Here is a 57,671-nt window from a genome sequence, read left to right as displayed (position 1 = left end):
GACTTTGTTAGAAGGGTCAGTTTCCGTTCGTCATGCTATAGACGGTCGTCATCCTGAACTTGTTTCAGGATCCCGGAATGGAAAGACCACCCCGGCTTCGCCACCCCTCCTTGCGAAGGAGGGGACTATCCTGAAGCCAGGTCAGCAGTCGGTTGTATCCGGGTCTAACCGGATAAATGTAAAAGATGTGGATGTGAGTGAAGCGGTGGCATGGAAGGATGGCAAGTTTATGTTTGAAAGCAGCGACATCCAGTCTATTATGAGGATGGTAGAACGCTGGTATAACGTGGAAGTAATTTATAATGGCGAAATACCAAAAGACAGGATCTACGGTACAGTGTCAAGATTTGATAAAGTTTCGAGTGTGTTGCGCATACTCGAGTCCACTGGAGGTATACACTTTAAAGTAGAAGGTCGAAAGATTTATGTAAGCAAATAAAAAAATCATCTCCCTATATACAACGAACTAACTAAATTATGAACCAAAAAACTCAGGAAAGATGAAGAAATATTTACGAAAGAATAGCTAAGGCTAGATAAGCAAACCAGAAGTGCGAACCCGCAGTAGCTGCGAAGCAAAACACCCCTGGTTTGTGTTTGGAACAATTAATTAAAAAATCAACTTACTGCAGAATGCCGACAGTTTTCGACGACAGAGGCAAACTGCTTAGAACCAAACAGGACAAATGTATAGAAATTATACCAGGATATTCGGTATACCCAAGCCGCTATATCATAAAATACTGCTGATTATGCGATTAACCACCGTATTATTACTAGCAACCTTGCTTCATGTGAGTGCAAATAGTCTCGCACAGAAAGTGAGTATGAGCCAAAAAAATGCATCACTAAAAACGATCATTAAGGATTTGCGTAAGCAGACCGGATTTGACTTTGTGATCAAAGAAAAGCTCATTAATGATTTTCAGCCAATAGATATTGACATTAAAAATATGGAATTGGAAAATGCCCTGATGCAGATTTTGGAAAATCAGAAGCTTTCTTTTACCATAGATTCTAAAACAGTTATTATAAAAGAGAAAACACCCAGTTTTCTGGATTTACCTAAGTCTGTTTTTGCTAATTTGGATGCTCGGGGTAGGATTTTGGATGAGGGGGGTAAGCCGTTGGAGGGGGCGACGGTGGTATTGAAGGGAACGAGCAGGACGGTGAAGACGGATGTGAAGGGTGAGTTTGTGCTGGCGAATGTGCCGAATGATGGGGTGTTGGTGATTCGATATGTGGGGTTTAAGACTTTGGAGATTTCGTTAAAAGATGCGGTGATGCCGTTGGAGATTAAGTTGAATGTGGCCACGGGGGAGTTGGAAGAGGTGAATGTGACATATAATACTGGCTATCAGAATATTCCGAAGGAAAGAGCAACTGGAAGTTTTGTACAGATTGATAATGAAATGATCAATCGTGGAGTATCTACGAATATTTTAGATAGGATTGCATATTTGACCAGTAGCTTGCAAAAACAGAATATTCGAAGTGACAAGTCTGATATAACAGTAAGGGGTTTCAGCACAATCGAGTCAAATACAAAGCCCTTAATTGTTATTGATGGTTTCCCTTACGAAGAAGGGGGAGGGAATATTTATTCTGGACTCCAGCTAAATAATCTAAATCCTAATGATGTGGAATCAATTACGATCTTGCGGGATGCAGCAGCTGCGAGTATTTGGGGTGCCAGATCTGCAAATGGGGTGATTGTGATTAGCACAAAGAAGGGGAAGTTCAATCAAAAAGCGAGTATCAGTATTACGGGAAATACAACCCTGACTGAGCGTCCAGATCTTTTTAAATTAAATTTGATTTCTTCGAAGGACGCAATAGATTATGAAAAGCAATTATTTGCAAGTGGCTATTATAATGATTACGATAGCTCATATCCTTCTTTTAATTATTTCCCAATCGTGTCTCCAACCGTTGAGATTTTGCTTGCTCGTAAAAGAAACGCTATTACTCAGCAGCAGTCAGATGAGCAGCTGGCTCAGCTTGCAGCACATGATACGCGAAATGATATCAGTAAATATCTATTGCGTACCGCAGTGACACAGCAATATAATTTTAACGTAATCGGAGGCGGAGATAAAATAGCCTATTACAACTCTATTGGTTACAACAAGATGGGGGCATCTGAGATAGGAAATGAAAGTAATACTTTAACCATAAATCTTAACAACACATATCGCCCTATTAAGAATTTGGAATTGAATACTTTTTTAAATTATAATCAGACGAAAAGTAAGGTAAATGGGATTGGTTATCAAAGATTTATTCCTAATGGGAGTAATACCATTGCCCCCTATACTATGCTGGCAGATATCAATGGAAACCCGATGTCAATACCAAAGGTTGGTAGTTTTAGAGAGATTTATTTAGATACGCTTAAAACCAAGGGTTTATTAGATTGGCATTACCGTCCATTGGATGAGCTTGGTAATCAAGATAATATTGTCAAACGTTTTAGCTTACGCTTTGGTGGTGGATTAAAATATTCCATTTTACAGGGGCTGGAAATAAATTTAAACGCGTCTTACAACCGCAGCGTGACAAATACAGATAATTATAAAAATTTGAGGCATTATGAGACTCGAGATCTAATAAACAGATATATGTTTTTGAATGCCTCCGGTCAACCTCAATATCCTGTACCATTGGGTGGAATATTAGATTTTTCCAGCCAAGTAGAAGTCGCTTATAATTTGCGAAGTACATTAAATTTCACAAGAATTTGGGGAATTCATGCTCTTTCACTGATTTCTGGTATAGATATCAGTGAATCTCAAAACGATAATAATCAATTCAGAAGATATGGTTATGATCCACTGACTCTATCTTATGCTAATAATATTAATTATGGAACAAATTATACCACTAGGCCGAGTGGAGCAAATATTATCACGGAAGCAGGGCGTATTAGTGGATTTTTGACCCGGAATCATAGTTATTATGGTAATGTAGGATATACACTATTAAATAAATATACTCTCACTACAAGCGGGCGGGTAGATGCGGCCAATCTTTTTGGTATGAAAGCAAATTTTAAAGCTAAACCAACTTGGTCTGTTGGTGCGATGTGGCTTATAAGTGCGGAAGATTTTTTTAAAGTTGAATCAATATCTTCATTAAAGATTAGAGCGACTTACGGTTATAATGGCAATGTAGACAATCAAGCTACTTCACTTCCTGTCATAGGATACAGGACAAACGCTCAGACTTATCAGGTGCCACAACAATATGCCGCACTTTCTAGTCCACCTAATCCAGGAATTACTTGGGAAAAAACAAGGGTAATTAACATAGCCGTTGATTTTGGGATGTTTAATAATCGGCTTACAGGTTCATTGGAGTATTATACAAAAAGATCTTCTAATTTGATTGGTGTTGGACCACTTACCGATCAAACCTCTGGGGTAGAGAGTTATCGTGGAAATTTTACAGGCTTAAAAGGAAAAGGAGTAGATGTGACTTTAAATGGACTTATTTTTGATCAAGGTGTTAAGTTAAGAACGGTGTTAAACTTAAGTCATAGTGCTGATAAAGTTACAGCTTATTATAATCTTGGTAGTTCACTAAGTAATCCATCCTTTTATATAAATCGTATTGCGCTTCCTCCAGGAAAACCAATAAATTATTTATATAGTTATCACTGGGCAGGATTGGATGGGCAAACAGGAAATCCGATGGGTGTAGTTAATGGACAAGTTGTTCCTTTCACTACAGCTTTAGGCAATTCTGGACGTGGATCTAATGATTTAATCTACCATGGTAATGCATCACCGACTGTTTCTGGGAATATCATGAATGACATTTCTTATAAGGGTTTCTCGGCGTCTTTTAATCTTACATATGCATTTGGGTATTATTTCAGGAGACCTTCAGTTGACTTTAATACCCTGCAATCCTTTTGGAGTGGACATGGGGACTACGCTTTAAGGTGGCAGAAGCCAGGGGATGAATTACTCACTAATGTGCCGTCTATGCCTTTGACGCCAGATAACAGATATGCATTTTATAGTAACTCAGAAATACTAGTAGAAAAAGGAGATCATATCCGTTTGCGTGATTTTCGATTATCCTACAGTCTGAACAAGGTATGCTATAAGAAGCTGCCTTTTAGAAATATCTCATTTTCTTTAATGGCAGACCACCTAAACGTGCTATTGTGGCGGGCTAATAAAGCAGGTATTGATCCCGACTTTAATAATGTGATACCTACATCACGCTCAATTTCTTTTGGTTTAAATTTAAATTATTAGGTTATGAAAACAAACTATAAAAGGCTATTGTGTATTCTTGGCTTACTGTGTGTGAGCGTACTGAGCTGCAAAAAGGAATGGCTTGAAGCAAAATCAGATAAGACGCAAGCTGTACCAGCCACAGTAAAAGATTTTCAAGCTATGTTGGACGACTTCAATTCAATAAATAGAACCAACCTTATCCTGAATGAAGTCGCAGCGGATGGACATTACTATACCCAGGCCGGTTTTAATGCGATGCTCCCCAGTCTTCCTGAGTTTCAAAATGTTTATGCATGGACACCCATTACCCAATATGAAGTAATTTTGGGTAATAATGTGCCTGGATATACAAATCCATATACTGATATTCTAACGATGAATATTATTTTGGACGAGCTAAAGAAATCTAAAGATCAGGATCGGAATGGTCTTGAGCAAGTTAAAGCGCAGGCTTTATTTAATCGGGGTCGCCTATATTACGAACTTGCACAGAGCTTTGCCCCGCCCTTTAAGGTAGCAACTGCGAATACTGATCTTGGCTTAGCATTGCGCTTGTCATCTGACATCACAGAAAAATCAGTAAGATCAACCGTAATGCAAACCTATAACCAAATTGTCTCAGATTTGATCGCTGCAAAGGATGTTTTACCTAATTTCCCTGATTTTTTATCCAGAGGTTCTAAATCAGCTGCCTTAGGCATGCTAGCAAAAGTCTACTTGAGTATGGGGGACTACGTTAATGCTTTTAATTATGCGAATGAATACCTGAAAATTAAGAATACCTTGATAAATTATAGCACTCTTTCTACTTCTGCTAATTTTATTGGTGTGAATCAGGAAGTCGCATTTATCAATCGATTATTAGGATACCCTCAAATCACAACAGAATATTTAATCGACCAATCATTATACGATAGTTATGAGACAAATGATTTAAGAAGGCAGATTTTTTTTAAAACCGTGCCAGCGGGGATAACCTTTAAAGGTACCTACGGAAAATCGATAGTAGATCTTTTTTGTGGGGTAGCAACTGATGAAATGTATTTGATTAGGGCAGAAGGCTATGCCAGGACGGGAAATTTATCTGCTGCGATGAAAGATTTAAATGATCTGCTACGAACAAGGTATGCAAAAAACCCTGATGGGTCAACGAAGTATTTAGACCAAACTGCAACGAATGAGTTTGATGCTTTGACCAAGATCTTGACAGAACGTAAAAAGCAGTTGATCTTAAGAAACGTACGTTGGACAGATCTTAGACGTCTGAACCAAGAGCCGAGATTTGCAGTCACATTAAAGCGAACTATCGGAGGGCAGACTTACACACTGGAGCCGAATAGCGACAGGTATACCTTTCCTTTCCCAATCGAAATCATTAACGCATCTGGAATGCCTCAGAATCCGGGATGGTAGGTGTCGCTTCGTCATACTGAACTGATTTCCACACGGGCTTTAGGTCAGTATCCCGAAATAGAAATACCGTTTTGCATGGTTTGAATTGCATGTGTGGGATCCTGAAACAAGTTCAGGATGACGACACTACTAGCCACCGGTATGCCAAAATATTTAATAAACTCGTTAAAATATGAGCAAGAAATGAAAAGACTATCACTAATCACAGCTTTTATTTGCCTGATTGGATTGGGTGTAGAAGCGCAATTTGGAAAACCCAATAGTAACAAAACTAAAGCAGATTCGGTATGGTCTACACGACCTGTCCCGTTTGTAGGTTCTGAATATAAACTCCCCGAGTCTTATACACCAGAAGAGTTTATACTCTACAAAGAATCTAAAATCAAGTCTAATATCAATAAAGAAATGTATGCAAGATTATTAAGAGAATGGGGAATTGAATTCTGGAAAAGATTCCCTGAAGACCGAAGAAAATTTCAATTGTTCAGTTTCTATGAGCCTGCTTATTTTGCTAATTTAAGAGAAGGGGCAACTGCTGAATTTGAAGGCCGATTTGTTGTGCCTTTGGATACTGTAGCCAAGAATGAATGGAAACGCCTATCCCCGGAATATTTTAATGAGTATACAGCTGCTATTGGGGACAGTGGAAATTATTATTCATTAAGCCGGCTTGCACTTATCCCATGGAATGTTGGAAAATGGCGAAACTCTGCAAATGAAAAATTCGACTACGAGGGACATTTAAAAGAAGTGATAGTTCATTTAAAACGATACCCTGAAGATCTGAGCAAAAGGAGTAAACAGGGTGTTTTGTCAATAACTGAATGTCTGCTGATTAACGAAAGAAGGGATTATGGGTTGGATGAACAGGATATGGAAAAATACATTGGCTTGTTAAAAGCAACTGATTTTTCCTCCTTCCATGAAATAGCCATACAACTGGAATGTACGTTAAAGTTGGAGCAGGAGCCACTACAACTAAAAGCGAAGCTAATCACAGGGGAAAAATTTGACCTGAAGCAGTTTAGGGGGAGGTTGGTACTGGTTGATTTCTGGCATCCTACCTGTGGAGGCTGTGTTGCTATGATGCCTGAAATCAAACTGGTGTATGATAAATATAAAACAAAAGGCTTTGAAGTTTTGTCAGCCAGCTTATTCTACAATCGTAAAGATGAATTCAAATCAATTCAAAACATATATGATAAAATCGGCGCAGACTGGCCTTTGGTTTTACTTGGAGGGAATAAAGGTGAGTCAGGAAGACGATTGTTTGAGCAATATGGATGGAACGGCGTACCTCAGGTTCTTCTACTTGATGAAGAAGGAAAACTTATTCATTTCAATAGCGAATTGAGAATTAAAGGTGGCTTGGAGAGCTTCGTTAAACAACATTTTGATCGTAAATCAACGGAAAACAAATCAGGTAGATAATAAAAAAATTATGAAGAAAATATTCACAATATTATCAATTGGGCTATTGTTCTTTTCTTGTAAAGATGAAAAAACAAAACCCGAATCCATAGGAACTGTAAATGTAATCAATGCAGTTACCGATGCAGGAGCAATAAAAGTAAACCCTACAGGTAAAGCGAATTCATGGAGTCGTTTGATACTACAAACCAATTATGCTGCTGGGACTTTGTACTATGCAACTACAGGTAATGCCAATTTTGTTATCGCACCAATAAGTGATACTACGAAGACGTTGTTCAATAGATCATTTAACCTGCAAGCCAAGATGTATACGCTGTATTTAAGCGGTGCGGTTGCATCGCCGGATACCATGCTGATGGAAGAAATCAATTATCCCTTTATTAATGCTTTTAGTTCAAGTATTCCGACAACTGCGGACAGTGTAGTGAATGTGCGGTTTGTAAATTTAAGTGTCGGCAGTCCAGCATTGAAAGTTAAACTTTCAACTGCGGTATCTGATGAAGTGGGCAATTTGCCGTATAAGGGGATCAGTCCTTTTAAAGCTTATCCGGCGAGATTACTTTCCACGACATATAGTTTTGAGATCAGACGAGTAGATAACGATGTTTTAGTGACCACGTTTAATTTTGGTGCCACTTCAGCAAATCGATTTAAGAATGTCGCTTTAGTAATTAGGGGAATTTTTGGAACAACAGCAGCACCGGCCCCTTTTGGGGTTAGTATGGTGAATTATTATTGAGCATCATTGAAAACCTGGACAAGAGCGAGGTGTGGCAATCTCCAAGGCTGTTGGGAGCAGCAAGATATTTGGGTCGGTCTAATTAGCATGGTGTAATGCGAGGCGGAGATCCTGAAATGAATTCAGGATGGCGAAAGATGTTAAAACTATGGCTAAACCATTCTTTTACAAAAACTGGTAATGAAAAAATATTAAACTAAAATTATATACAAATGAAAACTAAAATTATGATGTTATGTTTCGCGTTATTTTTCAATGTCGCGATAAGTTTTGCTCAAAAAAGTCAAGGGTTTGTTTTGAGTGGAAAGTTTAAAAGTCTGCCTGATGGAACTAAGGTCTACCTAGTTAATGATGATAAAGATACAGTAGGCAGGGTTATATCTAAAGGAAATGAGGTCATTTTTAAAGGCACGTTGCCTTTAAATGGGAGATTCCACTTTATTCTTTTCGATGCTCTTGTCTCAACAGTAGCAACAAAATCTATGCTTTTAGAAAACACATCTATGCAGGTAACAGGTGAACTGGGTAAAGCTGATATTGTGCTGAAGGGATCTAACAGTGATGCCAATAATAAAGAGCTTAGCATATTAATGAATCCAATTCGGCAACGAATGCTGGCAAAGAATAAGGAGCTCGTTCAATCACAAATCCAAATAAGAGCGAAACTTAGTAATTCGACAGATTCTATAGAAAAAACTGAATTAACCAAGAAATTGGAGGAATTGACAAACGACGGGTTACAATCAGGCAAGGAATTTAAGGATGTAGGTTTAAATTGGTTAATGGCCCATAACAATTCTCTATATACACCATTTGTAGTCAGTAATTATAGGACCATTCTTAGTGCGGACGAGATGCAGGCTGCTTATGATAATTTAACACCAGATGTGAAAGCAGGATACTATGCGAATAAATTGAAAAATGATATCTATAACAGGGGAGCGACTGCAAAGATTGCCGAAGGGCAGGTAATCCATGATTTTATGCTGGCTAGACCAGATGGAAAGAAAGAATCTATTCTGGAGATTGCTTCAAAAAGTAAATATACTTTGATTGACTGTTGGGCATCCTGGTGTTCGCCTTGTCGTGCTGAGGTTCCAGCTTTAAAAAAGATCTATGCTGCATTTAAAGATAAAGGTTTTGGCGTTGTTGGGATATCATCTGATAAGGATATCAGCAAATGGAAGAAAGCAGTTGTAGAAGATGCAACTCCCTGGTTTCACTTGGTTGAAAGCGATAAAAAGGAAATCAGCAATACCTATGATATTAGAGCAATCCCAGCTTATATGTTGATCGATGACAAAGGAAGGTTAGTGGCTTTTGACTGTCAAATGTCTAACGTTAAACCCTTTGGACCACTTTTGAGGGGAGAAGAATTAACTAAGACGTTGGAAGGGTTATTAGGGAAATGATTATGATGAAATATAACATTATAAAAGCCTATACTGGACTTGATTCAGTATCGCTACGCTTCCTAGCAATGACGTGGATTGGCCTGATGATGGTATACAGCCTTCCCGGTTACAGTCAACTTAAGGACGGGTTTGATATTGAAGGAGACGTAAAGGGTTTAAAAACCGGCAGTGAACTCTGCATGGTGATTAAAAGGAATGATAGGATAGATACTATTGCTAAAGCTGTAGCAACAAAGGGAATATTTAGATTCAAAAATGTAAAGCTGCCAGTTTACCCTGAGTTATATTTAGTTTGTGTGCAAACAGAGTTTGTAGAAAACCTCCAATTGTTTCTTGATCAGGCTAGGGATTTAAAAATTACAGGGGACTTAGTGAGGTGGCCAAATGTTTTGGTTAGCGGATCAAAGACGCATCAAGAGTATCTAACTGCTAAAAAAATAATGGAAAAGGTTTGGAAAGAAGGGTTTCTTGTCAAATATCCGAGTGGTATGGCTCCCCCAGATTCGGGGATGGCCTATAGTTTAAAAACCAGGCTTGCTGTTGTGAAGCAAATGCCTGATTCTTATTATATCCCGGCAATGATTGCCACGTGGAAGCATCCTGCCGAAGACAGTGGGTTCGGAAAAATTGATATTGAGGTTAAGAAATCTTTCTACGACAAATTATCTGATGCTCAGAGAAACACCTATTATGGTAAACTATTAGGTAAGCTGATTGTCGATGATGCGGAATATAAGAAGTGGAAAACTGCTTTAAGGAAGAGTTCTGAAGGATTAAGTAGTATTTCTAAAGAAGATGCCGCTGGTGAATTATTGACTAATGCGGGAAAGAACGTTGCTGTCTCCACGCTGTTAGCGGGTAGTACTTCTTTGAGTAAAGATGAATTAACAGCCAGATCCAAAGATGCGACACTTATTATAAATATGGCTTTTCTTTACCCTGGAGTTAATGGTATACAATCAAACCCGACAACTGGATATGTGATTGATGATAGTGGTATTTGTGTCACCAATTATCACGTGTTAAAGGAGTATTCAGGCAAACAAATTTACCAGTCGCTATCTGTAATGACAGCCGAAGGGAAAGTATATCCGGTAACATCGGTTCTGTCAAGTTCCGAAAGTGATGATCTTGTCATTTTCAAAGTAGATCCCAAAGGGGATAATCTGAAGTCTTTGCCATTGGGTAATGCTGCTGCTGAAAAAACAACAGTCCATGTTATGGGACACCCTGATGGCAGTTTTTACCAGTTTACTTCAGGAGTAGTAGCGGAAAATACCACATCAAACCATGGGGGGAAGCAGGTTAATATTATGGGTATTACTGCAGATTTTAAAGTAGGTAGCAGTGGCGGACCGATTGTAGATGATTGTGGTAATGTTGTGGGTACAGTGAGTAGGATTAATGGAGGGATGAAAGTGGGCGTACCGGTTAGTGAGCTGAGGAAGTTGTTGAACATACGTAAGCCTGATGGCCAGCTTGAAAGAAAAGCCAAAGCTGCGGAGAATAAAGCAGGAGGCGAGCGGTTTCTTCTGGAGAATAAAAGAAAATCGGATGTAGTATGCCTCGCGAGTGGTCTTCAATATCAGGTATTGAAAACCGGAACTGGTACCAAACCTAGGCTTGACCAAAAAGTGGTGGTTAATTGTGAGGGGACATTAATAGATGGATTAAAGTTTTTGGACAGTTCTATGAATGGAGAAAAGCCGCTTACAGTTACAGTAGGTCATGTTATAAAAGGCTGGACAGAAGCGCTATTGCTTATGCATGTAGGGTCAAAATGGAGAATTTTTATTCCTTCAGAATTGGGTTATGGAGAGAATGGAACAAAGGGTCAGATAGGTCCCAATAGTGTTTTGATATTTGAGATAGAGTTGTTAGGTATTGATGGTTAATTGAAATGACACGAGGAGAGTCAATGCCTGCAAGTGGAAGAAATCAAATCTGATGTTCAATTAGAATAAAATATTAACGCCATGATTCCTATGATCGGGAAAGGAAAACTAAGCCCTTATAAAATTAACATGTGAATACTAACTCCTTTTTGAAATCAAAAATTAATAAAATATGAAGTACGTAGCACGCTACTTATTAATAAACCAAAGGCTCCTTGCATGAATTGAAAAAATATGACGAAAATTAAAGTAATATTTATTGAGATTATAATTGCACTTTTTGTGGTGCTTTGGTTTTATACCGGGCTAAACAAGATTGTTGATTATAACAACTTCAAATCTCAATTGGGGAAGTCGCCATTTGTTGAGCACTTTGCTGCATTGATAAGTTGGATTATACCTATTGGGGAAATGCTTATTGGAGTGATGCTGGTTTATAGAAGAACCATGCTTCTTGGTTTACATCTATCTTTTGCATTAATGTTACTGTTTACAGGCTATGTATGGATGATGTTAAGTTACGCCTACGATCTGCCTTGCAGCTGTGGAGGGGTACTAGCCCAACTTTCCTGGGAAGACCACTTATGGTTTAATAGCGCTTTCGTCCTGCTTTCAGTTATTGCAATAATCTTTAAAACTAATACTTCACTAATTCCTAAAAGAAAGGAGGTTTTGTCCTGAAAAGCATGCTAAACTAATTTGTTAAATCTTTAAAAAACTTATTATGAAAAAACTAAGAAACTCATTTACATTAATAGTAGCATTGGTAACTGTCGGGTTTACCCTAATGTCAAGTAAAGCTGTTACCGGAACACAAAGTTATAGGGATTCCGTTAGATGCTTTAAAGGTCCTCTTACCGTTAAACTCTTTTGTTCGGGGCCTTCTCAAGTTCTTAACTCTACCACTAGCTGTGAAGATGCAGAGGCTTTTGAATTTTATAAAGCACATGTATTCAGTTTGAACCCCAATAATTATATTGAATTAGGCGATATATCGCAGGAATGTTGGGGTGGAAGTACTTTTTGCTGTGCCCAGGTAACACCAGATGTGAACTGGTCTGGCGGAAATTTTGAAGGGCCATGCCCGGGACAGCCGTATTATGATCTGGAAGGAACATATGCGCAGTATGAGATATGGCAGGTGTATTGCAAATTTGATTAGATAGATGAAAAACAAAGTTATCCTTCGGTTGCTATTGATTGCTGTTTTTGTTTTTTTGGTTTTGACTGGATTGTTTGTATTCACTGATATGCCCAATAAAAACAACAATGGGTTTTTAAGGAATTTGCTGGGTTCAAAATTGAGTGTTTTGAAAGAAACAGATGTCGTTGAGCCATTGAACAAGATCTGGAGTATATCAGGTAATTACATTTACCTGAGCGGCGAAACGCCTAAAACTATCCTGATGTTAAAAAAGGACCTGTCATCAAAAGATACAATCGGTATTAATTTGACAGCGCCGGAGGATAAACTTGTTCCATACAGCATCTGCGTGGATACTCCTTTTCTTTATATACATATGAATAACCTGAAATCAGTGATTTGGGGTAAGTTCCCTAATCATAAGTTAAGTATGACGGAATTGAAATCACAGGTGTTTACCAAATCGGTGCAGGTATCCCCAGCTTCGATTGTGATCAGGACTTTTGATCGTTTCGGTAAAAAACAAATATTTCAGAAGATCAGCACAGTAAGTGGCGAGGTCATCAAAGAAGCAGATATTGTAAACGGCCAAGGTGATGATCTAGGAATGGCCAGTGACGGTGCTTTGCATTATGAAAAAAGCACACGCACAATCAGCTATGTAGAATACTTCCGTAACCGTTTTTACCTGATAGATACCAACCTGAATGTAAAAGTGTTTGGCAAAACCATAGATACGGTTTCATCCATAGATGTGAAAAAACAAACGATAGATGAAGGAGGGGGCAAAGGGAAGATCATCCCGGGAAAAGCAAGGGTAAAAGTAAACAAGGATAGTTTTATGGACGGGGCTTATTTGTATATAGTATCGGCGCTCCGCGCAGATAATGAGAACCGCAGTGATTTTAACGCGTATAGTGTTATAGATAGGTACCGCTTAGCTGATGGTAAATACAGCAGCAGCTTTTATGTAGATAAGGTAAAGGAGAAGCCTTTTAAATCGGCAATGGTGAGTGGGGATACTTTGTTTACGCTATATAGTGGTAAAATGGTGTTGTATAAACTGCCGAAGTGATAAATAATCTATGAAAAATAAAAGGTTTGGGGGAGTTATAATTTAAACTTAAAAGAGCGAGATTATTGATCAAGGCTTCCCCAATACCTTTTTTAGTAAGAAATATAGCGTGAACAAGAGATCTCTCGTCGCTGCGCTTCCCTCGAGATGACGAAAAATGAGTGAAATTAACGAAGCAATAGAAAGAATGAAAATGGAAAAAATAACGCAGGTAAGTTTACTGGATTTCTTAATAAGGGATAGAGAGCTTGAGGCATTCACCAATGTTGCAGGGATCGGCTTTAGTTTATTTGAAGATGAAGGGGTTTCTCTGGATCATCTGCTGAAGGATCAAACTGATGATGATATGAGGGAAGTAAGGCTTTGGTCTGATGATATGGATATAGCCGAGTTTATGGCTGAGTTTGGGATAGCGAGTGTTCAGGATCTGGAGCAGTTTACGCCGGAATTGTTATGGAAGCTTTACCGTGCTGACCGTGGGTATATTTCTTTGTTTGATGGGGTAGATGATGTGGATATGAGGATAATTGATGGTGTGAAGACGCTGGAGGATGCGTTGGTGTATGGAGGAAAAGAAAATTAAACATTATGAGACTTAGTTATAAGAAACTCTACGAATCGGTGATGATGGAGTTGGATTTTGTAAAGGGTGAAAGGGAGAAGTTGAAGCAAGAGAATGCGTTGCTGGAAAAGATCAGGACGATACAGACCGAGCATTTATTGAGGAGAGAAAAAATGATAAAGGATATGGGAGGAAAGATATAAAAGCAGCGGGGGCGTTTTTGACATAATTTAATTTTTTTTTTTGCCCCTGCTCTTTTAAATATTATGGTTTTCGGTTGGTTCCCAGTTCGCTATGTGTTAGAGAGCGTTGACATAGCAACTGGGGCAAACCAATCAATTTTTTGAGAAATGATAACGATTTTTGAATAGCGACTGCGGGATCCTGAAATAAATTCAGGATGACGGGCGCTTTAAAAGGAAAAGAAAAACCGCATTTGGGAATGCGGTTTTTTTAGCGACAATATTTAGGTATGAAATTTTTTAAATAATAAACTAATGAATTATAGTTTGTGAATAAAATGAATAGATCTCTCGGAACTCGGGATGACAAAAGAGATAAATGAATAGAGCCGTTACAAATACATAACGGGTAAGTGAGCAGGAACAGGAAGATTGAATTGAATTTTTTGCCTGATTAGGCATTTCTGGGTTTACCACCCCGCCTTCGGCACCCCTCCTTGAAAAGGAGGGGACTAGCGACCGTACAGAAAAGAGGGGGATTGCAAAACGCCAGGAAAAATCATCAAAATAACCAATACAATGAATTAAATGATAAACAGAAAAATCTTTGAGAAACTAATTAAATTATTGAGGAGTATAAATCCTAAGGTTCCATTGCCGGAAGGCTTTGATGAATTTCTATTTTTAAGAATGAGGGGCGTGACTATGGACCACAAAAGGGAAACTTTCCTTGAGCATGAAGGTGACAAGCCCGGGAACGCGTATTATGTAGTGAGTGGTCTGGTATTGGTGTATGGTTATGTAGATGGCATCCCGTTTACAGAAAGCATTTACCGTGAGAACACCATAGTTGCCTTGCGTGAGTTTATGGAGCATGATGACGCTACGCATACGGTGGTGGCGACTAAAGGAACCTTGGTAGTGCGGATCAGTGCTGAGGCTATGGATGAAATTTATAGAGCGTGGCCGCCAATGGAGGCTTTTGCAATGCTTACTGCAATGAAGTACCTGGAAATGAAAAAGGACAGGCGTAACTCATTGCTTGCCTTATTGGAAGAGGAGCGGGTATTGGAGTTTTATACTGCTTTTGCAGGGCTGTTGCCGCCGAAGAAAAGCGCAATTAAGGATGAAGACATAGCCTCGTATCTGGCCATGAAGTTGAAAAAACTGAGAGATGTCAGGTATAAATTGAAAACAGGAGGCTTGTTGCAATATTAGGTTGAAGGTGTGGGGTGCTTTGCTTACAATAAATTGTTCATTGTTGCAAAATGTTGGTTTTTTTGATTCAGATAATTGATAATAGATTGCCGTCATGCTGAATTTATTTCAGCATCCCGCGCTTGAATGATCTCTACTCCAGAATACTGACCCTGCAGCAGCCGTGAAGTAAAAAAGTTCAGTAGAGAGGCGCTTTAGGCGCTATTAATAGAAAGATTTGTATCCCTAACAGACATAGCGAAGTATAGAAATGAGCAAGATCCATTTGCCGTAACTGGATGAGAGGTAGGACTACACTAGCATTTTTATAACTATGGGAAGTACTGAATAATCCTGCTTTTAAACCTCTCGAATTCGAAAGGTTTAAAAGTGGAATTGATAGAAAGCAATTTCAGAGAAAACCGTGATCTGAAATTCTATTGTGACACATTGGGTATTACCATAAGGAGATTGAACAAGGTGACAACGTTCTATTTTAGGAAAATGCTATACGAGCTTTTGCAAGATCGCATTCATAGGGAAGCGGTATTCCTGCTTTCGCAAACTACGCTTACTGCTAAGGAGATTTGCTATTAGCTCGGGGTGTGTGACCCCGGGCATTTTACCAGGAGCTTTAAGCTGGTGGAAGGGGTGACTCCGAAGGAGTTTAGGAGGGGGAAATTGGCTGGTGAGGTTGTGGGGTAGGATTATTGATACAGCGTGGTTAAGAATTAAAAGGTGGGTGCAATTTGTATCCACCTTTTTGCGAATAATACCCTGACTGGGACTGTGGTCAATCGGTTTTTTTTTCTAGTTTTATTCCTCATGGGTAGGATGATTTTCATGTCAGGTAATGGCTTGAAAGACTCCGACCTTAAGACAAACGCACCCTCTATGAACGAAGAATGGTTATATTTAATGAAGCGCTATTCCCTTGCCGGGGCAAGGGACAGGTTTGAATCGATATGTACAAGTCTTTTGAAGCGGCTCCATTCTGATCACTTCACCAAATCGGTCAAGGTTGAACAGGGAGATGGCGGTATTGATGTGTTTATCGGTGACATTGCGGGTGCGCCAGTAAAGGTCTTCCAATGTAAGTTTTTTATCAACGGCATTAATCTATCACAAAAGGACCAGATCAGGAAATCCTTTGCTTCCGTCATGGATCAGCAGGAATACCGCTGCTCGGCTTGGACACTTTGTCTACCCTGTCAGCTAACTCTCAAAGAGCAGTTATGGTGGAGCGAATGGCAACAGAAGATGACAAAGGCCCATCAGCTTGGGGAGGATTTTATCCAATTGATGGACGGTGAGGATCTTTTAGATGGGCTGAAAACGCACGGGCTGTATGACGAAGTTTTTGATGTCGAGATCAGAACGCTTCTACGGGAGATCAAAGAATTGCTGACGAGGCCCAGTTTCGATCTTCGCAGTGAACTGGCCAGGGCCTCTCAGCAGGTGTCCCGGCTCAAAAACTATTTTGCCGATTCGGTATTCACGCATGTGCCCCGCAAAGAGAGTAACACCATCGTCGAATGGGCAAACGGTGAGCTAGAGGGGCACGATCCGCTCGAACGGGTGCTGGTAGTTAAGGGTAAAAAGGGAATGGGCAAGTCGACGGTATTGAAGGATGTCTACAGCGAGTTAGCCTCGCAGGGGCAGTGCCTGATTTTGGCGATTAAGTGTGACCGGTGCTACGATTTGACTGTAAAAGGGCTTTATGACCAGCTTTTTCTGGGCCACGGCAGTTTCCGCGAATTCATCGCGATGTCAAAGCAGTCCAGGCAGCCCTTTGTTGTAATCCTTGATCAGCTGGATGCGCTTTCGCAAGGCCTTTCCAACGAAAGAAGATGGATGAAGACCTATCTCGACCTTATAGACGACTTACTAGACCATAGCCATGTCAGGATAGTGCTTTCCTCGCGCACGTTCGATCTTGATTATGATGCGGACCTGCATCGTTTCAGCAAGACTTCGGTAATCAAGCACATCGAGGTCGACCGACTCTCCCAAGATGAGGTGTTACGTATATGTTCCCAGCTTGGTTTTCCAGAGCCCAATGCCGTGCTGAGGGAATTGCTAAGTATTCCTTATAACCTTGAACTGTTCACCAAGATACCTGATATCGCTGGCCTGCTGGGCAACGCTAAGCCTGTGCTGCCCGAACTTTATGCCGAGCTATGGAAGCAGGTATTGTCAGCCGGAAGCCTGAAATTGGTTAGCTGCCTAGATGTGATCATAAGCCGTATGTACGAGATGTCGCCCAACCTGGCCTCGAACAAAATGCTGGAGGAATATAAAAAGGAGATCGATTTTTTGATTTCCCATGAGATACTCGTGAGTGATGGGGACAAACTATGGTTTTTCCACCAATCCTTCTATGAATATTACCTGGCCCGTTGGTTTGTGGCCACCAGACAGGACCTGATGGCTTACATCATAGAAAGTAGGCAGAGCCTGTATATCCGGCCGTTGGTCAAATCGGTTATCGAACTCCTCCGGGAAACCGATCATGGAAACTATATCGAACTTTATAAAAAAGTGGTCACGGCGGTGGAAATCAGGTACAATCTTAAGTATCTTTTTATTGTTACACTTGGCGAGGTCAGTAGTCCAACGATTAAGGAGAAACAGTTCCTGCGTGAGCACTTGGAAAACGAAATGGGCTTTCTTTTTCTGGACATGTTCACTTCCGGCGGATGGCTGGAGTTTTTGATGAACAGCAGATTACTGAACGAAAAACGTCCCGAGTACTTGGGACTGCTCTGGCGCAACCTGAACTTCTGCCCGTTACTGATGTTGGAATACGTACAACGGCAGAATCCGGAAACTGCCCCTGGTATCATTGCACGCCTGTTGCCCTCGGTTAGTGAATGGAGCCCCAAGCTACTTCCGTTTTTTGACAAATATTATCTATATAATGAGGACAACGAACTTTGGTACTTTGAAATGCTCAAAAAGATTGCCCTAGTTGACTTCGGTTTTGCCTTGGAAAAGCTCGGTCCGGTGGTGCTTGCACAGCGAAAGAACAGGGAACGGATCAAATTCGATTACCGTTATGACAGAATCATCGACGAACTGTACAAGATCTCCCCAAAACAGCTAACCGACTTCCTGCTGTCACTGCAGTTAAAGATACTAGAGGAAAGCAAATATCCCTATTACGGTTTTTATTCCGATATCCAGTCGCCGCTGTTGAGCTCGACGAGCTACGATAATGGGTTGAATTATAAAGATAGCGAGGACGAGAAGTCCATTGATTTTTACTTGGTCGACTATTACCGCAAGTGCGACCTGAACGAGCTAATGGAATTATTTGAGCTTCATGGGAAAAGTGATTTTGTAGTCCTATTGAATGTGATGGCAAAAGTGCTCCGCCATAGGGCAGATGAATTCGTACCGCAGATTGTGGATTTTGTTGAGAATATTGCGGGAAAGAACGGACTGTTGGAGACTGACGATTTTTTTCAACTGAATATCCGCAGGCTCATTGCCAAAGTGGTCGGCCAACTGGATTGTGATGGTTATACACGGATAAGGTCGGTGGTACTTACGGTTAGTCACCCCTATGAAGTATGGAAATATGAGGAAGAGGGCAAAAAGCGCTATTCACTCTCTCTTGGCAAAAAGAAGTTTCTTTTTTTGAAAGCATGGCCCAAGGATGTCCTTGACAGAGACTTGCCCCTGAAACGCATCTATCAGGAACTTTGGCGAAAGTACGGTGACCTAGATCATAACAAGGCTATGGATAGAAACAACAGCCGGAGCGGTGCAGTGCGTTCGCCGATTTCCGGTGCGGATTTTTCCAGGTTTAACGATGATGCTTGGATTAAGAGCATGGTGAAGATCAACGGGGACTTCAAATCGAGCGACTTTTTCAAGGGAGGGCTTCTCGAGCACGCTAGGGTATTTGAGGCCGAGACAGAGAAAAAGCCTTCAAGATGTTATGGGCTTATTGAAAAGCTCTTTGATTTGCCGGAAGTTTCTCCCAGCTATATTTCCCACGGGATATCCGGGCTGATTAAGGCAAATTATGATATCGAGCGAATTCAGAAGTTGATATTAAAGGAGATCAGCCTGCCGCTTGATAGCGAATATACTCTGTACGCCACTTGGCACACCCGCCATCTTATTTTCGATAAGCTATTGACGCGGGAAGTGGTCGATTTCTGGCTGAAGATAATCGATACGAAGACCTTTGGCAGAGACGTGCTGAATGAAGATAATCCAGTTTCAGATTTCATCAATACACCAAGGGGTTCTGCGGTCTATAACCTGATGCATGCCTACGGCCAGCCAGAATATGCCGAGGACATCATGGCAACGGTAGAAAAACTGGTGCATTCCAAAGCGAAATCCTCCAATACGATCCTATGTGGGATCATGGCGAATTTGGCCTATTTGAACCATCTGGATCTGAAACGATCTTTCAAGATCTTCCTGCGCCTAGCCCGTCGCGGGGATGCGAAGCTATTGAAACATTCGATAAATCCAGCCCAGTACTTCAACAACAAGTACCATTGGCATATGGGTGCGTATTTCGATAGGATGCTTGGCTATCCGGAACTCTACGGTCAGTGTTATTTCTTCGTTTCCAGCTGGATCTATTCTGATATCGACGACTTTGATCGTTATGATGATTTTATGGATAGGGGTGAGGCGGCCATCTCCTGTGCTCTGGAGGTTGGGGAGGATTTCCTGATCAGGGACGGTAGCATTGATCAAAGAGCACTCGAGGTGCTGATGCGCTGCCTGAAATCTGATGGGGATCATGCCCACAACCTTTCCACGATGGTGCTGCGTAAGTTCGAGGTTAGGTATTTCTTGCAGCTGAAAGATTTCATTGAAAGCTATATTGCCACTAAACATTTCGCGGAAGATCCAAGATACTTATTAAAATTTCTTACCGAATGTAGTGCTGCATATCCGCTGGAGTGCCTAAAGATTTTACAAAGTATGCAGGTGCCGGAGAACGTTGATATTTCCAAAAGGGGCTATTTGAATAACGAACCGCTGGTGCTGGTCCTTGCCATCTACTCGAGGCTTCGCGATGAATCTGGTACACATGAGCGTGAGCAGGATATCGCACTGGATATTTTTGATAAGATGCTTACCATGCCTAACTATCGCCAAAAGGCATTTTCGGCAATGGAAAGTATTTTGGATTAGGTTGGGTTTTGTGGTTGCAGAAGAGGGAGGAATGAAATGTGGCTTTACGTTTTAAGAGGTTTGATACTCAATAAGATTTTTTACCTAATTATTATTTTTTTGAAAGCTATATTTTTTGGTTTAATCAAATTTGCTATTTTCGTTTATTGTCGAAATAACTTTTCGAAAGCATTCAATTTGGACGAGTAGCTCAGCAGGATAGAGCGCTAGATTGCTAATCTAGGGGTCGTGGGTTCGAGCCCCATCTCGAAGATAAAAGTCATAAATCTTCGAGATGGGTATACGTCTTCATATATCTGGTTGGCAGGTCTTCTTCGATTAGTATTGAATTTGCACTGATAAATTTAATTATTTACATCAGATACCCGTAAGGTACATCGTCGCCCAATCTCCTGGAGAGTAGCACCCAAAGTATTCTCAAAACCTTTTTTAAAGAAACTTTTGTTTGCTTTTCGAATGGCAAAACTAATTGGATCGCCAGTTTTTCAAGGATTTCCAGAAACGTGTCTAGCCATGTGGCACATATTGCAGGACTATTTCCGATTGAGTGCTATTATGAGGTATATCCAGTCATACATTTAGCTTGCAAATGAAAGTTTCATTAAGATTTTCATTTTATTACTTATTTTGTTAATATCAAATCCATAAATATGTTTAATGAATCTTATAGCCAAGTTTCAGCCGATACTACAAAGCTTAACAACAAATTACGCGGACACCAAGGCGGCAAACTGAATACCTCAGCACGAGTAGTGCAGTTAACTGTTGAGAATTCGTTTAAGGATCATAATTCTTTCTGGGCTAATTTTTTCATTTGTACAGTTGTGATTACTGTGTGCGTCTTGGTTAGAGAAACGTTTGTTAGATAACCTCACCTTTTAAAATTTTACTTTAAATAACAAAAAGTTTCAGCGCTAATTCGATCATTATTAGTGGGTTAATTTTGATTTTTGCTCTAGTAGATGCTGCCAGTTATTTTTTTCAGGCAAGTCGCGTAGAAATAGGCGCAGATCGTTTTCGCTCTTGATACTCTTCCAAGTTGATCCAACCTGTTTAAATCTTCTACGTTCCAAACTGTTTATCATGGTATTTTCTTGTCTGATTTCGGTGGTAGCCATCAGCCGTCCACTACCGTATTCTTCCAATAACTGATTGAAAATAATCGACGAAAATCCTCTCCCTTGAAATTGGAGTTCGGTGAAGAAATATCCGACTTCCCATTCATAATCCTTCGCCAGTTCGGGCAGGTTCGCTTTGGCAGGTGTAAAGTCACTTGCGGTTTTCGGTTTTATGGCACCAATGGCGACGGGCTTGCCCCATGAAAAGCCTATTGCGAGATACTTACACTTCTTAATCTTGTTTTCTGTCGGATCTCGCACTTTGTTCTGTTTTTCCAAAAGCTCCACAAAGTCGCTGATTTCTTCATCAGTAAAGTCAGTAGGTTTTCCTATTTTAAAACTTTTATCATTTTCCCAAGGGACCAGAGTCCCTGTATTTCTCCAAGTGTTGCCATCTGTACGGTTTTTATATTTTCCTTTATATCCTAGGATGTAAAGTAATGCCAATTCCACATACCAAATACCCAATTGCAAAGCCTGATATTTTGCCCTGTGATTAATTTTTCTCAAATCAGCTCGTTTTGTTTCTTGGCCGTGGACTAATGCATTTCTGATTTTGACGAATGCTTCTGGACCATCCTGTACATTTGGAATATCTGCGAGATCTTTGAACGCAGATGGAATATTAGGATTGACTTTGAACTGAAAAATCAGCATGCGAATTTTATTAGCAGCTGACATGCTATCGGCGTCGCCACCAACGATTACTTTTTTATGCTCTACAATCAACCAATTATATATCAGTTCAAGCGCGGTTTGTATTAATATAATGGAACCCTCAACCATCCCCGCATTAGAATTAGCTTCTACATACCAGTGGATTGCTGTAGTTAAAAAATCCTGATCGGATTCGTTTTTCCATAGTTTGTTGTAGGATTTCCATAATTGTGGCAAATCATTGAGAAACATGATATCCGACCAACAATGAACATACTTGTACATATCGATAGTGTAGTTTGTGTAATCGGTCCAAATATTTTGTCCTTCAAAGGAACCTGTATAAAACATTGGAGCAACTCGTTGTCCATTTAGAAAGTAAAGAAAATGATGGAATCTATCATGCCAGTTATGAAGTTCGGTTAGCTTAATATTGCCCTTCTTTTTGGTGATTTTTCCAGCATAAGTTATAAGGTATCCGCCATTATCGTGCAACTTTTCTGTTCTTTCCTTATAATTACCGAGCTTGTCAATTTCAATTTTATAAGGTTTGTCGTCCAAAACAAGCCGTGACTTTTGCAAGCTAACTGTAGTAGCGCTTACTTCTTTTACTGGATTTCCAACAAACTCCCTCATGTTAGGTATACTAAAACTCACCTCATTTACTGGGATAGCACTTTCCCCCCAAATGAACCGATAACTCTCGCCTTCACACGTTGGACTATCATTAATGTGCAAACTGGTTATTTGAACGTGACCTACTACAGAATTTTCAATCAATACCTCACATTTTTCCAAGAGTTTAAGATGAGGATTCAAATCGTTGAAAAAGGAACCTTTAAATTTGACTCCCATATCTGGAAACCACTTAAAAAAAATCTCACCTTTTAGATCATAGGCTTTGTCACCACTACGGAGGCCAAAATTGCCAGAGTATATTTTTATTGGTTCATTTGGGTTCTCCATTGAAACGGGAGATACATGCCTTAGCGGTATATCTTTGAATTTATCGTGTGTTTGTTTAGACATAAGAAGCGTTTACTTTTTTACTAAAAGTAGTTAATCTTAGTAAATCTGCCAAAATGATAATTAACTCAATATCCAGTTTTTATGGGATTAAAAACCTAATTTAAAAATGCTTTCTGATAAAAGAATAAAACCATTGCGAATTGTAACGGTTTGAAAATGCTCTCAACTGATGATAAAATGCGACTTACTGATAATAAAGAATCAAAATCGCCAGAAAGAATTGGAACGAATAACTGGTAAAAAATAGTTGACCTGGATTTACCTTGGATCAGAAAACAAGAATAAACTTAAGTAGCGATGTTTGTTGGTATATATGATTAGTAATAAATTTAAATTATGATAATCACAAAATGATTGTTGCACTTCTAGAAGTCGCCTTTAGAGAATTCATTCGGTACGTCTGCTCATGGGCGTCACTTTTATACTAGTATGTTATGCAAATTTTGAGGTAAAGGGGGGACATACCAATCTAACGATACTGTTTAGCAATACCTCATGAAATAGTATCTTTTAGAAGAATCGTTGAAAGCAGGGAAGAACATTTAGTCATCCCTAAAGTAACTCATAGATTAAATTTTGTTTTTTAGCAGTATTTAATTTTATCATTAGCAAAAAAGGTGTAATTTGCAAGATAGATCTTTTAACGATATCTCTCCATAAATGATTAAAATACATAATTTTCCCGCAAGTTTTGGTGATACATTTCTGGTTTGCATAAATGAAGACGGATCGAAAGAGGTAAACATCCTTATTGATTGTGGTAGAGAGTTTTCATCCAATGCACAAAAAACGCTTGAAAAAATGGGAGAAAATAAATCCCATAAAATTGACCGCTTCATCATTACGCATTTTGATGACGACCATATAGCCGGGCTCTATAAATTTTTGCAACAAAATGGAAGTGCTGAAAATCCGAACATCATTGAAATTCAACAGATTTGGCTTAATACTTTTAGGCATTTACAGTTTTTCAAACGGGAATCGACACCAATAGGATCCGAAGAAATTGAGAGGCTAGAATTGTTCAAACTGTCATTCCCAGACCTAAAACCTATGGGAACGGAACAAGAAATAGGGGCCAAACAAGCTATGCTGGCAGGCCGCCTTATTTACACCAATGGTTATAGCTGGAATGCAGATTTCGCTGGAGAGGCTTGTACTGCGTTTCGCAGCATACAGATTTCCGAGAATGTAAGACTGCATATACTTACTCCTACCGTTGAAAATCTAAAAAACATCGAAGCGGAATTTATCAGGAAACTTAAAAGTGATTTCGGTTTGGTTCCTACTAATGAGGATTTCTTCGATGACGCATTTGAATTGTATGTAAAGAATGGAAGTTTGGAAAGGAAAAAAGAGAAGTCTGTATCGTCCGTTCATCGCGAAATTTCACTTTATAATATGCCGAATATTATAAAGAATGCCGACTATTACCCTGACACTGCTTCTGGAAATGGGAGTTCTGTGTCATTTATCTTAGAAACTTCGACAAAGCGAATGCTTTTTCTGGCTGATGCACACGCTGAGGATGTAATAGCTTCTTTGAAAGAAATGTTTCCTGATAAGCAGCAGCCCCTGATTTTTGATGCGATAAAGGTAGCTCACCACGGTAGTTTTCGAAATAACAAGCCAGAATTATTTACGGTTATTGATAGTGAGAAGTTTATTTTCTCGACAAATGGTAAGCATCAATCACATGTTCATCCTGATATTGAAACGATAGCACACATTATTACCCGAACTCGACCTGAAAAAGTGATTAAAAGAACATTATACTTTAATCATGATTTTGTTGAAAAGCAGGAGCACTTAAAGGCATTTCAAAAAGATGAACTCCGCAATTTTTATAATTATGAAGTCAGCATGGTAAGGGAGATTGAAGTATGAGTAATCTAAGCCTAATCAAGTCTGCCAGTTGTAAGTTAGCATGTGGTGAAATTAAAGGTTCCGGCTTCTTTGTTACTCCTGATATCTTATTAACCTGTTTGCATAATATTGAAGCAGATGTTGCGATAGTTGGTGAATCCTATGGAGAAGACAAAAGGTCGTTTAGCTTTGAATTAGTTGATTCAGATACTGTGACTGACTTGGCCATACTCCGTACTAAGGATGGTTATTTGCATAATAGTACCTTACATGTTTGCTCATTGGAGCCAATCAAAGGAATTACCTGGGAATCTTTTGGCTATCCCGCAACCACCAACGGAAGATCAATCGGAGAAGATCTTGACGGGAAAATAAGGGATCATGCGTTAAACCCAGGGTTACTGAAACATGACGTCGTTCTCGCTGTAGAAGGATATAATTTTTCTACCAGCGTATACCAGGGCTTCTCAGGTTCGCCGATCGTAGACGACTATGGAAACGTAATCGCTATTTCAAGGTTTTCAGGTAACAACAGTTTGGATGCAGTTAGTGTTAAAAGAGCTAAATCTTTTCTGGAAGCAAATAATATTATTTGTAAGCAGGATTATTTGTTGGATTTTGATGAATATGCCTGCAATTGTTTTGCAGGATTTGAGGAAGACCCTAAAAGAATGTGTAATGCATTCGCAAGCTCAGTTAAGGGACAGGTGAACCCTGATACCATTGCTCGTGATCTGTTGGGGAAACTTTATTATCCACATCAGGCTGGCACATTGGAGGAAATAATTGCTTACCTGAAAAAGAACCCGACGACTAATAAAGGACTATGGAAAGGTTGGCTTGAACTTCTAAGCTACCTTGCTATGGTTTCTTCAGCAAGACCAGATTTTAATAGCATAACGGTTACTTTAACCTCTGATAACTTTGCAAAGCTATTTAAAGTCAAAAGCGAGATTGCCAAAAAAACCATTGATGTGAAAGTGAATTTTTTCTGGACAGAGGGCAAAGCCTATCTAAAGGTTATTTCAGATTATGCGCATGATAAATTCAGGTCGGAAGCTGAAAGTAATTCCTGTTACATTTTTAACTCATCAGATCCCAATTTTGGTAGACGTGTACCCAGCCCGGGCTTTAAGGACAAAATCATCCGTGATATAGGTGGTGATGAGTCTGCAGGTTTCCACATTATAAAGCAGATGAATTTTGGGATGCTGAGTTTAAACCAGCTTTCCGAGGAAGTTCTGAATAGTGATAGTGTAGCGCAGGCCCGTCCTAAAATTGAAGAACTATTTATTAACGCCCTTTGCAATGACTGAAATTATAAAATTTGATTTTTTAATCGACCATGAGTTGGTCGACCAGCAAACCCTATCATGTTGGAAACGGGAAAGTGACCGATTCAACATTTATTTTTTTACATGTACACATGATTCTGTGGCGGACTTATTAGAGTCATATACGAGAATCAGGGATTATATAGCTATTTATTTTCAGGGTGACTTCCTTAAATTAGATGTTGAAAGGTGGAATATCTATCAGTTTCATCTGCTGACTAGTGTGATTGATCCTAATGTTAAACAGACCATTGAACAGGACAAATTTGCAACTAGGAAAATTGTTCTTGACGGATTATCTGAAGAGATAACAGATGATGTTATCAAAAAACTGATCGATGTGGAGCTTTTTCAGTTTTTCATACAGCGCCGCATGATACAGCATGTTTCTATATTGGACGTGCTCGATCAGCAGGATAGGGAAGTCGCTTCTTATTTAAGACACGAAAACCCCTCGAGAGATGAAATGATCAGCTCACTTCTTAAAGCTTTTGGAAATGGCGAAAATTAAAAATGTGACTATCGAAAACTTCCGTGCATATGAAGGAACTCATGACTTTTCCTTTTTAGGATCCGGCGGTTTGGCCAACTTAGTGGTTATCTATGCGCCAAACGGCTATGGAAAGACTTCGTTTTTTGATGCGGTCGAATGGGCATTCAGCAATAAAATACGGCGTTTTGAGAATGGGGTTCTCAAGCAGGAACTGGACAGCAAAGATTTTGCGAGCGATGATCAGATTATTCTCACAAACAGATCTGGCTATTACAAAGGTGAAAAAGGTGAAATTACGATTACTACCGATGAAGATAAAATTATCAAAAGGACGATAGTTCCCCGTCAAATTCCTAATACAGACATTAAAACTGACTACAGGGATGTCCCATTGTTGGGTAACTATACGCAAAACGAAATTAATCTCTTTAGTGAGAACAATATGCTGACCCAGGACCAGATTGATTCCTTTCTAAGGTTCAAAACGCCCGAAGAGAAATTTAATGCATTGAAAGAGTTTTGGCCTGAAGGTTCAGAGGCATCTTCAGTGTTCGCAACACTCACCAGCTACACCAGGATACTTCGGTCAAGAGCAGTAGGCATCCAGCATAACATCAATAAAATAGTAAGTGAAATTGATGAGAATATAAACTCTGATGCCAACTTTTCTAAAATCAACAATTGGATTTTACAGCTTAACGCAGCTCAACTAATCGATATTAAATTCCCGGAAATTACTCAGGAAATTGATGATGAAGTTTATTTAAGTATCACCCAGTCTAACGAAACCTATAAACTTGTTATAGATACACAGATTGCTAATGCGGAAATTGCAGCCATCAAATATACTAACTTGGGTAGGCTCCATCCTAAATACCTTGAACAGATATCTGAACTATCGAATGCTACAAATCGTTTAAAAGAAATGAAGCAGTTGTCTTCTTCATTGGAAACTTTACATCGTTTGAGGAATAACTACAATGATAGGAGTTTAGAAATCACAAGATTGAATGCAGAAAAATCTGGTTGGGAGCGTCTGATCAACTTATGGCCTGAGTTTGCGCAAGATAAATCAGTTGTTCAATCCTTACAATCTGACAATTTTAAGTTTTATCAGGAGATTGAAGAAAAAAGCAAAGCTAACATTGGTTTGGAAGAGGAGGTCAATGAAACGTTATCTGATCGGAATCTAGTTGAGTTTGAATTGAAGCAAGAACAAGCCATCGCCTCAAAAATTGAAGTTGAACTAAGACAAATAGAAAAGTTAAGCGCCGATATAAAGGAAGGAAGGGATCATCAGGAATATTCTGAAGCATGTATTGCAGAAATTAGGGACAGTATTTCCCAGGAGTATCTCATTCGTAGAGCTCTCGTTGAGATGCTTGAAAGTGAGAATTATTCAAATTATGAGCATCCAGATGGAGAATTTAATTTTTATCTCACGGACCTCCTGGAGAGAGAAACGAAACTGTCAGATATTAACGGGCAGATTCTCCATTTAGAAACAGAAATAGGACAGAAAGGTTCATTTAGTGATAATCTAAGCCGTTTGGTCAAATGGGCGTCAACGCAGGTGTTGCAGCAAAATTTGTCTTCCTGTCCGATGTGTAATACCACTTTTTCAGATGTGGATAAGCTTCTAGAAGCTATAACAGCCGATAAAGGAGACATCTTAAAGGTGTCAGATCTGGAACTGGAATTAGAGACGCACTATCTGATTAAAAGCTACTTGATGGAGGATATCTTGGAAGCCGATTCGTACCTTAATAAATTTATCAATAATGAGGTCTCCAGATTGAATAAAGAAATTGGTTGCTTGGAAAGTTCAATTGATAAATTACAATCGACCGTTAGAAATGTTCAGGATTCCATTGACCATGCTTCTATTGTCATCAGCCATACAATCGAACAAATAACGACAGAAACAGATTCTATCGATTTTTCTATCCCAGATCCCGAAAGAATAAGAAAACAGAACAGGGAGAATATAAATAAACTTACGTCGTTGTTGAAAACCCAAAATGAAAATTTGAATGCAAAGAATAACCAAATTAAAACATTGAATAACAATTTGTTGGTGCTACGCAATGCGATTGCCAACAATGGCAATAAAGCGAGTTTGATCCAGGCAAAACAGTCATTTATTGAATGTTCTGACTTGCTGGAGAAAAAATTATTGAAGGAATTTACTGACCTTGATCTAAGATATCTAAAGAATCAACTTCAACTATGTTTAGACGCGATTAAATTAAAAAGTGATTTAAACAGCGAACAAGTACAAACAATTGGCGATTTGGAAAATGAACTCCAGAAATCTGGGAATTCATTAAGTGAACTTCAGGCGAATGAATTGGCTCATGAAGCCGAACGTCAGCAAAGTTCCCTGATTTTGGAAAAAGAGAGGTTTGAATCTGCATATAGGGCCTTGATTAGTGATGAGAAATTTATTTTGGAATCTATTCAGGAGCATTTTAATCGTTTCAATACCCGACAACAAAACTTAGTATCATTAAGGGAACAGTTAAATGCTTTTGGATTTGATCTCGCTGTTATTGAAGGGGATGTTGCCCGTAATCGCCTTAAAAAAGAACTTTCAAAATTGAAAATCGATCTTGCTGAAACCGAATACGCCGCAAATAGAATTGAGACTTCTAAAACTACAGTGGGGGATTTCATTACAAAGGGGGTGGATGAGTATTTTAACAAGGATGTAATAAATCAAATTTATAGTAAGATTGAACCTCACCCAAAATTAACGGAAATAGATATACGTGCTGAAAGTTCAGGCAGACTTCCTAGACTAACTATCCGCGCGAAAAGTGATACCGAAGAGCTAGCGCCAGGCCTGTTTCTAAGTACAGGTCAGGTCAACGTGTTATCACTGAGTATTTTTATTGCAAGAGCTTATGAAATGGGTAATGGTAATTTTGATTGTATTTTCATGGACGATCCAGTCCAGAATATGAGTGATATTAATGTCCTGTCATTTGTTGATCTACTACGAATCCTTATACATGATCAGGATAAGCAGGTTATGATATCAACTCATGACGAGAAGTTTTTTAAGTTGCTCCAGAACAAGTTGCCCTCAGCTTTTTTCAAATCAAAATTCTTCGAACTTGGTTCATATGGGAGATTAAAGGAGGGAGTACCTATTTAGCGAATATTTAATCTAAAATAAAATTTCCGTAGTTAGGAGTGAAGAATTTCAGTCAACTCAAAATCAATTTCTTGCGTTAAAAATTTTATGGTATGTGATCAATTATTCTTGTAATGGATATAGCGTTCTGTTACTGGGATTTCTTTGTAGTCAAAATATTTAGAGACTTCTAGTGCTTGTAAAATAAACTCAATGTGATTTCCAAAAAAAAATCTTAGAGCCTCTAAGACATAAAGATGTCAAATCAAGGCAGGCATTATGCCAGCCATTTTTAATGTTTTGTTGAATATCAAAATTAATCTAGCTTCATATTATTAACTAGGAAAACCTTTGCTTGTTCAGGTGAGATATTTTGTAAAAATGCGTTATGAGTCTTATCTCCATTTTTTTGAATTTTGACCTCCACTTCTTTTATTAATAAGCTAAATAACTCCATGAGTGATTTAAGATCACGCATTCTTGGACTCGCTAACTTTCTTGCTATAAGAATGTTCTCGGTATCTCCGTCCAACATATAACCAGTTTCAGAGACCTTGATAAAAACCATTGCTTGCTCATTTGCCGAGTCATCGCGATGCGCAATGTACGAATGCCGTAAATCCATTAGGTGATCATGCATGCGTTCATACTTCTTGTCATACTTCTCGTATATGGATTTCTCAAGTCTTGACATTCCCGCCTTATTTTCCGTAAAACATTTTCCGTATGTTATAATAATTGATTGCCAAAGTGCAAGTTCCGTTGTGTGGTTGAAATTAGATGATTCCTTTAAAAAAATAAGTTGTTCAGTAACTTGTGAAACAAAAGATAAATCTTCCCTAATAAGCATGAATGATTTCAGTTTCTTAGTAAATTGATCAGGAATAACATACAATAAGTTATTAGGATATTTATCCCTTACAGTCTTATACATATCTGCTGCTGCTTTCTCTTTTTCTGTCATAAAAAGTCTACTTGTTTACTAATATTTTACTTTCCTTCAAATAAGTTGTTAATAGAATCATCTTTATTTTCTTCAATTAAAGTTCAAAAGGGAGGAAGATGGGAAGGCCCAAAGGTTATTTTTACCTGAAATATTGCGTTAACCGGTTTTTCGTCTACTACTACCAGAACCCAGTCTGGAGGAAGTAAATTAAAAACAAGCATTGCTTCTTCTTCCAAACCGTAACCAGTGAAAGTAATGGCTTTTTCATCGGTCAATTGGAACATATGGTTTTTAATAGGCCTAATTTATTAATAATTCTGGATAAAGAACAAACTGTTATCTTAGCTTAAATGATTTATATAATTTACCTATGAGTTGGGATATTGTGCTATTTAATTCCAGGCAGAAAATAGAGTCAATAGAAGAGTTGGATGAATTTCAGCTTGAGCCGACAGATTTCTGTTCATTATTGGAAAACCATTTTGGAAACATCAAAAAAGACGACAACCATAGATCAATTATAGGTGAGGAATATGCTATTGATTACTTTATTGATGATGAAGAAGCGAGCCACAAGATATTGAACTTGTATGGTGAGCACGCGCTTTTTGAACTGATTGTGCTGGCGAAGAAACATGGCTGGCAAATTTTTGATGCCGGTATGGGAGGTATGGTTGATTTGGATAATCCTTCTGAAAATGGGTATGAAAACTTCCAGGATTATTTGAGTCAAATCTTAAAAGACAAAAGGTGAAAATACAGCAATGCAGTTTTTTAATCAGTTTTTTGTCGGGATACGATTTTTAATATGTGGACACCAATTTCGTTAGTTGAATTAGAAGAGTGGATTTTACGTGGCGCGTCAGAACTTGAAGGTGAGTTGCTAAACTTTTGGAACTTAATAAAAATAAAGCCTCAAAAATGGCAAGAGGAAGAATATGGAGCTGAAGGTGGTGGTTTTTGGGTTGTTGCAATTTTTGGAACTGAAGTCATTTATTACAATGATATAGAGGAAGGGTTTAACATCTCAGCATATGAAGCCTATGGGCACATTAAAGAGTACTCGTGTAACCAAAGCGAACTTGATTGGGTAATAATTGGCCTTTACGAACGAATTAAAAGGAGGAGCAATTCAAACTGATACTTCCGTTCATTAATCATATCGGGATGTTCATCAATTTCTTTGTCTGTTAAATCAGGGTAAGCTTCGCGCAGCTTGAAATCTATGGTATCGGTCATGTACGTGTTAATCATTACTTTCAATAAATTTATAGGTGTAGGCCTTGACTGTGTGCGGTAAAGTCTATAGTAAAAAGCAATGCTATTTTAGGACTCCCAATCTACTTTATCTGGATACATCCTATTATACTTAAATTCATCGAAACTATCATAAAATTGTATATGCGGATAGTTGTCAACTTCTTTTGCTTTTTTCCAGGTTAAATGAACAACTGCAAATTTTTCATCATCATCTGATCGTTTTGTTATAAATAGAACATCATCATTTCTTGTATTGCGACACAGGGCCGAAATTTGAAAATCTGCTAAGATGTGGAGGTTTTTTTTGGGAGCAAATGAATTCCAAAATGATTTACTTTCATAAATACCCAGCTCTTTTCTTAGCTCTTTTTCAAATGCTATTTTTCGGTCAATTGAAATACTTTCCCAGGGATCTTCTGTAAAAGGCCTTGGTTGTATCTGTAAGAAAAAATCTTCAATAACATGTCTGTCTACCCCAGCAATATCAATGCGCTTGGGCTCATTTTGTAATTCTTTAATATCATCAATTGTAAATCCCCCTTCCGCAAAAAGAAAATAGCCATTGTCTAGTTGAACGTTAAATTTCATGGCAGCCCATCTATCATAATCAGGCTTAGTTTTTGACCAGAAATCCCAAACAGTCCGTTGAACATATTTATAGTAATTTTCTGTTGGAATAAAGTTTCCATATAAACAATCCATACTTTCATCCCCTAAACGCAGTTCGGTAGTTCCAATGTGTTTTTCGTGCGAAAATACTTGTGCTTTCATGTTGCTTAACTAATCAGTTAAATATAGATATTTTAGGATTATGCATGAGAAAACAGAATATAAGTGATATGATTTAAGTTATGGGTTTCCTTACCCTTTTTGTTTCACGGAAATTGGTTGGGCTCTATAAAATATTGGAATTCTTTTCAAGATATTGCAATTTATTACAAAAAATTAATTATTGGTTAATATTTGAAATATTGTTTATATTTGCTGTGTAAGCATTAGTGATTATGGCAGTAAAAGAAATGGTATCAAAGGGGAGTGTTCATCAGAATACTGGAGCGTTGTCTTATTGGCAGAATATTTGTTATTTTAGCACTATGGAAACGCTAATTGTACAACCAAAAACAAAAGAGCAGCTCGCTGCTGTTAAGGCTTTTTTGAAGGCGTTGAAAATTGATTTCAAGGTCGAGGAAAAAAGCCCTTATGATCCTGAGTTTGTGAAGAAGATCCTGCAGGGTGAAGAAGATATAAAAAAAGGTAAAGGCGTTAAAATAGCGACCGAAGACTTGTGGAAATAATTTATTCGCCAGAAGCTTTAGAAGACCTAAAGTATTGGAAGAAATCTGGTAATAAACCTATACAAAAGAAAATTCAGGAATTAATTTATGCTATTCAGAAGGATCCTTATGAGGGGATTGGTAAACCAGAACAATTAAAACATGATCTATCGGGAAGATGGTCTCGTCGAATCAATAAGGAGCATCGGTTGGTTTACAGGATTAATGAATTGAACGAAATTATGATTCTGGATATTACATCTTTAAGAGGTCACTACTAAATGTTATAGAAGGTTAACTTTCTGGATGGAAGCACTTGGCTACAGGGGTTGGTGAAAAATAGATGGCTATATTAATAACCAAACAAATCCTGTAATTAAACCTTAATTACCAAAACTTCCACCAGGTTTTTGATTTGACACTGATTGTATCTGATTCTGGTTTTTCGTCCGTAAAATGGCCATCATGTTCACCGACCCTTGTCAAAGTTCGACCATTTTCAAAAACCAAATACACCCCATGTTCCTCTTCCCATTTGCACTCGCAAGAAACACATACATAAAAGTTTTCGTTTTCATCCCATTCAATAATTATTTCTGTTGGTGTAGCGTAATTCCAGATATCCTGATTGTCTTTAATATACAGTCGTTGTGTATAGCCATGTTTCAAAATCTCGTCGTAGTATAGTTTAACTTTTCCGGAGTCTTTTATTCTGTCAGTCGTATCAAGTTCTAAAAAGTTTGCCAACGCCTTATCAGCACCAACTAAATAGGGTTTATGTAGCGGTTCAACAAAACCAATTCTTATTTTTTTGTTTTCAAAATAGGGAATTCGGAAAGGTTCACTTTCAAAAAAGTCTGGATCATATTCGCTCGGTTTAAGCATTCCTGTAATCTTTGATTCCATTGGTTATGAATATTAGGTTCTTATTTGCCTGGTTCGATGTTTTTAGACTCTTTAATAAAGCTTCTTTTTTTCTGACACGAATATCTGTGTTAAATTTACCAAAATGCCATTACAAAAAGCCTAAGCAGGGGATATTTTACGAAAAGCTTTAAGCTGGTGGAAGGGGTGACTCCGAAGGAGTTTAGGAGGGGGGAAGGTCACTGTATCTGGTGCTGTCGTCTTTTATTAAATACTTTATAGACCAGCCATCTTGCGTAGTGGTGTCAATCGCATAGTAACTGACATCAGCATAATTTGAATCATTAAAGTTTATAGCTATTAGCTTGCCTGTTCCTACGTAGGGTTTAGATCCATAACTGGATTTTGCGGCAACTGGATTTGCTTGTTGGGCATTAATTTTTTTGTCGGCGTTACAGCTAAATAATATGAATAGAATTAGAAAGGAAACTATAGGGGTAATGGACGGGTTAGATTTCATTGGTAATGTTACAGACTACTCATAAATTGATCCGCTATTGTCTTACCATTAAAATCCACCTTGTATTTTCCCTTGCCAAAATCCGTAAGTTCGATATGGTCTGTATTTAACGTAAAAGCTTCATCACCATCCAATGTTACAAAGATATCAGAGCCGCCAAACTGCCACTTGATGTTGCCGTTTTTGTCGATACGTGATATACCTAGTTCACCGTGGATAATATAATCTTCTTCAAAACTATAAATCTGAAAACAGGTAACCTGATCTGCCTGGGTATTCCATTTTAAATTTAGGTCTGGAAGGCTTAAACAGAAAATGTTGTCAGCGCAACAAACCAATAATTGATCTCCGGCCACAACTGATGAAGTATTGTGAATACGAGTGCCACCGGCAGCCCCAAGAATAATACAGCTGCTCCATTCTTTGTCATCCTGGTAAATTTTGATGCCATGCTTTGATGTAGGTTGGTAACCTTCATCTACGCTGGAATATTGTTTTGAGTACTTGTATTTATTATCGGCGGATCCGGATTGATAAGTAGGATCATCAAATACTTCAATCACCAGATTTTGATAGGAGTGCGTGTTCATTTTAATCGGTATGGTGAACTAAATATACAAATGATATATTTGATAGTAGAATTAACTGGAATGGGTAATTATCCCGCTGTAATCAGGTTAAATTATATTGTATGCGTTGAAATGAGTTATATTCGCATTGTAATCATATTGATTTATGCAATTATTGCCACTCGGATTTGACATAGAAAGTAAAAAAGTGCTAAAGAAGGCAGTTGAGGCGGCACAATACCTTGCTGAATTGAAAGGAACTGTACGTACTATTCCCAACGAGGCCATTTTAATTAATACTTTGGTATTACAGGAAGCGAAGGATAGTTCTGCTATTGAAAACATCATTACTACTCATGATGAGCTTTTTAAAGCAGAGTTATTTGCCGAACAGGTACAAAGCTGGGAAACTAAAGAAGTCATGAGTTATGCAACTGCATTAAAACATGGTTTTAAGCTGGTGCAGGATAATGGCTTTTTAAGTAATAAATTCATTTGCGAGATACAGGCTATTTTAGAAGATAACAAAGCTGGGTTTAGAAAGCTACCTGGCACTGCAATAAAGAATACGGCAACAGGAGAAGTGCTGCATACGCCGCCGCAGGACTATGATACCATCGTTTCCCTAATGGCCAACCTAGAGAACTATATGAATGACCATGCGCTGGATGATGTTGATCCGTTGATAAAGATGGCGATTATACATTACCAGTTTGAAAGTATACATCCTTTTTATGATGGCAATGGGCGTACGGGCCGTATCATAAACATCCTTTATCTTTTTTTAAATGGATTGCTTGATCTGCCGATCCTGTATTTGAGTAGATATATTATTCAGCACAAACCAGATTATTACAGGTTGTTGCAGGAGGTACGAGATACTGGCAATTGGGAAGAGTGGATCTTGTTTATGTTGGACAGTATATCGAAAACAGCTAAGGGAACTATTGAATTGATCAATGACATCAGGTTACTAATGGCTGAATATAAATTGGCAATAAGAGATAGATTGCCGAAGATCTATAGCAAGGATTTATTGGAAACACTGTTTAAGCATCCTTATACGAAAATTGAACATGTAGAAAATGATTTGCAAGTGAGTTATTTGACTGCAAGAACCTATTTAGATAAGCTGGTGGAAAACGGATTTTTAGATAAACAAAAAATAGGAAAGTCCAACTTTTATATCAACATTGGCTTGCTCAATATTTTCCTTCCAAAGAAAGAACGTTTATAAAAAATAGCTTTTTTTATAAATGAAAATAAGAACGTTTATAAAAAACGGCTTTTTTTATAAATGAAAATAGGAACGTTTGTAAAAAAGGATGTTTTTTACAAATGAAAAGAGGAGCGTTCGTAGAAAACATCTGTAGGACAAAAAGAAAATAGCCATTGTCTAGTTGAACGTTAAATTTCATAGCAGCCCATCTATCATAATCAGGCTTGGTTTTTGACCAGAAATCCCAAACAGTCCGTAGAATATATTTATAGTAGTTTTCTGTGGGAATAAAGTTTCCGTATAAACAACCCATACTTTCATCACCCAAATAAAGTTCCGTTGTTCCTATGAGCTTGTCATGCGAAAATACTTGTGCTTTCATGTTGCTTAACTAATCCGTTAAATATAGATATTTTAGGATTATATGGAGGCTGTCATGTCAGACTTAGACTTTAGAATAAGCATGGATTATGAAGGTGAAAACAGAATATTGGTTCTCAATTTAGTAAATTGATATTTTGTGTAAAATATTTCTTATTGGTTAATTTGTGCGGTTTTGATTATCTTTGTTAAATCAATGCAAAGCGATATGACAGATGTTATTTCAATTACTCAGGACACTATACAGAACCAGATCTATACCATTCGTGGTAAGCAGGTAATGATGGATCGGGATCTGGCGGTGTTGTTTAAAGTCGAGACGAAACATTTAAAAAGACAGGTAAAAAGGAATATTCGTCGTTTTCCTGATGACTTTATGTTTGAATTACTTCCAGAGGAGTATGATATTTCAAGGAGCCAAAATGGCACCTTGAAACAAGGGGGAAATATTAAGTATAAGCCAATGGTTTTTACTGAAGTCGGTATTGTAATGCTTTCATCTGTTCTCAAAAGTGATATGGCTGCAGATACTAGTATAAAGATTAGCCGTGCATTCATAGCTATGCGGAAGTTTTTGAAAGATAATGCAGAGGTATTTATACGGCTGGATGCCGTGGAAAGAAAGCAGTTAAAGGCTGACGAGAATTTTGATAAGATCTTTAATGCATTGGAGAGTGGTGATTTAAAGCCTAAGCAAGGGATATTTTATGATGGGCAGGTGTTTGATGCGTATGTTTTTGTTTCTGATTTGATCAGGACTGCTAAACGGTCAATTGTGCTGATTGATAATTACGTGGATGATACTGTTTTGAATTTGTTTACTAAACGGGCCAAGGGTATTTCCTTAACGATCTATACCAAAGACATTAGCAAGCAACTATTGTTGGACAAAAAAAAGCATGATCAACAGTATGATCCAGTTACCCTTAAGCAGTTTAAAAATGCTCATGATAGGTTTCTGGTCATTGACGGTACTGACGTTTATCATATTGGTGCATCATTGAAAGACTTGGGTAATAAGTGGTTCGCTTTTTCAAAAATGGAGATGAGTGCATCTGAGATATTAAAGAGGCTGGTGTAGTTTTTAACTGATAACGCGGAAATCGCGATCCCAATTCCATATAGCATTAGCTATTGACCGGACAAGGATTCGAACCCCTTCGGCTCCACTTAAGAAGACATTCATATATCTGTGACTTAGGTAACCTTTATATATTTCCTGATATATTTGACGCAGAAATTTTCGAACTTGTAAAATCAAAGGCAGAAAGACAAGAATTACCATAATGAATATAGAATACAAAAATGGAGATGCAACAAAGCCTGAAAACAAAGGCAATAAAATAATAGTACATGTTTGCAATGACATTGGTGGCTGGGGAAAAGGCTTTGTGATGGCAATTTCAAAACGTTGGAAAGAGCCAGAGCGGAGCTATAGAGATTGGTTTAAGACAAAAGACAACTTCGTTCTGGGTCAAGTCCAATTCGTACAGGTTGAAGCTGAGCTTTGGGTTGCGAACTTAATCGGACAACATAAAATCAATAAAGACGAGCAAGGGAATGCGCCAATTCGTTATGAAGCAATTTTATCGGGGCTGGATAAAGTTGGAGAATATGCGCTGGAAAATAATATGACCGTGCATATGCCTAGAATTGGATGTGGACTAGCAGGTGGAACGTGGGATAAAATAGAACCTATAATTCAATCTACCTTAACTGGAAGAAATATATCAGTGACGGTATACGATTTTTAAACAGCTATCTGGAAAATCATGTGGATTCAATCCGTAATAGAAGAACTTAAAGAACTTGCAAAAACTGGTGCTTTAAAACTTCATAGTGGTGCCTCCGAAGCTGAGTTAAAAGAATTAGAAGTAATTTATAACAAAGTTTTGCCTGAAGACTTCCGCACGTTTTACAAATTCTGTAATGGTTTTGAAACAGATGAAGATATTTTTAATATGGTTATGATCGAGGAGATTATTGAAAATAAGAAGCGATTTAATAATAGTTTGTATATAGCAGAGTATATGATTTATTCAGATAGTTGGGAGTTAGATATATCTCCTCAAAACCCAAATGATTATCAAATCACCAATCTAACTCGTTCAGGCACTACAATAACGCTAACCAGATCATTGGCAGAATTTATACATCGCTTTCTTAAAGGTGGTGTATTTGAAAAGGGAGGCTTGTATGACTGGCATGAGGAAATTTTGAAAGGATAGTTTCACTAAATGGATACGACAAATTGACAACAAACTTCTATCTTGTGATAATCGATTTACACTATGGTACTTTCAATGTACAATAATTAGCTTTCATTATGACTGATCAATATAATATGAAAACGGATTTAAAAATTGGGGAACATATTTTTGAAAACCTACCTAATGATATTAGGCCAGGTTGGGCAGGGCTTGTTTTATCTCGTTTTGACAATTATTTAAAATATATTCCTACTCCCGTTCTTGATCTTTATCCAGTTATTGATAATAAAAGCAGGTGGCCAGAAGCGCATGAGCAGTTTACAAAGATCAGAATGTGGATATTGTGGTATGAAAAAAGAGATTTCATCTAAGGAAATTAAAGCCATCGAATTAGACAAATATAAAAAGCTGGTTATGGCAACTTTGGACTATTGTCTGGAAAACCCGCTCTATTATGTTGTCACATCAGAGTTCGATTCCAGACAACATTACATTAAATTAAAGAAACAGGCAGAAGAGCATTATAGCAAGGGTAGGCTCTCAAGATTGAAACAATGGTTTCGTGATTTAACTGAGGGATTTATTGAAGCTAAGGATTTCAGATTCAACAATTACCTAAGGATAAGGACTAATTCTGATATTAACATTTTCATAGCCTACTATACCCGGATCGATAAGATCATGAAGAGCAATAAGATCACAACTGATAATCAGTTTTACGACATCAGCATGATGGTGGATCATCTATGCCAAAACTCTAATCCTGATAAGACAAAGATAGACGAGATGAATAACTTACTGAGGGATTATGAAAAGCGAAAACTGAACAAGATATTACAAAGTAAAAAACCTGATGAAATCAGATAACATCAATTCCAGATCAACTGAGGAACCAAATATATATAGTGAAAAATAATGAAATTTCTTTATGTGACTGTTTTAAGCTTTTTCTGTGTTTGCATCTCTCATGCACAGGAAAACGTATTTATTATTAAGGAGGTCATCGATACGACGATGACTAAAAAGTCTCCGCAAGATTTTGATAAAGTTTACACTGCTTTCTTCGAGGATAAAGATTATATCGTCAGAAAAACATGTAGCGGGGAATGGGGTGGAACTGTTATATTCAAGAATAAGAAAACAGGGATTGAATATTGCTGCGGTTCGACCTGTCCTGTTGTAGTGAACAAGATGTCTGGTAAATATATAGTGACTAATACGTTAGCACATATGATTGGATTCTCAGAGATTATTGAAATAGAAAATCCCGATTCAATGAATATCTTTAAGCTTAGCAAACCACGTAAAGTAAAGGGGAAAAAAATTCGCTATGTTGGTGATGACGAATCTAAATCAATAGCGGGAACACGTAAGCTGGTTGATACTACTGGTGTCTTTACACTTGCGAGCTTTTTATACAAAGAAGAACTATTTCACATAATAACGGATTTCCACAAGACATTCCTGGCTAAAATTCATGAAGGAAAATTTGTGACGTTAAATGAAATCTCCAACGAAAGCATTTGGACTTATAATCCCGAGGTAATTAAGACATCAGATGGTCGATGCGTTGTTTTCTTTGAAAACAAAGAAGTGAATGGCTATGTTGAAATATTTGGCAATGAAATCACTTTGATGAGATACAAATAAACGCAATGATGGGAAGTACATTAGTTATTATGCCTATCGGAGCTGTTATATTGGGTATTGTAATTTTTAAAGGGTATATAATATTGTAAAGTGTATGGCTATTTTTAAAAAGGCAGATGGTAAAGAGTTGTATTTATATATGAATGGCAATCTCATTTACAAACGTTGGCTGGACACGGGCCAATCTAAAGTGTTTGACGTAATGGCCTATGATAAGTATACTTTAATGAGTATCCGTGATTTGGAATATGATATGAACAACAATAATTACAAAACATACCGGACTTTTAATGATCCTGGACTTGTTAGGGAACTTGAGGCAACATTGGACGAGCATCAAATTCATTATATTACTGAAAATACTTCTCTTCCATTTGATCCGTCATTTGCTAATAATCCGCTAAATCAGGAATATAGGGTAAAACTGAAATCCGAAGATTTTGAAAGAGCTAACGCAACGCTGATAAAAGAAGCTTCAGTGCAGTTGGATGATGTTGATCGGGATCATTATCTGTTTGCTTTTAGTGATGAGGAGCTGATACAATTAATCTCAAATAGGGATGAGTGGAGTAATTATGATTTTTTGTTGGCCCAAAGAATTTTAAAGGAGCGTGGCAGGGTGATAGAAGCGGGAGAGCTGGCTAATTTCGAAGAAAAGCGGCTTCAGGAACTTAGCAGGTTTGAACAAATAAATCCGGGTTGGATATATGCCGGTTTTTTGTTTGCATTGCTAGGCGGGATATTTGGAATAATGATGGGCTGGTTTATTTCATCTAATACAAAGACTTTACCGAACGGTAAAACCATGTATTGTTACTCTGATGCGGACAGAAGAAAAGGACGGATAATGCTGATTGCCGGGATAGTGGTGCTTGTGGTTTGCTTGATTTTGAGGGTTATTCAGCAGCTTTAAGAAATTGTGCGAACTGTCCCGGCAAACTGAAAGCAAACAGCTATCTTGGAATAATCAATTTACACTATGAATTCAATCCCTATTAAGGTTACCTAATAATTATGATCGCAGTAGCATCTATAGCAGAAGTTTTAATATACAAAATACTGAAAAGGCACAATGAAGAAGGCTGGGTAAACTGGGCATACGAAATGCTTGTGGCTGGTTATGAAACAGAAAGTCTTCTTATCCTGGCGGGGATGCGCGGAAATCTGGAATACTTTGAGATGTGGACGTTGACTGATAAGGTACTGAAAGAGCTAGAGATAGATTACGCAGATCAAAATGTGGTGATAACTGGATATGTTTCCTATGTCGCTCACAGAGTGCTATCTGGAGAGGAAAAGCCTTCAATTGCTTTAAGGACCTTGAAGGACATATATTTTGATCTCGACTATGAGCCTTTACTTTCAGAATTCTTCAACCTGTATTATGCGTGGGAAGATCTTCAATCCAGCGAAGATCAGTGGTATGTAAATGGTGTTGATCGTTCGAATATAGATGAGGCGATTACATCATGCTTTAAACAGTGGTTGAAGGTTTAAAATTTTTTAGCTATCAAGTTGATACAACTGCTTTAGTGCCATAATTTATTAACTTAAGGTTGTCTTTTAGTCCTCGATTTGCAGAGATTCGTGAAAATAAATCTTAGCATTTGAAGCATATGGGCAAATCAAGTAAAATCAAAGTTCAGGATAGGGAAGTTTCTATCCTATTAAATGAAGAGAGAGATTTTGTATCTCTAACAGACATAGCAAAGTATAGGAATGAGCATGATCCTAACGACATCATTCGAAATTGGATGCGAGGTAGAACTACGCTGGCATTTTTAGGACTATGGGAGGTGTTGAATAATCCAGATTTTAAACCCGTCGAATTCGACGGGTTTAGAAATGAGGCTGGACATAATTATTTTGTGTTATCTCCTCAGAAATGGATCGAAAAAACAAATGCTATCGGAATAGTTTCAAAATCCGGTAGGTACGGAGGTACTTTTGCACATAAGGACATTGCATTTGAATTTGCATCCTGGATTTCACCAGAGTTTAAACTCTATCTGATCACAGAATTCCAGCAACCGAAGAATAGTGAAAATGAACGGTTGAACTTAAACTGGAACTTGCAGCGCACGCTGGCCAAGGTCAATTACCGAATACATACCGATGCTATTAAGGAAAAAGTAATACCAGTAGAGGTTACGAAAGAACAGGCGGCAAGGTTTTATGCTACTCCGTATTAATTCACCAGGGATTGAGTCAGCAGGAACGTATTATACAGTTGAATAGAATTGCTATAACTCAGCTTAAATCGCTAATAGGGAGTAAGCAGATTAGCCAATTGAAAGAGATAAAGCATGTATAGATTTACCGATTTTCAGGCTGAATAGGCTTTTACAACATTAAAAGAAAACCGCATTTAACAAATGCGGTTTTTTTAGCGGCAATATTTAGGGATGAAATTTTTTGACAAATAAGGAAATTAAATTAATAAATGAACAAAATGAATAGCCTGATCAGGCATTTCTGGAGATTCTTCGCATTCACTCTGAATGACAAAAAAAGCGGATGACAAGACTTCGGGAAAAATCATCAAAATAACCAATACAATGAATTAAATGATAAACAGAAAAATCTTTGAAAAACTAATTAAATTATTGAGGAGTATAAATCCTAAGGTTCCATTGCCGGAAGGCTTTGATGAATTTCTATTTTTAAGAATGAAGGGAGTGACTATGGACCACAAAGTGGATACTATCCTTGAGTATGAGGGCATGAAACCCGGAAATGCTTACTATGTAGTGAGCGGTCTGGTATTGGTGTATGGTTTTGTAGATGGTATACCGTTTACAGAGAGCATTTACCGTGAGCATACCATAGTTGCCTTGCGTGAGTTTATGGAGCATGATGACGCTACGCATACGGTGGTGGCGACTAAAGGAACCTTGGTGGTGCGGATCAGTGCTGAGGCTATGGATGAAATTTATAGAGCGTGGCCGCCAATGGAGGCTTTTGCAATGCTTACTGCCATGAAGTACCTGGAGATGAAAAAGGACAGGCGCAATTCATTGCTTGCCTTATTGGAAGAGGAGCGGGTATTGGAGTTTTATACTGCTTTTGCAGGGCTGTTGCCGCCGAAGAAAAGCGCAATTAAGGATGAAGACATCGCTTCGTATCTGGCGATGAAGTTGAAAAAACTGAGGGATGTCAGGTATAGGCTGAAAATTGGAGGCTTGTTAAAATATTAGGTTGAATGGTGTGGGGTATTGGTTTTTGATTCAGATTATTGAATAATAATGTAATATATTTCTTTTTGGTTAATTATTGGGATTTGGTTATCTTTGGAGTGATGAATAAAGAACGTTATGATATTGTTGCCAATCCAAATAGAACTGTATTTGAATTCAATAGTGACGGGCCAAATGGAACAATTAAAAAGGAAATTCAATATACACTAGTGAATGCCGGTGGATTTTTTTACTATAATTTGGGTTTTGGAGATCTAAATGCTGATACCGGAGATATAAATGACCTGTCTGTTTCAGATAATAAAGATCGGGACAAGATTTTGGCTACTGTTGCACATACGGTCATTCAATTTACCGAGCATATGCCCAATGCGATGGTATATGCGAAAGGTAGTACGCCTGCAAGAACCAGACTGTATCAAATGGCTATTTCTCGAAATTATGATAACATCACAGAATTGCTGGCAGTACATGGACGTGTAAATGGCCGATGGTATCAGTTTGAGAAGGATGTAAATTACGAGGCATTTATGGCACTTCGTAAATAATATATGTGTATTTTTGTATAAGAAAAACTCGATGATATGAAAAGTCAAGGAAAAATTACTTACAGTGATAAAGTTAAGGACCGAAGCAACGACCCCTATTTTGTCAAGAAAGCTGAAGAGTCTCTCAAGGATATTGAAAAATATGGCTTTCCAGCTGAATTATTGAGAATTCAAGCGGAGCGATTGAAAAAATAAATTCATTTAAAAGAATGTTATAATGATCCCCTGGGCATAATTTGCTTAGGGGATTTTTGCATTTAGGTCTTTTTACTAACCACTTGTGCCGTATACGTCACTTCCATCCAGTGCTGCCTGCTTACCTTTGTTTTATATCAAATATGAATCATCTTTATGAATAAAGCAGTTAAAATTAATCGTTCTCTCGAGATCAGTATTTATCTGAAATCGAATAACAAGGCAGACGTGGTGTTCCGCAAGAAAAGCATGTTGTACCGGATCGGTATTCGGGAAGCCAACCAGTTTCTCATCAACTTGGGTAATCATCTTCAGGATTTAAAGCGTGCTTTGGTGCTGCAACTGGAAGGCAGTCGGATGCGGAAATGGGTACTGGAATTGGGACTCGCCAAGGAAGAAGAGGCAGTGCTTCAGGTGTGGGAAATGGTGGCGAATGAAATGAAGCCTTGCTTTGAATGGGCTGGTTTAAAAACGGAATTGGAACAGGCGATCAGCCGATAATGATCTTTGCTCCCCTGACATGCGGGAGCTGAGTAGGGCGCGGGTCTTTTTGATCCGTGCTTTAAATAGCCTTTCATTAGGCATCTCTGGAGGTCCTTCGCATCTGCTCTGGATGACAAGGCTTAGGATTTCCGGAGTAAAACATCAATGAACCCATTAAAAAAATAAGAAAATGGGAAAGTACAAGAAAGGTGTCCTCGGCAATTTCAGAGGGAAAGTAGGAACAGTTGTAGGAAGTAGCTGGAACGGGCTATTTTACATGAAAAGTTTACCGGATTTCGGGGATTATGTTCCTACGACGGCACAGCTGAATGTGCGGCTGAGAATGTCGCTGGTTACAAAGTTTCTGGCAGATATTAAGTCACTGGTGAGTATCGGCTGGTTATCTAAAGAGAAAAGGGGGCTGACAGCAATGAATGCCGCAACATCGTATCACCTAAAGAATGCGATAACGGGTGTAGCGCCTGCTTATCTAATGGATTATCCTGATGTGAAATTCAGTGAAGGTGAGTTGGAAGGAGCTGAGGATCCTGAAGTAGCGAGTGCTGCGGGACATGAGGTTGAGTTTAGCTGGGCGCCAAACACAGGTATGGAGTATGGTTTGGCAACTGACAAAGCGGTGTTGCTCGTGTACTGCCCGGACATGGATAAGTTTGTTTCGTACAGGCAGGTGGCGAGGTCTGCTGGGGAGTATGTGATGACGCTGCCGGCTTCGTTCGTAGGATCACAGGCACACTGTTGGATTGCGTTTTTTAGTGCTGACGGTAAACTGGCTAGTGACAGCAGTTATGTTGGTATGGTATCGGTAGTAGCGTAATTAGTTCTGAAAACTTAATGGTGAACTCCTCGAAGGCTACGCCAGCTAAGGCCTTGCAGGCCAAACCTGCCTGATGCCTTTACGGAGTCACCTTAAGTTTTCTCCAAGCGAACTAATCCGCTAAAACCGGATCCGACCTAAGGAGGAAGGGTAACATTTAAAAAACAAAGAATATGAAGACATTTATAATGAATAGGGGATTACATATCCTCAATCTCTTGAATGAGGTAAAAAAGGAGCATAGGCTCGTGATGTTGTTGGTGCTGGGATGGGAGTTGATCACCCGGTTTTTTAGTAGTCCGGAGATTAGTACCGGGATTAATCAGAGTGTGCCGATCATGATTGTGATCGCAATCATCAGTTTCTTGATTGTGTTGGAATTAATATGGTGGTTACTTGGTCGGTTTTGGCTGAGGATGGGATTGGTGAGCATTGATAGTTTAGTAGAGGGTTTTAAAACTTTAACGGTATGGGAACAGGTAATTATATTCTGGGGATCGTTTGCGCTGCTTTTGTTGGCATGTGTGGGATGTCTGGCGGCAGTGTTGTAGGAGGTAGTCACTACGATGTGGTGCGGATCGCACAGGCGGAGGTTGGTGTAAGAGAGGCTACCGGACGAAACGATGGAAAACGGGTCGAGGAATATCTGGCTTGTGTAGGGTTTAAGAAGGGAGCCGCGTGGTGTAGTGCTTTTGTATCGTGGGTGTTTTTTAAAGCTGGGTATGGTATGCCTAGGACGGCATGGTCGCCTGCGTTGTTTCCGAAGGGCAGGGTGATAGAGATTGCCACGTCGCGAAATGCTCCTCGCAATGACAAAAAATGGCGGGATTACAAAAGAGGATTGGTGTTTGGAATCTATTTTTCGGATTTGAAAAGGATAGCGCACTGTGGGATATTGATTAGGGTGAAAGGAGAATGGTGTGAAACTGTGGAGGGCAATACAAGTTCTGAAGGTGGGCGGGAAGGTGATGGAGTGTATAGAAAATTGAGACATAAAAGGACGATTGCTAAAATGGCAGATTGGTTATAAAATAAATTATGGCAAGGTATAAAAATGGAATAAACGGGCCGGTAAGCGGCAAAATTGGAAATGTAGTAGCGGCAAGCTGGCGGGGGATTGATTATTTTCGTAGTCTGGCGGAATACACGGACAACCCTACGGAAAAACAGATCCTTCAGCGGTTGAAATTTGCATTGGTCAATGGTTGGTTAAAGCCCTTAAGAGAAATTATCTGGATTGGATTTCAGTTTTTTACTGGTAGTAAAACACCAATGAATGGATGTGTGTCTTATCATTTAAGAGAGGCCTTAATTGGTGAAGGGCCTGATTATACGATTGATTTTAGCAAGGCCGTGTTCAGCCGGGGCGAACTCCTGGTCTCTCTGATCAGGGAATTGATCTGCCTGGTGGATGGGATATTGAATGTCAAATGGGAGAATGGGCCTGAAACTGCTTTTTCTAAACCTGATGATCAAGCTACTTTCATTGTGTACAATACGTCGAAAAACACGTTTGTGACGTTTAAAGATGTCGCTGTTCGTGAGGCTCAGGAGGTGAACCTGAAAATGCCAAAGAAACACATGGGAAATGAAGTTCATATCTGGATGCAGTATGTAAATGCTGCGGGAGACGGAGTGAGTACATCTGTATACGTGGGGCAGGCGATACCAGTTGCCTGACCCCTCTAAAGAGCCGGCTCAAGCTTTACTTCTCCTGAGGGCCGGTTCATTTCGCCGCGACCTTTAGGTATGCCGAATATCGGATTGCCATCTTTACCAAAAGTAAATTGCTGCAGATATACTTCCCTATTGTCCCAGCCGCCGTCGAGCGCAGCTTTAGAGTGGTAATAGATCCAGTATTCACGGTCATCGGGCGAGGTAGTCATGCTGGCATGCCCGAGGCCGTGAACGGTAGGGCTGCCCTGAAATACAGGTTTAGCTGATTTGACCCAGGAAAGCGGGTTGAGTGGATCTTTGCCATTTTCTAAGCGAAGCTGCCCCAATTTATAATGCTCACTCCAAGAGCCACGTGTAGAGTAAATGATGAAGACATCATCCTGGTGTTTCAGGATTTGCGGGCCTTCCTGTAACACAATGTGGTCGCCCTTTTCCCAATCGCGTTCTGGCTTCGATAATAAGATGCGTTTTCCGAGTGTCCAGGGGTTTTTCATCTCTGCGATATATAAAAACTGGTCTACGTCGTGATGATCATGAAGTGTTTCCCAGCCAGACCAAACCGCATATTTTTTACCCTTTAGTTCCAGTACGGTCATGTCGATGGCCCAGCAATTGTCTTTCTTTTGCTGAGGATCATCACCGGTGTAAACTTTTCCTTTATCCGAATAAGGACCAAATGGGCTGTCGCTTTCCAGCACGCCCGTCCTTTGCGCATAATAAGGTGCACCTTTGTGAACAGATCCTGCGTAGTAAATGTACCACTTGCCGTCCAGATAATGGATCTCTGGCGCCCAAAGATTATAGCTGTTCCACTTGTCCTGAGGCGGAGTCCATACGACTTCCTTCTTTTCGAATTTGGTCAGGTACCTGGATTCTGTGACTGCAAATCCTCCTTTCTCGTTGAAGATCGTATAGTATTTGCCGTTATTTTTAATGATGTATGGATCAGCTCCCTTACGAAGCGGGTTTCTAAATGTTGCCGATACTTTGTTTTTTTCTGTCTGTTGTGCTTTTAAATCCCCCGAAAATGAGGCCGTCAGGAAAATGATCCATAAGATTTTGTTCATGATAGGAAATAGCTGGACTTAATGTTTTTCTAAAGATACATTATGATCTTATAAATTCTGTTCAACAAACTTTTCTTTTCCATCGATAGTTAGGGTTAAAGCGATCTTTTTATTCAGGTTGGCATCATCGATATTTTTGATGCTGATTTTTGGAGCCTGCTTCCCATCATATGGATAAAGCACAGTGATAAAGTAATGGGGCTTGTCGTCTTTTTTTTGCTTTTCGAACTTGAAAGCCGGTCTGGAAAGTTCTTTCTGGTAAACGTAGGAAACCTTTCCTTCTTCCTCATGAAGTGTAATTCCATTGTTGTATAAACTCTGGATCAGCAAATTGTTGCCATCAGCATAGTTGGTGTAAACCTTGTTGCCCTGTGCATCAAAAACAGCCTTGCTGTCTTCTTTCAACTGAAAATGGATGCCTAAATTGCCAACTGCTTTACCTTCAACTTTATCAACCAGGACGAAGAATTTCTGGTCTACAAAGAATACCGTGCGCTGGTGATCCAGATTGGTATAGCTTGGGTTTGTGTAGGTCAACACATCCAATTTAGGATTGGTTTCCCATTTTTTCAGGCTGGCTTTAGTGATGATCATGTTTTCATCATTTAGCGTTAAGGTGCTGTGTACGCGTGTTTGGCGGTACCAGTTGCGCATTTTCATGATGGCTTCATCTCCACTGTATACGTAGCAACCGGCATCAGGTGTAAAGTTTCTGCCTTTTATAAACAGTTCAAAGGTTCCGTTATCCGGTTGGGCATGAAATTCTCCCGGAGGGCTGGCCTTTAATACCATAACGGTTGCATTTTTATCCCATCCATTCCTAAAGGTATAGAAACCCGCAGTGCTTAATGCTTTAGATAAAAAGCCTGGTGCCTGACCTTCTTTACCGTCTGTAGCGAAATACCTGATCACTTCATTTTTTGGGAAAACATTACTCCAGCTGGCAAATTGGCTCATCCGCGATTTTTTATCGGTAAGCCAGGAATCGCCAAACATAGGCGTGTTATAGTCTGGTAAAGTAATACTAACCAAGGCCATAATCATATTTTCTACTGTTTGTATATAAGATGCAGGGAATTCTTTTTCCAGGTTGACGCGTTGCGCAGATCGATAGGCTTTTAAGAATATATCGATGGCGGCTACATGGTAAGTGGGAGAAAGTTCAAACTGTACCCCATCAGCATATACTTGTTTTTTAATTTCGGTGTTTAAAACCGTTATTCCACTTTCTCTCCACCTGGCGGCATTCTTAAACTCAGGAAAAGATACACCGGCAAATAAGGCGCGTTGAGCTTCAAATAAACGATGGTTGCCCAGTTTAGCATAGTTTTCTGGTAAATAATCTGCCTGTTGGTGATAGCTTTTTAAAAATTCCATTAAAAATGCCGGACTGAAATTAGGTGAGTTTACAAAGAGGCTAAAGGTTGGGGGCAGACTTTGTATCCTGTCTGAAACCTCCAGAGGACGCCATACAAACTTATCATTGTCTGCCGATAGACCCAAGGGGTTTTTTCTGGTCCAGTCGCTGTACTGATGTATCCATTCTCTGGCGTATTTTTCATCCCCTGTGGCGTGATAGACTAAAGCCATTGCCTGCCACCATTTTACACGGTGCAATTGCCAGCGTACTTCATTGTCTTTTACAGGCCACAGCTGCCAGTTGATATCCTTGCCATAGTCAAAATAGCCATATCCTTTGTGAGGCTGAAACTGATGAAGCAAACTCTTATCTGCCATTTCCTGCGTCAGCTTATCGATAGGCTGGTGTATGTCGGCCGGCTTCTCTGCATTGCTGAAATCTGGTTCTTTGGTATTGCTTTTCTTTCTGTAGTATTCCAGCAGGGCTTTTGCAGCATCGTTGTATTTGCCTGCTGTAAAGAGCTGATTTGTTTTTTCGAGGCCGGGATAGTTAAGGTTGATGGCCTCAAAGCTTTCTTTTTGAACGGGCGCATCTTGCGCTACACTGATCGCTGTACAAAAAAGCAGACTGCAAATACTTATAATTGTTTTTAGTTGCATAGCTGGTTGGGCTTTATGGATTTAAATCTAGTTTGATGGAATTGGTTTTGCCGTTGATGGCGATCGTGATATCGATTTTACCGGTTGAAGGATCGTGGCCCGCGTTTTCAGTGACTTTGACATCAGGAGCTGAATTTCCCTGATAAGGATAGAGCAGAGAAATAAAGCTTTCGGTATTGTTGTTCGCTTTTGGTTTTTCAAATGCGAAGGCTGGTCTTGGGCTCTCTTTTTGGTATTGGTAAGACACGAAACTTTCTTCTTCTTTTAAATTTACTTTGTCCTTGTTCAGTAATTGTATCAGCAGGTTGTTACCATCGGCATAATTGGTGTTTATCTTGTTTTTGCTGCTGTCAAAAAAGGGCTTGCTATCTTCTTTCAGGACATAGTGTATTCCTAAATTTCCCTTGGCACTACCTATGGCCCTGTCTACGATCAGAAAATAGGTTTGATCTATGAATAAAAACGTGCGCTGATGGTTCAGGTTGGTGTAGCTAGGGTTGATGTAGCTTAAAATATCTAAATTTTTACTTGTTTCCCATTTCTGGACAGAGGCCTTGGTAATGATCATGTTCTGATTGTCCAGGGTTAGGGTTTGGTGCGCTTTGGTTGACCTGTACCAATCTCTTTTTGTGTTTTCCTGGTTGCCAACATTTGCATATACAAAGCTGCCGGCATCTGGAGTAAAATCCCTTCCCTTTACCCAGATTACAAAATTTCCATTATCTGGGTGCGAATGGAACTCGGCGGGCGGTCCTGCCTTTACCTGCATCACCGTTGCATTCTTGTTCCATCCATTTCTAAAAGAATAAAATCCTGCATTTGGCAGTGCGCTGGAAAGGTAGTCGGGCTGTTTGCCTGATGTTCCTTCTGTAGCATAATATTCAATCACCTTGTTGTCAGGGAAGACTTTAGCCCATGTTTTATAGCTTTTAAGCATGGCATCTTTGCTGGTCAAAAACGAATTGCCGTATAGCGGGAAGGTATAATCCGGGAAAGAATATTTTCCTACTGCCATTATCATTTTTTCGACCAGGCTGCGGTAGCTCTCGGGAAATTCTTTTTCTGCTCCGTTCAATTGGGCAATTTGCAGCGCATCCAAAAATATTTTGATACTCCCTATATGATAGGAGGGGGAAAGTTCAAACTGTACACCATCAGGCAGCACTTGTTTTTTAATCTCTCCATTCAAAACGTCAATCCCGCTTTTACGCCAGCTGTCGGCATGTTTCATTTCAGGAAATGTACTGCCTGCATACATCAGATGCAATGCCTCATACAATCTGTGATTGCCTATATCGGTATAATTGGCCGTTACATAATCAGCCTGGGCATTGTAGGAATTTAGAAATTCCATCAGAAAAGCAGGTGTGAAATTTGGCGAATGAAGGAAGAGGTTGAAGTAACCCGACCAGTGATTGAGTCTGAAAGAAACAACAAACGCTTTCCACGCGTATTCTTTATCATCCGAATAAGCTCCCTGCTTGTTCTTCCTGATCCAGTCGCGTACCTGAAACACCCATTCTTTAGCATATTTCTCGTCGCCCGTACTACGGTACACAATGCCTAGTGGCTCCCAAAAAGCAGTGCGGTGTAAAAAGGTAGTGAGCAACTGGTCTTTCACAGGTCTGAATTGCCAGTTGATGTCTTTGCCATAGTCGTAAGCCGGATAGGCTTTATGTGGCTTGAACTTGTGCAATAAAATATCGTTGGCCAGTTCTAATGTATTACCGGTGACTTTTTTCCCGGCAAACTCTTGTTTCTCGTTTGTATTATAGTCCAGATGTTCAACATTCGTCCGGTTGCGGAAGTAGCTGAGCAATTCTTTTGCACCATCATTGTATTTTTCCTGTGCAACTAAATTTTTTACTTTTTCCAGGCCCTGGGCATCGAGATTGATGTACTCGAAACTGCTTTTGGTAACAGGTTGTTCCTGTGCTTTCGAGACCAGTAAACATAAGCTTAAGGCTAATGTGCCAATGAAGTTCTTAAGTTTTTTCATTTGTTGCTGTTGTTGGTCGGGTTAAATCTTTTTAATCATTTTATACCGCTTTAATGCTTCAAGGTAATAATAATCGGCATAATCAATGGCTGTATCTATTTCCGAATTGTATAGCATAGCACCGGTGCTGTGTTTCAGGATGAATAATCCGTTTTCACCAGGTTTCGCTAAATAAGCGTCGGAGGATAGTGATTTCAAAATATCTTCTGCATAATCGACATATTTTTTACCGTCATTCACCTGTGTGCTCAATTCAAGCAAAGCAGAAGCGATGACAGCCGCTGCAGAAGCATCCCTCGGAGCGCGCTCCTCAGTATCCAGCGCATTGTGCACGTCGTAATCCCAAACCGGAATTTTATCTTTAGGCGTTTTAGGGTGGTTCATAATAAATTTAGCAATGTTTTGTGCCTGCGTCAGAAACCTCGCGTCTTTAGTGTTGGCATAACACATTGTGTAGCCATACAGTCCCCAGGCTTGTCCACGTGCCCAGGCTGATTCATCAGTAAGACCCTGATGAGTTGCTTTACGCACCACACTGCCATTTTCCGGATTGTAGTCTATCACATGAAAAGAGCTGAAGTCCTTTCTGAAGTGGTTTTTTAGCGTAGTGATGGCGTGGCTACTGGCAGCCTTAATGTAATTTTGCTCATTGAACTGTTTTCCCGCCCAGTATAAATATTCTAAATTCATCATGTTGTCGATGATTACCGGGTATTGCCATTTGCCAAAATCCCAGGAGCGGATTGCGCCAACTTTAGGATCGAACCGGGCAGCCAGATTTTTTGCCCCTTCGCTTAACGCCGGTAAATAGCTTTTATCACCGGTAATCCGATAGGCATTGCCATAAGAACAGTATAACATAAAACCCAGGTCATGGGTATCTTTTATATAGCGTATAGAATCCAGCGCAAGGGTGAATTTTTTTGCCTGATCGGCAAGGGTTTTATTTCCCGTCAGTTCATAACCATACCAAAGGCTACCTGGGAAAAAACCAGTAGTCCAGTCCTTAAGACCGACCACCCTAACAGTACCGTCCGGATTTACGGAACGCGGATTTTTGCCGGGGTGATAAGTTTCCGCTGCTTTAGTTAGTTGGAGATTAATGACATCCGTAGTATTTTTTAACCAATTCTCTGCCGGTTCTATCTGTCTCTGCATTGCATAACTGCCCGAACTAAGCACGATGGCGATTATAAAGGTGCTAAACTTCTTTTTCATGAATTTTTAGGTTTATATTTTCTGGTGTTTTGTGTAGTGAAGGTAGTGTTGCTTATCAAAAAGCACTTTCAATAAATGCTTTATATATTTCGATTTTGATGAATCAGAATAAATAGACGAGCCAGCTTAGATTGGACAATAAGCATTTAAATGCCGCCGTCGGTTTATTTACCAGGCTGAGCGTTATTAACCAAAATTGATAGGAAATTGTCTAAAACTGAAACTTAATCAGGAGGGGTATATATAAATTCGTTCTATCAAGCTAACCAATATTAACCAAAGGCAAGGGAATCTGGATTATTACACAATTTAATTAATCGGTGATCACTATTTTTGATATATCATCTATTCTTATAATAAAGGACCCCAAACCGGAAAACTAAAGTTAAATATGAAACGAATTGTATTGTTACTGCTATTCACTGTGTTTTGGGCATCTTCCTATGCACAGGAAGTTGTTGTAAAGGGAGTGGTAAGGGATGGAAACAACCAACCCCAGGTTGGTGCTACCATTAGTGAAAAAGGGACCAGCAATGCTGTTATTGCCGGAGCGGAGGGTCAGTATCAGATCAAAGTAAAAGCAAATGCGGTATTGGTTTTCACTTATCTGGGTACAAAAAAGGTAGAAGAGTCTGTAAATAACAGGACTACCATTGACGTTAAACTACTCGACGATCAGAATAATCTAAATGAAGTGGTCGTAACAGGTTATGGACAAAAGATACAGCGAAAGGACTTAACCGGTGCTATCTCCTCAATTAAAGGCGAAGAGATCGCAAAAATGCCTGTTCAGAATGTGGCGCAGGCATTACAAGGAAGGATTGCCGGGATGCAGGTAGCCATGCCAGACGGTACTCCGGGTGCTGCACCGAGTATCGTAATCAGGGGCGGTACTTCTATCACTCAAAGCAATGAACCCCTTTATGTAGTTGACGGTGTGCCCCAAACTGACGGGCTGAGTTTTTTAGATCCTATGGATATAGAGTCTGTTGACGTTTTAAAAGATGCATCCGCAACAGCGATTTACGGAGCCAGAGGTGCCAATGGTGTAATCCTCGTAACCACTAAGCAGATAAAAGAAGGTAAGGTTACGATCAATTATGACGGTTATGTGGGAGCAAAGACCATAACGAACCAGTTATCAGTCATGAATCCTTATGATTATACCAAGCTATTGTATGAGCGTTCGCTGGGAGATCTGGTACGCATGGGCAAGTTTACATCCAATTACGGAACTTTCGAACAATTGGAATCGAACTATCTCGGCAGGCCAGGTATCAACTGGCAAGATGAGGTAATGGGTGGGACTGCATTAAATCAGTATCATAAGATCAGCTTTAACGGCGGAAACCGGGAAACGAAATTCAACTTATTTTATTCCCTGAATAAAGATGAAGGCTCACTGATGAGCACTTCTTCAGATAAAAATATTGCGAAGCTTACAGTTAACCACAACGTCAATAAGAAGTTTTCTATCGGCGGTATTGTAAATTATTCCAACCAGAAAATCACAGGTTTGGGTGTGCAGGAAGGTGGTGTGCGTACGAGCATAATCCAGTCTCTGATTCAATATAGACCACTGATAGGTATTAATGGTACTGATGAAGATCTGATTGATTTTACGCTTGATCCACTTGATCCAAGCGGAAGTTCGGGTGCTGCTTTATTTCAAAGCCCTATAGTTACGCTTACTGCTCAGCCAAGAAATACGCTGATCAATACTTTAAATGCCAATGCTACTGCGCAGTACAATCTGACGGATAAAATAGTCTACAGGGGCTTAGTGAATTATACTCAGGACAATAGAAAAGTGAAATTCTTTAATGAAGCTACCTCTATTCTTGCCCTCCGTTCTGGTGGTGCTTTTGGGGGGATTACGACGCTAAATAACAATAGGTTTAACTACAGTAATACACTGAGCTATAACAACACTTTTAATAAAGTACATAAACTAGATCTGGCTGTTGGTCAGGAATATATTGAAAATTATTCTGAGTCATTTTCCACTGGAGATATAAAAGGATTTCCGGTAGTAAACCAGGGCTGGGATAATTTATCTCTGGGAACAATCGCTGCCATTCCTACATCTCTTGCAGAAGATGATAAATTGCTTTCTTTCTTCGGTAGGGCAAATTATGGTTATAAGGGCAAGTATTTGCTCACAACGAGCTTACGTTTAGATGGTTCGTCGAAATTTGGAAAAGAAAATCGCTGGGGTTTATTCCCTTCAGCAGCCTTTGCATGGCGGGCGATTGAGGAAGATTTCATGAAGAGCGTCAGTGTATTTTCAGATTTAAAATTCAGACTCAGTTATGGTGAGGCCGGTAATAACCGCATCGCCAACTATGCCGCTTTGGGTATCTTTACCAATGGTGTATATCCCCTGGGCAATCAGGTGGTTACTGCAGCTTTTCAGCAGAATCTGCCTAACCCGTATCTGAAATGGGAGTCTGTAAGATCTTTAAATGTAGGCTTGGATCTCGGATTGTTTAAACAACGTGTTACTTTGACCGCAGAATGGTACGATAACCGTTCAAAAGATCTGCTGTTCCAGTCCCGTATCCCCGCAAGCTCAGGATTCGTTACTCAGATCCAAAACATAGGTACTACTTCGAGCAGAGGTGTGGAGCTTTCTTTGAACACAAACAATATTAAGAGCCAGAACTTTAACTGGAGTACCAATTTCAATGTTGCTTTTAGCAGGACAAAAGTTTTGAGTTTGAGTGACGGAGAAACTTCTATGCTAACCACCAGTTACACTGATAAAAATGATTTTATCTTAACGGTGGGTCGTCCTGTTGGTATCATGTATGGATACATCCGGGACGGCTTGTACCAGGTGAGCGATTTCGACTATAATTCGACGACCAGTGTGTATACCCTAAAATCGGGTGTGGTACGGGATACCGAAGCTGCTGCACAACCGGGCTTTATTAAATTTAAAGACATTAGTGGGCCTAATGGTAGTCCTGATGGCGTGGTCGATCAATACGACAGAACCACCATCGGCAACGCCAATCCTAAATTTACAGGTGGAATAAATAATACCTTTAGCTATAAAGGGTTTGATCTGAGCGTCTTCCTCAATTTCAGCGTAGGTAATGATATTTATAATGCCAATGTGCTGAATAATTCCAGGCTGGATTTTGAATATCAAAATACCCTGGCTCAGTTTGCAGACAGGTGGACAACCATCAATTCCGCTGGTACCCGTGTCACTGATCCTGCAGAATTAACTGCGTTAAATCAGGGTAAAACTAATCCTTCGTATACTGGCAACAGCAGCGGCAGGTTACACAGTGATGTCATTGAAAATGGTTCTTTCTTAAGACTGAGCAACCTGAGTCTGGGTTATACATTTGATAGTAAGTTGTTGAGCTCATTGAAGATCAATAAACTTCGTGTATATCTGACTGCAAATAACCTGTA

General features: G+C 39.2%; 54 protein-coding genes (2 of these 54 cut by a window edge). 42 read left to right on the top strand and 12 right to left on the bottom strand.

All coding sequences use genetic code 11. The features are described 5' to 3' along the window. From R2Q78_RS05565 to R2Q78_RS05495, 15 genes are all read left to right on the top strand, one after another. Positions 1-439, top strand: partial view of a FecR family protein gene (locus R2Q78_RS05565; RefSeq protein ID WP_316789675.1) — the end only. 785 nt of this gene lie to the left of the window's left edge; only the last 439 of its 1,224 coding nucleotides appear in the window; its start codon lies beyond the left edge, outside the window; the stop codon is at positions 437-439. A 388-nt stretch (positions 440-827) separates the two neighbouring features. Further along, positions 828-4,268 (top strand): SusC/RagA family TonB-linked outer membrane protein, encoded by a 3,441-nt coding sequence (locus R2Q78_RS05560; RefSeq protein WP_316789673.1) that lies wholly within the window; start codon positions 828-830, stop codon positions 4,266-4,268. A 3-nt stretch (positions 4,269-4,271) separates the two neighbouring features. After that, positions 4,272-5,663 carry a RagB/SusD family nutrient uptake outer membrane protein gene (locus R2Q78_RS05555; protein WP_316789671.1) on the top strand — a complete coding sequence of 464 codons (1,392 nt, stop codon included), beginning with the start codon at positions 4,272-4,274 and terminating at the stop codon, positions 5,661-5,663. 183 nt (positions 5,664-5,846) lie between these two features. Then, complete coding sequence (locus R2Q78_RS05550) at positions 5,847-7,094, top strand: TlpA disulfide reductase family protein (RefSeq protein WP_316789670.1); 1,248 nt, start codon at positions 5,847-5,849, stop codon at positions 7,092-7,094. Between the two features lie 10 nt (positions 7,095-7,104). Next, entirely contained in the window at positions 7,105-7,836 is a 732-nt protein-coding gene (locus R2Q78_RS05545) for a hypothetical protein (protein ID WP_316789669.1), read from the top strand. A 212-nt stretch (positions 7,837-8,048) separates the two neighbouring features. After that, complete coding sequence (locus R2Q78_RS05540; protein WP_316789667.1) at positions 8,049-9,248, top strand: TlpA disulfide reductase family protein; 1,200 nt, start codon at positions 8,049-8,051, stop codon at positions 9,246-9,248. 2 nt (positions 9,249-9,250) lie between these two features. Beyond that, on the top strand, positions 9,251-11,146 hold the full coding sequence (locus R2Q78_RS05535) for an FKBP-type peptidyl-prolyl cis-trans isomerase (protein WP_316789665.1): 1,896 nt from the start codon (positions 9,251-9,253) through the stop codon (positions 11,144-11,146). A gap of 234 nt (positions 11,147-11,380) precedes the next feature. Beyond that, positions 11,381-11,827 (top strand): MauE/DoxX family redox-associated membrane protein, encoded by a 447-nt coding sequence (locus R2Q78_RS05530; protein ID WP_316789663.1) that lies wholly within the window; start codon positions 11,381-11,383, stop codon positions 11,825-11,827. A gap of 43 nt (positions 11,828-11,870) precedes the next feature. Further along, entirely contained in the window at positions 11,871-12,308 is a 438-nt protein-coding gene (locus R2Q78_RS05525) for a hypothetical protein (RefSeq protein ID WP_316789661.1), read from the top strand. A gap of 4 nt (positions 12,309-12,312) precedes the next feature. Beyond that, complete coding sequence (locus tag R2Q78_RS05520; RefSeq protein ID WP_316789660.1) at positions 12,313-13,365, top strand: hypothetical protein; 1,053 nt, start codon at positions 12,313-12,315, stop codon at positions 13,363-13,365. A gap of 157 nt (positions 13,366-13,522) precedes the next feature. Further along, complete coding sequence (locus R2Q78_RS05515) at positions 13,523-13,948, top strand: hypothetical protein (protein WP_316789659.1); 426 nt, start codon at positions 13,523-13,525, stop codon at positions 13,946-13,948. A gap of 5 nt (positions 13,949-13,953) precedes the next feature. Next, positions 13,954-14,130, top strand: a complete 177-nt coding sequence (locus R2Q78_RS05510) for a hypothetical protein (RefSeq protein ID WP_316789656.1) — start codon at positions 13,954-13,956, stop codon at positions 14,128-14,130. A 567-nt stretch (positions 14,131-14,697) separates the two neighbouring features. Then, entirely contained in the window at positions 14,698-15,327 is a 630-nt protein-coding gene (locus R2Q78_RS05505; RefSeq protein WP_316789654.1) for a Crp/Fnr family transcriptional regulator, read from the top strand. Between the two features lie 369 nt (positions 15,328-15,696). Next, positions 15,697-15,903: a hypothetical protein gene (locus R2Q78_RS05500; protein ID WP_316789652.1), complete on the top strand. Its 207-nt coding sequence runs from the start codon at positions 15,697-15,699 to the stop codon at positions 15,901-15,903. A 297-nt stretch (positions 15,904-16,200) separates the two neighbouring features. Continuing rightward, positions 16,201-20,475 (top strand): NACHT domain-containing protein, encoded by a 4,275-nt coding sequence (locus R2Q78_RS05495; protein ID WP_316789650.1) that lies wholly within the window; start codon positions 16,201-16,203, stop codon positions 20,473-20,475. Positions 20,476-21,404: 929 nt separating this feature from the next. On the opposite strand, the gene R2Q78_RS05490 is transcribed toward R2Q78_RS05495, so the two are convergent. Next, positions 21,405-23,279 (bottom strand): hypothetical protein, encoded by a 1,875-nt coding sequence (locus R2Q78_RS05490; RefSeq protein WP_316789648.1) that lies wholly within the window; start codon positions 23,277-23,279, stop codon positions 21,405-21,407. A 660-nt stretch (positions 23,280-23,939) separates the two neighbouring features. Between R2Q78_RS05490 and R2Q78_RS05485 the strand changes: the two genes are divergently transcribed. From R2Q78_RS05485 to R2Q78_RS05470, 4 genes are read left to right on the top strand one after another with little or no spacing between them, the layout of a single operon-like run. Further along, positions 23,940-25,166 (top strand): hypothetical protein, encoded by a 1,227-nt coding sequence (locus R2Q78_RS05485; protein ID WP_316789646.1) that lies wholly within the window; start codon positions 23,940-23,942, stop codon positions 25,164-25,166. After that, complete coding sequence (locus R2Q78_RS05480) at positions 25,163-26,461, top strand: serine protease (RefSeq protein WP_316789644.1); 1,299 nt, start codon at positions 25,163-25,165, stop codon at positions 26,459-26,461. The genes R2Q78_RS05485 and R2Q78_RS05480 overlap by 4 nt, the downstream gene beginning before the upstream one ends. Further along, entirely contained in the window at positions 26,454-26,990 is a 537-nt protein-coding gene (locus R2Q78_RS05475) for an ABC-three component system middle component 1 (protein ID WP_316789642.1), read from the top strand. The genes R2Q78_RS05480 and R2Q78_RS05475 overlap by 8 nt, the downstream gene beginning before the upstream one ends. After that, on the top strand, positions 26,977-30,132 hold the full coding sequence (locus tag R2Q78_RS05470; protein WP_316789640.1) for an AAA family ATPase: 3,156 nt from the start codon (positions 26,977-26,979) through the stop codon (positions 30,130-30,132). Before R2Q78_RS05475 ends, R2Q78_RS05470 begins: the two co-directional genes overlap by 14 nt. A gap of 295 nt (positions 30,133-30,427) precedes the next feature. On the opposite strand, the gene R2Q78_RS05465 is transcribed toward R2Q78_RS05470, so the two are convergent. After that, positions 30,428-31,075 carry a hypothetical protein gene (locus tag R2Q78_RS05465; RefSeq protein ID WP_316789638.1) on the bottom strand — a complete coding sequence of 216 codons (648 nt, stop codon included), beginning with the start codon at positions 31,073-31,075 and terminating at the stop codon, positions 30,428-30,430. A gap of 83 nt (positions 31,076-31,158) precedes the next feature. Further along, entirely contained in the window at positions 31,159-31,341 is a 183-nt protein-coding gene (locus R2Q78_RS05460) for a hypothetical protein (RefSeq protein ID WP_316789637.1), read from the bottom strand. Positions 31,342-31,427: 86 nt separating this feature from the next. On the opposite strand from R2Q78_RS05460, the gene R2Q78_RS05455 reads away from it, so the two are divergent. Beyond that, positions 31,428-31,811, top strand: coding sequence for a hypothetical protein (locus tag R2Q78_RS05455; protein ID WP_316789635.1), 384 nt, complete (start codon positions 31,428-31,430; stop codon positions 31,809-31,811). A 54-nt stretch (positions 31,812-31,865) separates the two neighbouring features. Further along, a complete protein-coding gene (locus tag R2Q78_RS05450) occupies positions 31,866-32,198 on the top strand; it encodes a hypothetical protein (protein ID WP_316789633.1) in 333 nt (110 codons plus the stop codon). Between the two features lie 185 nt (positions 32,199-32,383). Here the strand turns inward: R2Q78_RS05450 and R2Q78_RS05445 are convergent, their stop codons facing one another. After that, a complete protein-coding gene (locus R2Q78_RS05445; protein ID WP_316789631.1) occupies positions 32,384-33,088 on the bottom strand; it encodes a hypothetical protein in 705 nt (234 codons plus the stop codon). 233 nt (positions 33,089-33,321) lie between these two features. Between R2Q78_RS05445 and R2Q78_RS05440 the strand changes: the two genes are divergently transcribed. Beyond that, positions 33,322-33,612, top strand: a complete 291-nt coding sequence (locus tag R2Q78_RS05440) for a DUF2683 family protein (RefSeq protein WP_316789628.1) — start codon at positions 33,322-33,324, stop codon at positions 33,610-33,612. Next, on the top strand, positions 33,603-33,872 hold the full coding sequence (locus tag R2Q78_RS05435; protein WP_316789626.1) for a Txe/YoeB family addiction module toxin: 270 nt from the start codon (positions 33,603-33,605) through the stop codon (positions 33,870-33,872). Before R2Q78_RS05440 ends, R2Q78_RS05435 begins: the two co-directional genes overlap by 10 nt. A gap of 106 nt (positions 33,873-33,978) precedes the next feature. Here the strand turns inward: R2Q78_RS05435 and R2Q78_RS05430 are convergent, their stop codons facing one another. The 3 genes from R2Q78_RS05430 to R2Q78_RS05420 form a co-directional block, all read right to left on the bottom strand. Beyond that, the gene (locus R2Q78_RS05430; protein WP_316789624.1) at positions 33,979-34,497 is read right to left on the bottom strand and encodes a DUF6985 domain-containing protein; all 519 of its coding nucleotides are present in this window, start codon (positions 34,495-34,497) and stop codon (positions 33,979-33,981) included. Between the two features lie 181 nt (positions 34,498-34,678). Continuing rightward, entirely contained in the window at positions 34,679-34,975 is a 297-nt protein-coding gene (locus R2Q78_RS05425; protein WP_316789622.1) for a hypothetical protein, read from the bottom strand. A gap of 8 nt (positions 34,976-34,983) precedes the next feature. Continuing rightward, positions 34,984-35,565, bottom strand: coding sequence for a hypothetical protein (locus R2Q78_RS05420; RefSeq protein WP_316789620.1), 582 nt, complete (start codon positions 35,563-35,565; stop codon positions 34,984-34,986). A gap of 145 nt (positions 35,566-35,710) precedes the next feature. On the opposite strand from R2Q78_RS05420, the gene R2Q78_RS05415 reads away from it, so the two are divergent. Beyond that, positions 35,711-36,781: a Fic family protein gene (locus R2Q78_RS05415; protein WP_316789618.1), complete on the top strand. Its 1,071-nt coding sequence runs from the start codon at positions 35,711-35,713 to the stop codon at positions 36,779-36,781. Between the two features lie 13 nt (positions 36,782-36,794). Here the strand turns inward: R2Q78_RS05415 and R2Q78_RS05410 are convergent, their stop codons facing one another. Beyond that, a complete protein-coding gene (locus tag R2Q78_RS05410; RefSeq protein WP_316789615.1) occupies positions 36,795-37,145 on the bottom strand; it encodes a hypothetical protein in 351 nt (116 codons plus the stop codon). Positions 37,146-37,340: 195 nt separating this feature from the next. On the opposite strand from R2Q78_RS05410, the gene R2Q78_RS05405 reads away from it, so the two are divergent. From R2Q78_RS05405 to R2Q78_RS05325, 17 genes are all read left to right on the top strand, one after another. Then, the gene (locus tag R2Q78_RS05405) at positions 37,341-38,225 is read left to right on the top strand and encodes an ORF6N domain-containing protein (protein WP_316789614.1); all 885 of its coding nucleotides are present in this window, start codon (positions 37,341-37,343) and stop codon (positions 38,223-38,225) included. A gap of 205 nt (positions 38,226-38,430) precedes the next feature. Then, positions 38,431-38,898 carry a macro domain-containing protein gene (locus R2Q78_RS05400; RefSeq protein WP_316789613.1) on the top strand — a complete coding sequence of 156 codons (468 nt, stop codon included), beginning with the start codon at positions 38,431-38,433 and terminating at the stop codon, positions 38,896-38,898. An 18-nt stretch (positions 38,899-38,916) separates the two neighbouring features. Further along, positions 38,917-39,372: an SMI1/KNR4 family protein gene (locus R2Q78_RS05395; protein WP_316789612.1), complete on the top strand. Its 456-nt coding sequence runs from the start codon at positions 38,917-38,919 to the stop codon at positions 39,370-39,372. 98 nt (positions 39,373-39,470) lie between these two features. Beyond that, the gene (locus R2Q78_RS05390) at positions 39,471-39,725 is read left to right on the top strand and encodes a hypothetical protein (RefSeq protein WP_316789609.1); all 255 of its coding nucleotides are present in this window, start codon (positions 39,471-39,473) and stop codon (positions 39,723-39,725) included. After that, positions 39,703-40,221 carry a hypothetical protein gene (locus tag R2Q78_RS05385; protein ID WP_316789607.1) on the top strand — a complete coding sequence of 173 codons (519 nt, stop codon included), beginning with the start codon at positions 39,703-39,705 and terminating at the stop codon, positions 40,219-40,221. The genes R2Q78_RS05390 and R2Q78_RS05385 overlap by 23 nt, the downstream gene beginning before the upstream one ends. A gap of 48 nt (positions 40,222-40,269) precedes the next feature. Then, positions 40,270-41,004 (top strand): hypothetical protein, encoded by a 735-nt coding sequence (locus tag R2Q78_RS05380; protein ID WP_316789606.1) that lies wholly within the window; start codon positions 40,270-40,272, stop codon positions 41,002-41,004. A gap of 94 nt (positions 41,005-41,098) precedes the next feature. Beyond that, positions 41,099-41,917 (top strand): hypothetical protein, encoded by an 819-nt coding sequence (locus R2Q78_RS05375; protein WP_316789605.1) that lies wholly within the window; start codon positions 41,099-41,101, stop codon positions 41,915-41,917. Between the two features lie 101 nt (positions 41,918-42,018). Further along, positions 42,019-42,501: a hypothetical protein gene (locus R2Q78_RS05370; protein ID WP_316789603.1), complete on the top strand. Its 483-nt coding sequence runs from the start codon at positions 42,019-42,021 to the stop codon at positions 42,499-42,501. A gap of 119 nt (positions 42,502-42,620) precedes the next feature. Next, positions 42,621-43,196 carry a KilA-N domain-containing protein gene (locus R2Q78_RS05365; RefSeq protein WP_316789602.1) on the top strand — a complete coding sequence of 192 codons (576 nt, stop codon included), beginning with the start codon at positions 42,621-42,623 and terminating at the stop codon, positions 43,194-43,196. Positions 43,197-43,571: 375 nt separating this feature from the next. Beyond that, positions 43,572-44,201, top strand: coding sequence for a hypothetical protein (locus R2Q78_RS05360; protein ID WP_316789600.1), 630 nt, complete (start codon positions 43,572-43,574; stop codon positions 44,199-44,201). A gap of 101 nt (positions 44,202-44,302) precedes the next feature. After that, on the top strand, positions 44,303-44,749 hold the full coding sequence (locus R2Q78_RS05355) for a DUF6934 family protein (protein WP_316789598.1): 447 nt from the start codon (positions 44,303-44,305) through the stop codon (positions 44,747-44,749). Positions 44,750-44,785: 36 nt separating this feature from the next. Further along, positions 44,786-44,944 (top strand): hypothetical protein, encoded by a 159-nt coding sequence (locus R2Q78_RS05350; RefSeq protein ID WP_316789595.1) that lies wholly within the window; start codon positions 44,786-44,788, stop codon positions 44,942-44,944. Positions 44,945-45,100: 156 nt separating this feature from the next. After that, positions 45,101-45,445: a hypothetical protein gene (locus tag R2Q78_RS05345; protein WP_316789593.1), complete on the top strand. Its 345-nt coding sequence runs from the start codon at positions 45,101-45,103 to the stop codon at positions 45,443-45,445. Positions 45,446-45,617: 172 nt separating this feature from the next. Beyond that, entirely contained in the window at positions 45,618-46,262 is a 645-nt protein-coding gene (locus R2Q78_RS05340; RefSeq protein ID WP_316789591.1) for a DUF6266 family protein, read from the top strand. 173 nt (positions 46,263-46,435) lie between these two features. Then, on the top strand, positions 46,436-46,813 hold the full coding sequence (locus R2Q78_RS05335) for a hypothetical protein (protein WP_316789589.1): 378 nt from the start codon (positions 46,436-46,438) through the stop codon (positions 46,811-46,813). Then, positions 46,732-47,292, top strand: a complete 561-nt coding sequence (locus R2Q78_RS05330) for a peptidoglycan-binding protein (protein WP_316789586.1) — start codon at positions 46,732-46,734, stop codon at positions 47,290-47,292. Before R2Q78_RS05335 ends, R2Q78_RS05330 begins: the two co-directional genes overlap by 82 nt. Positions 47,293-47,300: 8 nt before the next feature. Beyond that, positions 47,301-47,942 (top strand): DUF6266 family protein, encoded by a 642-nt coding sequence (locus R2Q78_RS05325; RefSeq protein WP_316789584.1) that lies wholly within the window; start codon positions 47,301-47,303, stop codon positions 47,940-47,942. Positions 47,943-47,947: 5 nt separating this feature from the next. On the opposite strand, the gene R2Q78_RS05320 is transcribed toward R2Q78_RS05325, so the two are convergent. The 4 genes from R2Q78_RS05320 to R2Q78_RS05305 are packed head-to-tail and all read right to left on the bottom strand — an operon-like array spanning position 47,948 to position 54,242. Further along, positions 47,948-49,006: a glycoside hydrolase family 43 protein gene (locus tag R2Q78_RS05320; protein WP_316789582.1), complete on the bottom strand. Its 1,059-nt coding sequence runs from the start codon at positions 49,004-49,006 to the stop codon at positions 47,948-47,950. Between the two features lie 48 nt (positions 49,007-49,054). Beyond that, positions 49,055-51,025, bottom strand: coding sequence for a heparin-sulfate lyase HepC (gene hepC, locus R2Q78_RS05315; protein ID WP_316789581.1), 1,971 nt, complete (start codon positions 51,023-51,025; stop codon positions 49,055-49,057). A gap of 13 nt (positions 51,026-51,038) precedes the next feature. Then, the gene (hepC, locus tag R2Q78_RS05310; protein WP_316789580.1) at positions 51,039-53,024 is read right to left on the bottom strand and encodes a heparin-sulfate lyase HepC; all 1,986 of its coding nucleotides are present in this window, start codon (positions 53,022-53,024) and stop codon (positions 51,039-51,041) included. 21 nt (positions 53,025-53,045) lie between these two features. Next, positions 53,046-54,242 carry a glycoside hydrolase family 88 protein gene (locus R2Q78_RS05305; protein WP_316789578.1) on the bottom strand — a complete coding sequence of 399 codons (1,197 nt, stop codon included), beginning with the start codon at positions 54,240-54,242 and terminating at the stop codon, positions 53,046-53,048. A 391-nt stretch (positions 54,243-54,633) separates the two neighbouring features. On the opposite strand from R2Q78_RS05305, the gene R2Q78_RS05300 reads away from it, so the two are divergent. Beyond that, positions 54,634-57,671 carry the 5' portion of a TonB-dependent receptor gene (locus tag R2Q78_RS05300; protein ID WP_316789577.1) on the top strand. Its footprint extends 130 nt past the window's final position, so only the first 3,038 of its 3,168 coding nucleotides appear in the window; its start codon is at positions 54,634-54,636; the stop codon falls past the right edge of the window.

This window comes from Pedobacter frigoris (genome assembly GCF_032678645.1).
Classification (GTDB): Bacteria; Bacteroidota; Bacteroidia; order Sphingobacteriales; family Sphingobacteriaceae; genus Pedobacter; species Pedobacter frigoris_A.
This window is presented reverse-complemented; position numbering and strand designations above follow the sequence as displayed.

What these genes read in the sequence shown, in the direction of transcription:
- R2Q78_RS05440 (WP_316789628.1), top strand. Translation starts at nt 33,322, where the DNA reads ATGGCAGTAAAAGAAATGGTATCAAAGGGGAGTGTTCATCAGAATACT.
- R2Q78_RS05460 (WP_316789637.1), bottom strand. Translation starts at nt 31,341, where the DNA reads ATGTTCCAATTGACCGATGAAAAAGCCATTACTTTCACTGGTTACGGT.
- R2Q78_RS05355 (WP_316789598.1), top strand. Translation starts at nt 44,303, where the DNA reads ATGAATAAAGAACGTTATGATATTGTTGCCAATCCAAATAGAACTGTA.
- R2Q78_RS05350 (WP_316789595.1), top strand. Translation starts at nt 44,786, where the DNA reads ATGAAAAGTCAAGGAAAAATTACTTACAGTGATAAAGTTAAGGACCGA.
- hepC (WP_316789580.1), bottom strand. Translation starts at nt 53,024, where the DNA reads ATGAAAAAACTTAAGAACTTCATTGGCACATTAGCCTTAAGCTTATGT.
- R2Q78_RS05445 (WP_316789631.1), bottom strand. Translation starts at nt 33,088, where the DNA reads ATGAAAGCACAAGTATTTTCGCACGAAAAACACATTGGAACTACCGAA.
- R2Q78_RS05470 (WP_316789640.1), top strand. Translation starts at nt 26,977, where the DNA reads ATGGCGAAAATTAAAAATGTGACTATCGAAAACTTCCGTGCATATGAA.
- R2Q78_RS05430 (WP_316789624.1), bottom strand. Translation starts at nt 34,497, where the DNA reads ATGGAATCAAAGATTACAGGAATGCTTAAACCGAGCGAATATGATCCA.
- R2Q78_RS05465 (WP_316789638.1), bottom strand. Translation starts at nt 31,075, where the DNA reads ATGACAGAAAAAGAGAAAGCAGCAGCAGATATGTATAAGACTGTAAGG.
- R2Q78_RS05335 (WP_316789589.1), top strand. Translation starts at nt 46,436, where the DNA reads ATGAAGACATTTATAATGAATAGGGGATTACATATCCTCAATCTCTTG.
- R2Q78_RS05455 (WP_316789635.1), top strand. Translation starts at nt 31,428, where the DNA reads ATGAGTTGGGATATTGTGCTATTTAATTCCAGGCAGAAAATAGAGTCA.
- R2Q78_RS05555 (WP_316789671.1), top strand. Translation starts at nt 4,272, where the DNA reads ATGAAAACAAACTATAAAAGGCTATTGTGTATTCTTGGCTTACTGTGT.
- R2Q78_RS05560 (WP_316789673.1), top strand. Translation starts at nt 828, where the DNA reads ATGAGCCAAAAAAATGCATCACTAAAAACGATCATTAAGGATTTGCGT.
- R2Q78_RS05305 (WP_316789578.1), bottom strand. Translation starts at nt 54,242, where the DNA reads ATGAAAAAGAAGTTTAGCACCTTTATAATCGCCATCGTGCTTAGTTCG.
- R2Q78_RS05385 (WP_316789607.1), top strand. Translation starts at nt 39,703, where the DNA reads ATGAAAAAAGAGATTTCATCTAAGGAAATTAAAGCCATCGAATTAGAC.
- R2Q78_RS05510 (WP_316789656.1), top strand. Translation starts at nt 13,954, where the DNA reads ATGAGACTTAGTTATAAGAAACTCTACGAATCGGTGATGATGGAGTTG.
- R2Q78_RS05330 (WP_316789586.1), top strand. Translation starts at nt 46,732, where the DNA reads ATGGGAACAGGTAATTATATTCTGGGGATCGTTTGCGCTGCTTTTGTT.
- R2Q78_RS05450 (WP_316789633.1), top strand. Translation starts at nt 31,866, where the DNA reads ATGTGGACACCAATTTCGTTAGTTGAATTAGAAGAGTGGATTTTACGT.
- R2Q78_RS05525 (WP_316789661.1), top strand. Translation starts at nt 11,871, where the DNA reads ATGAAAAAACTAAGAAACTCATTTACATTAATAGTAGCATTGGTAACT.
- R2Q78_RS05360 (WP_316789600.1), top strand. Translation starts at nt 43,572, where the DNA reads ATGATAAACAGAAAAATCTTTGAAAAACTAATTAAATTATTGAGGAGT.
- R2Q78_RS05320 (WP_316789582.1), bottom strand. Translation starts at nt 49,006, where the DNA reads ATGAACAAAATCTTATGGATCATTTTCCTGACGGCCTCATTTTCGGGG.
- R2Q78_RS05405 (WP_316789614.1), top strand. Translation starts at nt 37,341, where the DNA reads ATGCAAAGCGATATGACAGATGTTATTTCAATTACTCAGGACACTATA.
- R2Q78_RS05425 (WP_316789622.1), bottom strand. Translation starts at nt 34,975, where the DNA reads ATGAAATCTAACCCGTCCATTACCCCTATAGTTTCCTTTCTAATTCTA.
- R2Q78_RS05400 (WP_316789613.1), top strand. Translation starts at nt 38,431, where the DNA reads ATGAATATAGAATACAAAAATGGAGATGCAACAAAGCCTGAAAACAAA.
- R2Q78_RS05410 (WP_316789615.1), bottom strand. Translation starts at nt 37,145, where the DNA reads ATGAAAGCACAAGTATTTTCGCATGACAAGCTCATAGGAACAACGGAA.
- R2Q78_RS05475 (WP_316789642.1), top strand. Translation starts at nt 26,454, where the DNA reads ATGACTGAAATTATAAAATTTGATTTTTTAATCGACCATGAGTTGGTC.
- R2Q78_RS05520 (WP_316789660.1), top strand. Translation starts at nt 12,313, where the DNA reads ATGAAAAACAAAGTTATCCTTCGGTTGCTATTGATTGCTGTTTTTGTT.
- R2Q78_RS05370 (WP_316789603.1), top strand. Translation starts at nt 42,019, where the DNA reads ATGATCGCAGTAGCATCTATAGCAGAAGTTTTAATATACAAAATACTG.
- R2Q78_RS05415 (WP_316789618.1), top strand. Translation starts at nt 35,711, where the DNA reads ATGCAATTATTGCCACTCGGATTTGACATAGAAAGTAAAAAAGTGCTA.
- R2Q78_RS05365 (WP_316789602.1), top strand. Translation starts at nt 42,621, where the DNA reads ATGGGCAAATCAAGTAAAATCAAAGTTCAGGATAGGGAAGTTTCTATC.
- R2Q78_RS05485 (WP_316789646.1), top strand. Translation starts at nt 23,940, where the DNA reads ATGATTAAAATACATAATTTTCCCGCAAGTTTTGGTGATACATTTCTG.
- R2Q78_RS05380 (WP_316789606.1), top strand. Translation starts at nt 40,270, where the DNA reads ATGAAATTTCTTTATGTGACTGTTTTAAGCTTTTTCTGTGTTTGCATC.
- R2Q78_RS05490 (WP_316789648.1), bottom strand. Translation starts at nt 23,279, where the DNA reads ATGTCTAAACAAACACACGATAAATTCAAAGATATACCGCTAAGGCAT.
- R2Q78_RS05395 (WP_316789612.1), top strand. Translation starts at nt 38,917, where the DNA reads ATGTGGATTCAATCCGTAATAGAAGAACTTAAAGAACTTGCAAAAACT.
- R2Q78_RS05480 (WP_316789644.1), top strand. Translation starts at nt 25,163, where the DNA reads ATGAGTAATCTAAGCCTAATCAAGTCTGCCAGTTGTAAGTTAGCATGT.
- R2Q78_RS05550 (WP_316789670.1), top strand. Translation starts at nt 5,847, where the DNA reads ATGAAAAGACTATCACTAATCACAGCTTTTATTTGCCTGATTGGATTG.
- R2Q78_RS05530 (WP_316789663.1), top strand. Translation starts at nt 11,381, where the DNA reads ATGACGAAAATTAAAGTAATATTTATTGAGATTATAATTGCACTTTTT.
- R2Q78_RS05345 (WP_316789593.1), top strand. Translation starts at nt 45,101, where the DNA reads ATGAATAAAGCAGTTAAAATTAATCGTTCTCTCGAGATCAGTATTTAT.
- R2Q78_RS05390 (WP_316789609.1), top strand. Translation starts at nt 39,471, where the DNA reads ATGACTGATCAATATAATATGAAAACGGATTTAAAAATTGGGGAACAT.
- R2Q78_RS05505 (WP_316789654.1), top strand. Translation starts at nt 14,698, where the DNA reads ATGATAAACAGAAAAATCTTTGAGAAACTAATTAAATTATTGAGGAGT.
- R2Q78_RS05375 (WP_316789605.1), top strand. Translation starts at nt 41,099, where the DNA reads ATGGCTATTTTTAAAAAGGCAGATGGTAAAGAGTTGTATTTATATATG.
- R2Q78_RS05420 (WP_316789620.1), bottom strand. Translation starts at nt 35,565, where the DNA reads ATGAACACGCACTCCTATCAAAATCTGGTGATTGAAGTATTTGATGAT.
- R2Q78_RS05535 (WP_316789665.1), top strand. Translation starts at nt 9,251, where the DNA reads ATGATGAAATATAACATTATAAAAGCCTATACTGGACTTGATTCAGTA.
- R2Q78_RS05325 (WP_316789584.1), top strand. Translation starts at nt 47,301, where the DNA reads ATGGCAAGGTATAAAAATGGAATAAACGGGCCGGTAAGCGGCAAAATT.
- hepC (WP_316789581.1), bottom strand. Translation starts at nt 51,025, where the DNA reads ATGCAACTAAAAACAATTATAAGTATTTGCAGTCTGCTTTTTTGTACA.
- R2Q78_RS05540 (WP_316789667.1), top strand. Translation starts at nt 8,049, where the DNA reads ATGAAAACTAAAATTATGATGTTATGTTTCGCGTTATTTTTCAATGTC.
- R2Q78_RS05515 (WP_316789659.1), top strand. Translation starts at nt 13,523, where the DNA reads ATGAGTGAAATTAACGAAGCAATAGAAAGAATGAAAATGGAAAAAATA.
- R2Q78_RS05495 (WP_316789650.1), top strand. Translation starts at nt 16,201, where the DNA reads ATGAACGAAGAATGGTTATATTTAATGAAGCGCTATTCCCTTGCCGGG.
- R2Q78_RS05340 (WP_316789591.1), top strand. Translation starts at nt 45,618, where the DNA reads ATGGGAAAGTACAAGAAAGGTGTCCTCGGCAATTTCAGAGGGAAAGTA.
- R2Q78_RS05545 (WP_316789669.1), top strand. Translation starts at nt 7,105, where the DNA reads ATGAAGAAAATATTCACAATATTATCAATTGGGCTATTGTTCTTTTCT.